Origin of the sequence: Thermoactinomyces sp. DSM 45891 (assembly GCF_900119485.1) — a bacterium.
Classification (GTDB): Bacteria; Bacillota; Bacilli; order Thermoactinomycetales; family Thermoactinomycetaceae; genus Baia.
On record NZ_FPJZ01000017.1, the window covers coordinates 1 to 57,671 of the forward strand.

Here is a 57,671-nt window from a genome sequence, read left to right on the forward strand (position 1 = left end):
TCTCATTTCTGATCTAATTTTGAAGGTGTTTCACCTTCTACAACTTAGTCTGGTGATGATGGCGGAGGGGATCCACTCGTTCCCATCCCGAACACGACCGTTAAGCCCTCCAGCGCCGATGGTACTTGGACCGCAGGGTCCTGGAAGAGTAGGACGTCGCCAGGCATACATAATAACAAAAAAGTGCTCAGTGAACTGGGTGCTTTTTTGTTATTCCAAATTCTACTTATGAAGAGCCAAAATACTATAAAAAGTCTTTACAAAGCTGGCTAAATAGTAGATGGGATAGCTCTTTATACTCCTTTTTGCTTATAAATAACTAAATAATTAGATTTAATTAGAATTTATAACATCCAAACCGAACGCTCTAAATCAATATTTGATAAATGTTCGTTTTTTGTTGACTAACTTTTAACTCCTTGTTACACTGATAACGAATCAAGCTTATGAATCAAGTAAACATCTCAAAATGAATATAGAACAAAGTACTTTTCTTCATATAAGTCTGGGAATAGGCCTGGATGTCTCTACAAGGAAACCGTAAATTTCCTTTCTATGGGGAAAGTCTACTTTTAGGCGGGACATAAGACCGAAAATGTAGATTTTTCACATGAAAATATCTGTATTTCGGTCTCTTTTTTATATTTAAATTACTAAATTAGAGGGAGAGATGAATAGATGAATCGCTCGAAAGTTGGAGTCATCATGGGGAGTACGTCAGATTGGTCCACGATGCAAAAAGCTTGTCAGATTTTGGACGAGTTAGAAGTGTCTTATGAGAAGCAAGTCGTTTCTGCTCACCGTACTCCAGATGAGATGTTTCAATATGCGGAAGAAGCATCCAAGAAGGGGATTAGTGTCATTATTGCAGGAGCAGGTGGGGCGGCTCATCTACCAGGTATGGTTGCTTCTAAGACCATTCTTCCTGTGATTGGGGTCCCGATTAAAAGTTCCACTTTAAATGGGATTGATTCTCTCCTATCTATTGTCCAGATGCCAGCTGGTGTTCCAGTTGCAACTGTGGCCATTGGAGATGCTGGTGCAAGTAACGCAGGCTTGTTGGCAGCTCAGATATTAGCCGTAACGGATGAAGATTTACAACGAAGATATCAAGAGCGCCGAGAGATGATTCGCCAGCGTGTATTAAAGGATCGTGATTTGGCATGACAATGCAATTTACGAAATTAGGGGATTCCTTATTGAATAGTCTTCCTAAAAAAGAAGCAAGTTTTACTTGGAGGCAAACAAGTAAAACTTCTCCATTAGTCGTTCCTGGACAGATGATTGGAGTGTTAGGTGGTGGTCAGTTGGGTCGCATGATCATCTTAGAGGGCCGTAGACTAGGATATCGCTTCGTTGTATTAGATCCAACAACCAATTCCCCAGCGGGACAAGTAGCGGACGAACAGATCATCGGAGCGTACGATTCCCCAATGGCAATGGAACGACTTATAGATAAGTCTGATTTGGTTATATATGAATTTGAAAATATAGATCTTGATACGGTTCGCATGATTGAGGCGATAAAACCCTTACCACAAGGAAGCAATCTGCTTCGGTGGACTAAGCATAGAGGGCAAGAGCGAACGGTGTTACAAGATGCACAAATCCCGATTTCCCCTTATCAGGTTGTGACATCGAGAGCACAGATGCTTGAGGCTGTTGAGAAGCTACAATTCCCATGCGTATTGAAAACACTTACAGGTGGTTATGATGGTAAGGGTCAATGGGTGGTTCGTACGCTAGACGATGCGTTTCCTCCAGTAGAAATAATCGAGAAGGGAATATTGGTCGAGAAATTTGTTCCTTATGTAAAAGAGATTTCGGTGATTGTGGCTCGAGGTATTGCAGGAGAGGTGGAGGTTTATCCACCTGTAATGAATATCCATCGAAATCAAATTTTACACATGACGATTTCTCCGGCTCCGATTAAAGAGGGAATTCGCGAGAGAGCGGAACAAATTGCATATCAACTGGCTAGCCAACTTCGATTTGTAGGGATGCTTGCTATTGAGATGTTTGTGTTGGCAGATGGGACTATCTTGGTGAATGAGTTAGCACCTAGGCCACACAATTCAGGACATATTACAATGGATATCATGACTACTTGCCAGTTTGAGCAGTTCATACGTGCGGTAACAGGGCTTTCGCTTCGCAAACCGGCTCGAAAAAATAGTGGGATTATGGTAAATCTATTAGGAGAGCATCAAGATGCCTTCTTTGATGAATTAACAAAGTTACCGTCTTGTGCCAAGGTACATTTGTATGGGAAAAGTGTTGCCAAAGAGGGAAGAAAGATGGGACATATTAATTTTGTTGGGGATTCGCTAGAAGATTTGTTAGAGTTGGTAAATGAGATGTCTATTTGGAATCCATTAAGCGGGCAAGAGTGGAAAGCTGTTTTTGCCATTGCCAACAATCAGATGGAAAGTAGGAGATTGAATGATTGAGCGTTATAGTCGTCCGGAGATGACAGCGATTTGGACAGAGGAGAATAAGTTTCGTGCTTGGTTAGAGGTAGAAATCCTTGCTTGTGAAGCATGGGTCCAACTGGGTCATATTCCTAAGGAAGATGTTGCATTGATACGTAAAAATGCGAAGGTGAACGTAGAGAGAATAGCGGAGATCGAACTGGAAACGCGTCATGATGTTGTTGCATTTACCCGTGCTGTGGCGGAAACGCTTGGTGCGGAATCAAAGTGGGTACATTATGGACTTACTTCTACGGATGTTGTAGATACAGCATTATCGTATTTGCTTCTTCAAGCGAATGAAATTTTACTCGCGGATGTGGATCGGTTTATAGATGTTTTGAAAGAGAAGGCGCTTGAACATAAGTATACGGTGATGATGGGACGTACCCACGGTGTACATGCGGAACCGACGACATTTGGCCTAAAAATGGCGTTATGGTATGCAGAGATGAAGCGGAATCGGGAACGATTGGTACAAGCAATTGAATCGGTTCGTGTAGGGAAAATGTCTGGGGCCGTGGGAACCTATGCCAATATTGATCCGTTTGTAGAGGAATATGTATGTGAGAAATTGGGCTTGCAAGCAGCAGAAATTTCTACACAAACACTGCAGCGCGATCGACATGCTCACTATCTATCGACTCTTGCCTTGATTGCGACATCTTTGGATAAGTTTGCAACGGAGATTCGAGGCTTACAGAAGAGTGAAACACGCGAGGTAGAGGAAGCGTTTAAAAAAGGGCAGAAGGGCTCTTCCGCAATGCCTCATAAACGTAATCCGATCGGCTGTGAAAATGTTAGTGGCTTGGCACGTGTGATTCGTGGGCATATGGTTTCTGCGTATGAAAATGTTCCTCTATGGCATGAGCGGGATATTTCCCACTCTTCAGTAGAACGTGTAATTTTACCGGATGCAACGATTTTACTTGATTACCTACTAAACCGTTTTGCTCGTATTGTAAAAGAATTGACTGTATTCCCTGAAAATATGAAGCGGAATATGGATCGTACTTTTGGATTGATTTACTCACAACGTGTTCTGCTCACCTTGATTAATAAGGGTTGGAAGCGAGAAGAGGCATACGATCGTGTGCAGAAATTAGCGATGCAGGCATGGGAAGAACAAACACCATTCCGCCCCCTTGTGGAAAAGGATGAACTGATTCGTGAAACGCTTAGTGAGGAAGAGATGGCGGATTGCTTTGACTATCAGTTCCACCTGGCACAAGTGGATACGATTTTTAAGCGGGTAGGTTTGGGAGTGTAATATAAATAAAAAGTCATTAAATGGGAGTTTGTTTTCATTTCATGGACCAAGCTTGATTTTTAGTTATCTACATGGCTGTAACAGTGGGTACGCCTTAGGAGTGAGAGAGGTTTTAACAGTGATGGCCTAGGGTTAATTGAGATAGGAGGAGCTTGCATGAGTACAGATAGCTTGCTGTATGAGGGGAAGGCAAAACAACTCTTTCCCACAGATGATCCACAAGTTCTTCGGGTTGTGTATAAAGATTCTGCGACTGCTTTTAATGGGGAGAAAAAAGCAGAGTTAGAAGGGAAAGGGATTTTAAACAACCAAATTAGTAAGCTGTTTTTTGATTACCTTACCAAACATGGTGTGGAGCATCACTTTATTGAAACGATTTCGGACTATGAGCAATTGGTAAAAAGAGTGTCCATTATCCCGTTAGAGGTCGTGGTGCGAAATATAGCGGCTGGTTCTTTGGTGAAACGTGTAGGGTTAGCAGAAGGTACTCAGTTAAGTCGTCCGGTGGTGGAATTTTATTATAAGAATGATGAGTTAGGCGATCCGCTGATGAATCAAGACCACATCGCGATGTTGGAGCTTGCTACTTCGGATCAAGTTGGACATATGAGGCAAATCGCTTTGCAGGTAAATGATATCTTACAGCTATATTTGGAAGAAAAGGGACTTGTGTTGGTTGATTTTAAGTTAGAGTTTGGAGTCGATCCGTCTGGAACGTTGTTGTTAGCAGATGAGATATCCCCTGATACGTGCCGTTTTTGGGACAACACTACAGGGGAAAAGTTGGATAAAGATCGATTTCGCCAAGATCTAGGAAATGTCTTAGAAGCATATAAAGAAATCTACCAACGACTAGGGGGGGCTTCACATGCTTAAAGCGGTCATTTTTATCACGCTAAAAGAGAGTGTACTCGATCCACAAGGTGTGGCTGTAAAGAATTCGTTGCACACGATGGGCTATCAAACGGTGGCGGATGTGAGGATTGGTAAAAGACTTGAGGTTGTGCTGGATACAATGGATCGGCAAAAAGCAGAAGAAGAGATTCGGGTCATGTGTGAAAGGCTACTTTCGAACCCTGTGATGGAGAATTTTACGTTTGAAATCGAGGAGGTAGATGAAAGTGCGATTTGCAGTTCCGATCTTTCCAGGATCTAATTGTGACTGGGATTGTATCCATGGTGTGGAAGATGTGTTAGGGGAAGAAGTACAACCTGTATGGCATCAATCTTCTCACTTAGATGGATTTGATGCTATCATTCTACCAGGCGGTTTCTCTTACGGTGATTATCTGCGAGCAGGTGCGCTGGCTCGCTATTCTCCTGTGATGGAGTCGGTTGTGAATGCTGCAAAGGAAGGGAAATTTGTAATCGGAATATGTAATGGATTCCAAATTTTGCAAGAAGCAGGACTCCTTCCAGGGGCCTTGATGCAGAATCATCATCTGCAATTTCGTTGTGATTTTACTACTCTACGTGTAGAAAATAATCAAACTCCTTTTACCAATCAATATAAGCTTGGAGAAACAATTGAAATTCCGATTGCTCATGGGCAAGGTAATTTTACTTGTGATGCGAGCACTCTTAACGAATTACAAGCAAATAACCAGATACTCTTCCGATATGCAGGAACGAATCCAAACGGCTCTCTAAACCAAATCGCTGGTATTACGAATCGAAATGGGAATGTGCTGGGCATGATGCCTCATCCTGAGCGGGCGATTATGGATTGGATGGGGTCAGCTGATGGAACTAGATTATTTACATCAATGTTACAAGCATGGAAGGAGAATCAAGGTGCTGCATGAATCTACTCAAACCGTTGCGCAAGCTGTGAAGACAATGGCGAATGAGCCTACTCCAGAAAATATTCGAGATCAAGAATTGTATCGAAATATGGGTGTTTTGCCTGTTGAGTATGACCAAATCTGTGGACACCTAGGCCGTCTGCCTAGCTGGACCGAAGTAGGGATTTACTCGGTTATGTGGTCAGAACATTGCAGTTATAAGAACTCCAAACCATTGCTTCGCAAGTTTCCAACGTCTGGACCAAGGGTTTTGCAAGGGCCGGGAGAGGGAGCAGGTGTAATTGACATCGGGGATGATCAGGCTGTTGTGTTTAAGATCGAGAGCCACAACCATCCTTCTGCTGTTGAGCCATTTCAAGGAGCAGCGACAGGTGTAGGTGGAATTATCCGAGATGTTTTTTCCATGGGGGCTCGTCCAGTTGCGTTGCTTAATTCTCTGCGATTCGGTGAGCTTGAGTCGCCACAGGTTAAGTATCTATTTGATCATGCAGTAGCTGGGATTGCTCATTATGGCAACTGTATTGGAATCCCGACGGTGGGTGGGGAAGTTGTATTTGATCCATCTTATGAGGGGAATCCACTAGTTAATGCCATGTGTGTCGGAGTGCTAGAGCATCATGAGCTACAAAAAGGGATTGCAACAGGGATAGGTAATCCCATTATCTACGTTGGGGCTAGCACAGGGCGTGATGGGATTCATGGAGCTACTTTTGCCTCGGAGGAGTTAAATGAGGAATCAGAGGAGAAGCGGTCTGCGGTTCAAGTAGGTGATCCATTTGTAGAGAAATTGCTTCTCGAAGCTTGTATTGAAATGGTAAAGAAAGAAATGCTTTTGGGGATTCAAGATATGGGAGCAGCAGGACTTACTTGCTCAAGTGCGGAGATGGCCGCAAAAGGTGGAGTAGGGCTAGAGATGAATCTAGACTTGGTTCCACAGCGTGAATCTGGAATGACACCGTATGAGATTATGCTCTCTGAGTCCCAAGAACGTATGCTGCTTGTGGTTGAAGCAGGTAGGGAACACGAGGTAAAGGAAGTTTGTGATCGCTGGGGTTTGCAGTCTGCTGTAGTGGGACGTGTGACAGAAGGAAATCGCTATCAAATTTTACATCAAGGTGCTTTGATTACAGATATTCCTGTTCATACACTGGTAGATGATGCACCTATTTATCAAAGGGAGGCGAGAGAGCCTGCTTATTATACTGAATTTGGACAAGTAGATGCATATGATCAAGTGAAAGAAGTAGATCCACAAGCGGCTTTTTACAAGATTTTAGGCTCAAGTAATGTAGCAAGTAAACGCTATGTTTATCAACAATATGATCATATGGTACGTACGAGTACGGCGGTTCGTCCGGGATCGGATGCAGCGGTTGTGGTTATACGAGGGACCGAAAAAGCATTAGCGATGTCAACGGATGGAAATGGCCGTTATGTTTATCTTGATCCAGAGCAGGGTGGCCGAATCGCAGTGGCTGAATCAGCTCGCAATGTGGTTTGCTCTGGTGCTGAGCCACTTGGGGTAACAGATTGTTTAAACTTTGGCAGCCCAGAAAAGCCAGAGGTGTACTGGCAGTTATCAAAAGCAATCGATGGAATGAGTGAAGCATGTCATGCACTATCTACACCTGTCATCGGAGGAAATGTGAGCCTCTATAATGAGACAAATGGACAACCGATCTTTCCGACTCCGGTGGTGGGAATGGTGGGATTGATTGAGAAGCGAGAGCATATTACAACACAAGCATTCCAGCAAGCTGGCGACTGCGTATTATTGCTAGGGGATACGAAGATTGAATTAGGTGGAAGTGAGTTGCAACATCTTATCACAGGTAGTATCAGTGGACGCCCGCCGGTACTTCATTGTGAAACGGAACAAACCCTTCAAGCGGCACTGCTAAAAGCGATCCGCCAAGGGATGATTCAATCTGCCCATGATTTGGCAGAGGGGGGCTTGGCTCTAGCGGTTTCGGAATCAGCGATGAGCGGAAAATGTGGCGTTACGATTGATTTGAAAAATGAACTGCCTACGATTGCCGCACTTTATAGCGAGACCCAATCACGTGTTATCGTGAGTGTCCGCTCGGAAGATCGAGCAGAGGTGATTTCATTTTTTCAAGAAAGTGGTGTTCCTGTTCAAGAGATAGGCGTTGTTACGGAAGAACCAACTATCACGATTTCTCACAATGGACAAGTTGTTATCAATGACTCACTTGCTTCGATTACGCAACTCTACGAGGAGGCTATCCCATGCAAGATGAAAGCATCTTCGACGAACTAAATGAAGAGTGCGGTGTTTTTGGCATTGTAGGTCACCCGACGGCCTCCGCTCTCACATATTATGGATTACATGCATTGCAACATCGCGGACAAGAAAGTGCAGGTATCGTCAGTACGAATGGGGATCGTTTTCATATCCATCGCGGTATGGGGCTTGTAACCGAAGTGTTTTCTACTGAAGCGATTGAGCGATGCAAGGGAACCGTAGCCATTGGCCATGTTCGCTACTCTACAACAGGTGCAAGTGAGCTAGCGAATGTGCAACCTCTTGTCTTTACGTACGCTAGAGGGGAAATTGCCATTGCTACGAATGGTAATTTAGTGAATGGGGATCGGTTGCGAGCAGAATTAGAGGCTGAGGGATCGATTTTTCAGACAACTACTGATACGGAAGTGATTGCTCATTTAATCGCTCGCTCTAGGGAGGAAACGATTGAAGGCGCGGTAAAAGAAGCATTAAATCGTCTAGTGGGAGCCTATGCGCTTCTCATTCTAACCAATGAACAGCTACTGGTTTGCCAAGATCCACATAGTCTTCGTCCTTTATCCATGGGGATGGTGGAAGGTGCATATGTTTTTTCCTCAGAGACGTGTGCGTTTGATATTACCGGTACGGAATACATTCGTGAGATAGAACCAGGGGAGATGGTTATTCTCGATGATCGAGGGATACGCTGCGAACGGTTTGCCCCACCGGCTCCACGTTCGCTCTGCTCGTTTGAGTATATCTATTTTGCGAGACCAGATAGTGATATCGGGGGTATTAATGTCCACAGTGCCCGAAAGCGTATGGGGGTCCAGATGGCCCTCGAAGCCCCCGTGGAGGCAGACGTTGTAACAGGTGTGCCGGATTCCAGTATTTCGGCGGCGATTGGATTTGCGGAAGCGACAGGTATCTCATATGAATTAGGATTAATTAAAAATCGCTATGTAGGACGGACTTTTATCCAGCCTAGTCAGATGATGCGAGAACGTGGTGTAAAGATGAAGTTAAGCGCTGTTCGCAAAGTCGTAGAAGGAAAGCGAGTTGTCATGGTGGATGATTCGATTGTACGGGGTACGACGAGCCGGCGAATTGTTCAACTCATTCGTGATGCAGGTGCGACTGAAGTTCATGTGCGTATTAGCTCTCCGCCTGTGAAAAATCCTTGTTTCTATGGAATTGATACTGCCGATCGAGAGCAATTGATTGCGGCTACTCATTCACTTGAAGAAATTCGTCTGGCAATCGGAGCAGATAGCTTAGCCTTTTTAAGCCCGGAAGGGATGCTCAGAGGAATCGGACGAGAGAGTCAGGAGAAGAACTGTGGACATTGTCTAGCTTGTTTTAACGGTGATTACCCGACTGTTATCGAACAGGAACTAGTAGGGGAGGGGCAACGATGAGTGAGTCCTATCGTGCGGCAGGAGTTGATATTGACGCAGGAAATGAAGCAGTAGAGAAGATGAAGGCGCACGTAAGCCGAACGACTCGGCCAGAAGTGATGGGGGGCTTGGGTGGATTTGGGGGCTTGTTTGCTCTAGGTGCCTACGACGAGCCTGTATTAGTTTCGGCTACAGATGGGGTAGGAACGAAGCTGAAAGTGGCTTTTATGTTAGATCGACATGATACCATCGGCATCGATTGCGTTGCTATGTGTGTGAATGATTTAGTTGTTCAGGGAGCAGAACCATTGTTTTTCCTCGATTATCTAGCGACTGGGAAACTGCGACCTGAACAGGCAGAGGCAGTTGTAAAAGGGATTGCGGATGGATGTGTTCGGGCAGGATGTGCGCTTATTGGTGGTGAAACGGCTGAGATGCCGGGGATGTATGCATCGGGAGAATATGATGTAGCGGGCTTTTGTGTAGGGGCTGTGGAGAAAAAGAATCTTCTACCAAGACTTGATATTGAAGCTGGCGATCTCCTCATTGGATTAGCGAGTAACGGTCTGCACAGCAATGGCTATTCGCTAGCGAGAAAAGTGTTGCTAACAGATCGTTTGTTTGATTGGTCAGAGCGCGTACCGGGGTCCTCGGAAAATGTAGCGGAAGCGATGTTGGCTCCAACTCGAATCTATGTGAAGTCGGTGCTTTCTCTGATTGAGCAGTTTACGATAAAAGGCGCGGCGCATATTACAGGTGGTGGAATGGTAGAAAACGTACCACGTATGTTGCCAGAAGGTTTACAAGCTGTGATTGATCGTAAATCGTGGCAGATTCCACCTATTTTTCGGTGGATTCAGCAGGTAGGAAGCATTAGTCAATCGGATATGGATCGTACGTTTAACAATGGAATTGGGATGGTGCTTTGTGTTCCGAGCGAGGAGGCGGACTCCGTTATGAAAAAAGCAGTCGAACTAGGAGAGACTCCTTTTCTGATTGGTAAGGTAGAAGAGGGAATGGATCTTTTTCGTTTTGACGATGGAGGATGCAGATGAGTATTGCCATCTTTGCTTCAGGTAATGGTAGCAATTTCGAAGCTGTCGTAAGGTATTCGAGGGAACATCATTGGACAACGCCAGTTTCCTTGTTAGTTGTGGATCGTGAGGATGCGGGCGCGATTGATCGGGCTAAGAGATTGGAGGTACCTTGTTATGTTGTATCTCCGAAACGGTTTTCTAATAAGGTGGAATATGAAAAGAAATTATTGGAGTTGTTAACGAAACATGGTGTGCAGTGGATCGTATTAGCTGGTTATTTAAGGATTGTAGGTAATACCTTGCTTGAACCTTTTGAAGGCAGAATGGTTAACATCCATCCATCGTTGCTTCCTTCTTTTCCTGGGCTTCATGCGATTGAGCAGGCATGGGCGTATGGTGTAAGGGTGACGGGTGTGACGGTTCATTTTGTTGATGCTGGTTTGGATTCGGGACCGATTATTGTTCAGAGAGCTGTGGAAGTGGATTCAACCGATTCGATTGATAGGTTGAGGAGTAAGATTCATAAGGCTGAGCATCGGATTTATCCGGAAACGGTGTGGAAAGTGGTTACAGGGGAAGTGTCTTATATTCCGAGGATTAGTGTAGTTAGTAGTTAGTAGTGTCTGTGAGCCAGCGAAGATGTGGGTATGCCCGCTCCGTCCATCGTAGCTAAGTAGACTCACTAACATCGCAATGGTCAGACATATTGCCCCTAATCCATTTGAATTTAACTAAGATCCACCGACTTGGGGTGTGAGTGGGCTTGTTGAACATATTGTTGTCAAATAGCTTCTCCCGGCCTTTGGCCAAGCATGAATATAAAAATACGGCTACTCAAAAGGATGATTGCCACCATGAATCGTATCAAACGTGTTCTGATTAGTGTTTCTGATAAAACGGGAATTATAGAGTTTGCTCAGCAGTTAGTAGCCAAGGAGATCGAGGTGATCTCTACTGGTGGAACGCATCAACTCCTAAAGGAAGCTGGAATTCCTGTCATTGGGATATCAGAGGTTACAGGCTTTCCTGAAATCATGGACGGTCGTGTGAAGACTCTACATCCGAAGGTGCACGGGGGATTGCTTGCGGTTCGAGATCTTCCTACTCATAGACAGCAAATGGAGGAAAACGGAATCGAGGAAATTGATCTAGTGGTAGTCAATTTATATCCGTTTGCGCAAACCATTGCGAAACCAGATGTTTCATATGAAGAAGCGATTGAAAATATTGATATTGGTGGCCCATCGATGGTCCGCTCAGCTGCTAAAAATCATCGTTTTGTTACAGTAGTGGTTGATCCAGCGGATTATCAAATCGTTGCTGATGAGATTACGATCTATGGAGAGACAACTTTGCAAACGAGAGAATATTTGGCGGCAAAGGCATTTTCTCATACGGCATCATACGATGCTCTAATTGCCCAGTACCTTAATAATCGTATGGGGAATTCACTTCCAGAGCAACTAACCGTTACGTATCAGAAGCACTCTTCTTTGCGGTATGGGGAAAATCCGCATCAGCAAGCAGCATTTTATAAAGAAACCATCGCTGCGAACGGACTGATCGCCTCAGCTAAACAACTTCATGGTAAAGAGCTTAGTTATAACAATATCAATGATGCAAGTGCTGCTCTCGCTATTGTAAATGAATTTCAAGGGCCAGTTGTAGTTGCAGTGAAGCATATGAACCCTTGTGGTGTAGGGAGTGGAAATACGATTGAAGAAGCTTACCAAAAAGCATACGAAGCAGACCCGGTCTCCATTTTTGGTGGAATTGTGGCAACGAATCAGGCTGTAACGAAGGAAGTAGCGCTTCAAATGACGAAGCTGTTTCTTGAAATTATATTAGCTCCCCATTTTGAAGCAGATGCGCTAGAAATACTGCAAGAGAAAAAGAATCTTCGTCTTCTTGAATTAGGAAGCATTACTCAAAATAAAGCAAATTCGATTATTACGGTTGGTGGAGGCGTTCTTGTTCAAGAGGCAGACCTCCAGCAAGTAAATCAAGATGATTGCCAAGTAGTAACGGATCGCAAGCCTACTCAGGATGAGTGGGAGCAACTCCTGTTTGGATTTAAAGTGGTTAAACATGTAAAATCCAATGCGATTGTACTAGTGAAGGAGAATCGTACAGTTGGAGTAGGGGCTGGGCAAATGAACCGAATTGGTGCCGCTCGAATTGCGATCGGACAAGCAGGAGAACTTGTCACTGGGTCTGTCTTAGCTTCTGACGCTTTTTTCCCAATGCCAGATACGGTTGAAGAAGCGGCAAAAGCGGGAGTAACAGCTATTATCCAGCCCGGTGGTTCTATTCGAGATCAAGAGTCGATTGAAGCAGCTAATCGCTTCGGGATTACAATGGTATTTACGGGAATTCGTCACTTCAAACATTAGACAGATCCAATTTTCTTTTGAGAACAAAGATTTATGAAGTATCGACTTGTATTTTCCTTGCGTATACTAATAAAAAACGTTAAGGAGGATTCTCATTTATGTCGTTATTAAAATGGGCTTTGTTCTGGACGATCGTGGCTGTCTTATCGATCGGTGTCCTTTCGTATATATGGTTTGATTCAGGTTTAGCAGTTTGGGGAAATAATTTGAAGTTTGGAGCAGGTTTATTCTTTGCGGTTGCTTTAGTCGTAGGTGGAGTACTCACAACAGATAAGAATTACAAAGCGAAAACGAGAAGCTTTTATCGTGAAGAATGGTCCTTTATTTGTCTTCTGGTTACAATTTCACTTTTCGGCATTAGTCTGGTCTTTTCCTAAATCCTTGGATGGACGGTAAAGTCGGATGATATGCCGATTTACCTTCTAAGGGGGATAAATGGATGCGCATACTAATCATTGGTAGTGGTGGTAGGGAACATGCTTTACTTTGGAAAATCGCACAAAGTCCGAAAGTGAAGGAAATCTTTGTAGCACCTGGAAACGCAGGAATGACGAATGTAGCAACGCTCGTACCGATCTCTGTAGATGACTTAGATGGATTGCGCCGATTTGCCTTGGAACAACAGATTGATTTTACGATTGTAGGGCCAGAAGTACCCCTGCTACTGGGGATTGTGGACCAGTTTCAAGAAGTGGGCTTATCTGTCTTTGGTCCAAATGGACAAGCTGCGCAGATCGAGGGAAGTAAACGATTTGCGAAAGACTTGATGAAAAAACACGATATCCCAACGGCTGATTACCGAGTCTTCACTGATGCGGATGAGGCAAAGCAATACGTAAGTCAAAAAGGGGTACCTATTGTGATTAAAGCAGACGGTCTCGCTGCGGGTAAAGGAGTCGTTGTGGCCGCTACATTACAAGAAGCCGAGCAAGCGATTTCGGAGGCTATGGAACAGAAGGTATTTGGATCCGCAGGGGATATCGTGGTAGTAGAAGAGTTTCTTGTCGGACAGGAGCTATCTCTGATGGCATTTGTAGATGGGACAACTGTTGTGCCGATGGTTCCGGCTCAGGATCATAAACCAGCCTATGATGGGGATCTAGGGCCTAATACAGGTGGTATGGGTACTTACTCACCCGTGCCACAGTTTTCTAATGAGGTCCTGTCTCTCGCTGTTCAGACTATCTTAGAACCGGTGGTACAGGCCTTCCAAAAAGAAGGAATTGATTATCGAGGCGTATTATACGTAGGTCTAATGATGACTCAGGAAGGGCCGAAGGTGATTGAGTTTAACGCTCGCTTTGGGGATCCTGAAACGCAGGTGGTGCTTCCGAGACTAACCAGTGATTTGATTGAGATTCTAATAGCAGTAGTAGAAGGGCGTCTTCATGCCGATCTGGTTACGTGGTCAGATGAAGCGGCTGTGTGTGTTATATTATCAGCAGGTGGATACCCAGGGCCTTATCAGAATGGACTTCCGATTACGGGTCGGGTAGATCAGTTAGATGATAAGGGATCTGTGTACCATGCAGGAACCAGGTATGAAGGTAGTCAGTTGGTGACAGCAGGGGGTAGAGTGTTTGGGGTGACTGGACTAGGAGAAAACTTGCAGATCGCTCGCGAAAAAGCATATCGCCTTGTGGAACAGATTCATTTTCCGAACGCACACTATCGAAAAGATATTGCGGAAAAAGCGATTCAATATCTAGAACAAATCCATATATAAAATTCCTTACTAAGGCCACCTACTGAACAGATCAGCTGGTGGCCTTTCTATGTAAATAAAAAAGAGGCAGGTCTGTACTTGCCCCTTCTGCATCTGACTCAATCAGATGATATTAGCACATGGTTGTTGTTTCTTTATCTCCCTGGATGCACATAGCGTGAACAGGGATTTGAAACCACCAGGCCCCATCTGTCCTTCGAATAGGCTGATAACCGGCTTTTTTCAAAGTGCGAGCGACAGTCCAACTTGCCGTATAGACGGTGGCCAGGTTGGTGGATTCATCAAATTGGATCACGGTTTCTTTTTCCATTTCACTTAGAGACATGTTACTATTCACTCCCCAACCGGATCAGATTCCTGATCACATATTTTTTGATTTCATGTCTTTGTTCTCAAGTCCACGTTGCCACCTTCAAGTACGAGAAACTGTTTGTACCCTATTTTTCGACGTAAACTGACAGATGCCTTCTTTTTTCTGAAAAATTTTTTCTTATCACTTCGAGAAATAATCTTTTTCAGAAGGTAATCAGTATCTTTAATCCAGGGCTAGTGTTCTTCATCGATACAAAGTTGTTTCATTCTGACTTTCGTAAAAAGAATCGTAAAAAGTGATCTCCAAATGGTGATCGTAGTATATGTGAAAACGCCTCCAAAACCGAGGGGATAAGTGGGTAATTGAACTAGAGTGTATAGATCTATCTACGACCAAGGAGAAACAGCTAATCTCATCCAATGGATCTGTTTGCTCACTCTATACCTCCTTTTTAGTTCTTGAAAACTATTATACGAAAAAGTCAGAATATAGGCAATAGATAAGACTTGGATTTGAAGTAAATTTCCTATGTTGAGATAACAAGAACAAATGTTCTGTTTCTAATTTAGATTGTAACATAGTTTGTTAGGTTTTCAAGTAGCAAGACATAAAAAGATCTGACCGAATAGTGGGCCAGATCGATAAATCTCTAGGACGAAAGTTATTCGTGTGAACTAGATGTTGAGAAGCTTAGGGCCATATCTTTGCTAAAAGAGGATCGGATTTTGTTATAGAGAGCTCTGCAGGGACAGAATCGGGCAATTCCTTCTGCGATCTTCATAACGGACATCCCTGCAATGAAAAGGTAGAGTAGTCTATTTACACGATGACGATTTAAATAGTTCATACTCCAGACTAACCCAACTAATCCACAAGTAATTCGTACAATGGCATTTGCTGTACTAATATTTTTTTGCATATTCGATCCCCCTAGGTTTGTTGTTCTTTAGGTTGTTCTAACTTGCCTGCTCTATACTTAAGAGGAGGAAAAATATGTTGAAGTCTAAAAAAATCGGGTAACTAGAAGTGAGTTGTGTTTTGCCCAACAGATGAGTTGACTGGTTAGCGTTTAGATTTTTGTATGGTATAATAAGGAATATTTGATTAGGTTCTCTAAACTTCGTCTGTTCAACGACTAAAGGTTTATGGTAATCTTATATTTTCTTGGAGTAAGTGTAACGATGTATGTGGTTCGGTCGTTCTATACATACATTTTGGTTTGTTTTATTGTAATTTCTTCATATTTTTTGGCTCGATATCTTTATAATAAAGGGAGTTAACATCTTGAATATGGAACGGAACCAGCATGTGATTCATAACCTCACTGCATTTTTGTACCTTTCCATTCTACTCTCTCCATTTTTACCCCCAGTCGCTTTAGGACTACTTAGCTGTGCTACTATTTATTACGTTAGGGGAAATTGGGAGCTTAGAAGCTGGCCAGAGGTTGTTTTTCTCGGTTTTATGCTAGTGATTATCATTAGCTGGTGCTACAATCCAACCTGGTATCATCTGAAAGACCAAGATATTACGTTCCCAATTGGGATCGTACCACTTGCAACATTTGGTGCTTACTACATGTTATCTATGTGGACTCGGAAGGTATTAAACTATAGTTGGAGAGATTTGCAAAAAGTATATCTCTTATTTTGGCTTAGTGGACTTTACGTGGCTGCGATCGTATTTCTACAGCAACTAGATTGGTATGGACTACATGCTACGTGGGTAGGAGACTTATTAGACTTTTATCGAACTAATCGGTATCAATCAGAGAGATCGATTCGAAGCATTGGTACAACAGGTAACTCTAATTTAACAGCTGCACTTTTAATTTGTTTTGCGTTATTAAGTATCTATGCATCATCCGTTTTAGAAGGAAAATGGAAGAAGACGTTGGCCTTTTCGATGTTCTTTTTATTTTGTACTGCGATAGCGTATACGGGTTCTAGAGGAGCTTGGATTGGATTGGTAATCGGTCTGATAGTTCAAGTATGGATGACAGGCCAAAGAAAGTGGACAGTCGGTTTGTTTGCAGCTTTTGTTGGTGTCGTTTCATTTTTCCCATCTATTATTCCCCGAAAAGATACGCTTGCCACTACCATTGACGATCGCTTTCAGGTATGGAGCACTTCTTGGGAAATCTTTCAGGACAACTGGCTCTTAGGAGCATTACCCATTCATTTTGGGCAATTATACAAGCAGATAACGGGCAAGATTATCTATCATGCACATAATGTAGTACTGGGTATTGCTTCGGAGTACGGGGTAATTGGCCTACTTTTATTTAGTGCTCTCATTTTCATGACGATTCGTCGAGCACGAGCTTGGAGGAAGGCTGCTAATCAGAAGGGTGAAAAGCGATTGGCTGGTATGCTGATCTCACAGACAGTCGCTTTACTCGGTCACGGAATGTATGATTACCCAATTATTTCGCCTCAAGTGGGTCTTCTGTTTATGTTAAGTGTCGTGATGATTCATACACAATATGAACGACGGTGTGTTATAAGGCCTAATTGGCGTGATGATGAGGAAGCAGCAGATAAGCTAAAAGCCGCATCGTACCCGGCAACACACCTATCAGCAGTACTTTCTATTCGGAAAGTCGATAAAAACGATTCGTAGTGACGTAAAAAACTTTGTACTCGAGATGGATTGAGTGCAAAGTTTTTTTGTTATGTCCTTTTGTGTTTAACTTTTCAAAATTATGTCCATGATGTTTAGTAGAATTGATAAGAAAGGTGAAAATGAATGAAAAAATATTTATTAATCACTCTAGTGATTATCCTTTTTGCCATAGGTGCTCATATCAAAAATGATGGCTTTCTTCGATTAGATCCAGTACCCGTAGCAGCAAAAGAAATGGAATCATCATCAGCTAATACTTCTACCTATGTAAAGGTTATCATTAAAAAAGGAGACACCCTTTACCGTTTAGCAAAGATACACGGAACATCTGTGCAGAGAATCGTGGAATTAAATCAGATCGCTGATCCATCTAAAGTTCGAGTGGGACAATCGATTCGAATTATGAAGAATGGAAAACAAGTAACGAATACATCACAAAATTTCTTACCAAGTGGGTCCAAGACAGATAGTTCGATACAAACGTTTTGGCACCGAGGAAAAGTATTGGGCGAGTTTTCTGTTGTCGCGATGACCCCCCCGATACAGAGTAAGAGTAGCCTAAGTGGAGTTACCATTGGCGTAGATCCAAAAGTGATCCCCGTAGGATCTAGAGTATATCTTCCTACTATCGGCTACCGCACTGCCCGAGATGCTGAAGGAAGAGTACACGGTAATCAGATTGAGCTGTACGTCGAAAGTACAGCAAAAGCAAGACAGATTGGTACAAAGGAAAAGATGTTGTTGGAAGTCGTAAAATAACATGATAGAAAGCTACTAGGCCAATCTTACTAGTAGCTTTTGTTTTGTTGTAAAATGGAGGCAAGATCCGAAAGGATGAGAAGTTATGGCGAGCGACTCGTTTTTCCTCCGGGCAGTTGTGGCCAGGGTGTGGGCACGAGTCACCTTTTATGAATAAACGTCACAATATTCTGTGATATTATCCTACCCAACAAAAACAGATAAATGGGATCACAAAAAAGGTTATAATGAACGATAGAAACGAAAGGGGGCTATAAAGTGGCCAAAAAGCGTAAAAAGGAATTTCGTGTAGCTACGGTTGATGAAGTTGGCATCTTGATGCGAGACATCAAAGGAATGGGTCTCTGGCTAGCCTTCGTTGTGGTTGTGGGAGTTGCATTAGGGATTTTGTCCAAAAGTATTTTATAAAAAAGAAATGGCCCATGTAGGAAGATGAGATTATCCTACATGGGCCATTTTCTATCTATTCTTTTTTAGTGCTCCCTTTTAACTGATCGGTTGATACAACCACACTGCGTGGGGTGGCAATGGTGATTCCACGTTTATGTAAGCTTAAAACCGCTTGTTTGCGCATGGCTCGTTCGACGATGAAGTATTCCTCTGGTGTTGCGATGGTGGTAATGGTGAATTGTACTCCATTTACATCCATGTTGGTAATTCCGACCACTTCAGGGTCGGAGATGATTTGGTCCTTATATTCTTCTTTGACGGTCATACAAGCTTCTTTTAGTGCTTCATCTACGATATCCAAATCGGAATCGGATGGTACTGTGACCGGGACAATGGCACGCATTTTTTCCCGGTTATAGTTGGTCACTTGTGTAATGGTACCGTTTGGAAGATAGTGAAGCCTTTGATTATATTCACGTATTTTCGTGATACGTAGCCCCACTTCCTCGACTGTACCATTGATCTGTCCGTTAATTTGAACAACGTCTCCTACCTCTAATTGTCGTTCAAAGATCATAAAGAAGCCGGTTATAATGTCCCGAACTAAGTTTTGAGCCCCGAAGCCGATTGCAAGACCTAAAATCCCCGCTCCAGCCAATACGGGGCCGAGATTGATGCCGATTTTGGCTAGTACGGTTAGGGCTGCAATAAAGTAAATTACGTAATGGGAGATGGATTTAATTAATTTGACCAATGTTTTAGCAGTACGATTTTCCACTTTTCCTAGTGAAAAGGCTTGATCAATAACCTTGTCTAAAACCCGAACAACTAACCATGCGAGAAACATGACGAGTACAATATTAAAAAACGGAAATACGATGCTATTCATGGGATTCGATGTAATTCGATCCCAAAAGGATTGGAATCCATCTAAGATGTCTCCAGTAGCCGCGGTAGTCGTCGCTTCTTTCGGTGTTGTTGGAGGAAACATAGGATCACCTCTAAGTGTTTTTTATCGTTGTCGTTGTAGCAGACATCATCTCATAAATTTTCTTGTCTAACTGACCTTCGCTGATCCACCCGACGAATGAATGAAGGATATTATAACGATTATCCAAAATCGCCACCGCTACAAATGGAAAATGCTTCTTATGATGATAGCGAACATCGAGCCATCGTACTTCATAGCCAAATGGGTGCTCGATGACTTGTGGATAGCCGTAACTGGTGAAGGATAAAAAAGCATCGATTGCTTCTGCTTGTTTCGAGTGATGGGTGGCTGGATGATGGTCGAATTCGGTGGTAAGTTGTCCGGTCCAGAGTAATTTACCACCTCGGATTTCGCCCATTCGTACTTCTGTCTGAGTCTCGTATACACAGTTCCATTGCCCCCAGCGAGCAGTTGGGATTACGGTATAGGAGCCCGGTGCGTTTACTTGACTCTTTACCCATCTAAGCCAACGGTGATGCACACAGGTTCGCCAAATTAAATATAGGCCGATGACGATATAAATAGAAGAAAAGATATAGCCTGCATAAGCAGGAAAAAACCACCATATGACAAATCCTGCAATATGCAATATAAACAAGAAAGGATCAAAAATATTGATAATGTCCCATGCTACCCATTTATTCGAAAAGGGTCGTAGTGCTTGTGTCCCATATGAATTAAATAAGTCAATAAAGACATGAACGAGAACGGCAATAAAACTCCACAGCCATACATGAGCTGTACTTGATGCTGGAAAAACAAAATGGAGAACGAGAGTTAAGAGAGTGGGCCAGACTAACCACATGGGTAGAGAATGAGTCCAACCTCTGTGATTTCGAATATAGGCAGGATTGCCCTTTAGACGATACAATGTATCTATGTCAGGTGTTTGGGAGCCAACTATTGTACCTAATAGTACCGCGTGAGCTGTGGCTAGATCGTTTGCAACTACTGGATCTAGTTGTGCTAATCCAAAAAGACCTAATCCCATGACAAGGTGGGTGCCTGTATCCATAGTGTCCTCCTTTTCATAAAAAGGTATTTGAAAGCAGAAAGGAACGGTAACGGTGAGTCAGTTTACAATATTTGTTGAATATCGAGTTCAAGAAGATTCCATGTCTATATTTCGAGATCAGTACTTCTCTCAAATTCGAGAACAGATAAAAAATCAGGTGGAACATGTCGTACATCATGAGTTCCTGCTATCCGAAGCTCAAGTGGGACAAGTGGTGGAAGTGATTCAAGTGGAAGACAAAGATGCGATTATCCTATTACAAGAGCTTCGTATTGGATCTAAGTCATCTTGGTTCCATTCATTAGATTCTCATATTGTAGGCGGTAGGTCAAAAATAAAATTGTGGACATTTCGCAGGTGTGATTGAAATTATAACGATTTAATTACATTATTATACTTTTGATGAAAAAAAGTCTGTTTCTTATATAATTAGTGTAGGAGGCAAGTATGCAATCAATCATGAATACAATGGTGAGACCAGAGTCTACTATTGTTTCGACGATTCAAACCGAACTTTTGCATTGGTATGCTCGTTACCAGCGAGATTTACCATGGCGAAAAGATCAAGATCCATATAAGGTTTGGGTTTCAGAAATTATGCTTCAGCAAACTCGGGTGAATACCGTTATCCCCTATTTTAACCGTTTTATTGAGCGTTTTCCTACTATTACAGACTTAGCGAATGCAAGTGACGACGATGTAGTGAAGATGTGGGAAGGATTGGGCTACTATTCCCGTGTGCGGAACCTCCATTCTGCGGTAAAAGAGGTAGCAGACAAGTATGGTGGTAAAGTACCTGATCAAGTAGAAGAGATTTCTCGTTTAAAAGGAATCGGTCCCTATACAGCGGGCGCTATTTTAAGCATTGCCTATCAAAAGAAAGTGCCAGCAGTAGATGGCAATGTGATGCGCGTATATTCACGGCTTTTTGCCTTGTATGATGATATAGCATTGCCAGCAACTCGCAAGAAAATGGAGGCGATTGGGGAAGTGGTGATTCCAGAACATGCGCCCGGTGACTTTAATCAAGCGCTAATGGAACTCGGAGCTACGATTTGTACACCTACCTCTCCACAGTGCCTATTTTGCCCAGTATCTACTGTTTGTGAGGCAAATGAACAAGGGTTGCAAGATGAATTGCCACAGAAAAAAAAGGCAAAGGCACCTACCCCTGTTTTGGTACGATTTGCTTGGATTGAATCGGCCCATTCTGTTTTTCTCGTAAAACGTCCAGATAAAGGATTACTAGCAGGGATGTGGTCGCTTCCCACTTTTGATCAGGAAGATCCATCTACTGAGCTAGAGGAATATCTTTTTTCTCGTAGGTGGACAGTGCAAAGTAGAGAAGTGGCAGCTAAGATAGATCATGTTTTTAGCCATCGTCATTGGTTCATTGAGATCGAACGGATCAAGTTAGATCAGGTTTCCTTTGAATGCGGTGAGAATGAAGAATGGATAGATATAAATAGTATTCATCAAAAGGCGTTTCCAAATGTTTATCGAAAAGCAATTTCAGTTATGAAAAAACAATAAAAAACGCGATCATTTTGTATTTTTATACAGGTGACAAATAAGTGATTATTATATTCTTAGATAAATGTAAGGGGAGAGCCTGAGTGCAAGAAAAAGATAAAGAGAAAAGAGAGCCAGACAGGCTTGATCAGGAGGATACGGAGAATTCTGGGACTACCCAAAAGGAATCCGATTCGTTTCTGGTGCTAGAGGAAAATAGTGAAGTTCCCTTGTCGGACACATCTAAGTGGAATTTTACGGAGTTAGAAAAAGTACTGGAAGAGCAAGGAGAGCTTGCGCATGATGAGACTGAAGTTGATTCCAAAGTAGAAGAGACATCTTCTATATTAGAAGAAACGAAACAAGAGATGGAGTTACAGGATATCAAGCAAGAACCCAAGGAATCCGAGGTAGATGAAGATTCCTTTTTACAAAATCTCCATCAAGAAACCCGTAGTACCCAGTTAATGAATGAGGAAGAGCAGATTGGTTCGGAAAAAGAAGAGGATTCATCTGCGAAAAACCTTGATCCAGAAAAGAAGAGCGCTAAAAAAACGAAAAAGTGGTTTGTGAGTGTTTTAGCGTTTCTCTTTGTATTAGGTGCTGTCTATCTATGGGTTACCCAAGATGCAAGTAATAATCCTCGTGCCAGTGAAGAGAAAACAAAAGTACCACCTCAGAAAATGACCCTAACAGCAAAAGGGAAAAGTTTTGAGCTTGATTTGCGTACCATTGGCTATGATGGAAAAGACGCTACTAAGATTGATCAGAAGAAGCTCACAGCATGGTTAGATGATGTAAAACAGCAAGTAGATATACCGATGAAAAATGCCTCTCAGAAAAAAGTAGGGACACCCATTACACCAGAGCAAACGGGCTCAGTGGTTGATGTAGAAACAGTCCAAGAGTGGTTGACTGATATTAAGTCATTGGTGAACCAAACGAAAGAACTTCCATTCATTACAGTTGAACCACAGGTTACTACTAAGGATGTTGAGAAAGCCAGTAACAAATTAGTGGGAAGCTTTAAGACCACCTTTGATCCGGGGAATGAAAATCGAACGATTAATATTAAAAAGTCATCTGAAACGATTGATGGTCTTGTCTTACTCCCAGGTGAAGAGTTTTCATTTAATAAAGTAGTTGGAGAACGTACGGTGGCGCGTGGCTATAAAAAAGCGGGTGTTATCGTGAAAGGAGAGCTTGCGGAGGATATAGGTGGTGGAATCTGTCAGGTTTCAAGTACGTTGTATAATAGTGTAGATCGAGCAAAGGTGCAAATTACCCGCCGAATCTCCCACAGTAAAGAAGTTCCATATGTGCCACCAGGCAGAGATGCCACTGTCTCATGGGGAGGCCCTGATTTCCGCTTTAAAAATAATTATAATAAACCAATGGTGATTCGGATTACGGTCAGCGGTGGGACGATTCAAATCAATACGTATACGGCTCCTGGAGCAGAAAGAGGGAAGATCCCATCATTACCTCCAGAAAAGTTTAGTAAAAGTACAGATATTGGAGCAAAGTCGGATGAAGATAATCCGAAAAAAGAAACCAAAACTCCATAGTGTGATGGAAGATAAATGTCTAGGGATGTGTATGGGATAGATGGTGCCCACACACACCCTTTTTTCATTATGGGTATAGATCTCTCTACTAGAAGAAATGATGAAGAATACAATAGTGAATCTAGGGAGAGAGATCAAATGAAATATAATGGATCCACCATTTTGTTTTTCCGGTTTTCGGGAATGCTATCTGTGGTCGGCGCTATCTCGATGTGGTTGCTTCTTCAACAAACAAAGAATGATTATGCTGCGACTGCTCAATTTATTGTCGAGAGAAGCTCGTCTTTTTTCTTCTGGTATGTAAGTAGTGGGATATTAGTAGTCATCGGTTTATTTATTGCATGTACATGGAATGTAAGATTAGTATCTCCTGAGTGGAAGTGGATGGGACAGATCGCTTGGTTTATTCACTTGTCAGGCATTTGCCTTGTGATCTTATATTTATTTGCTCAAGGAATCATCGTGCCACTTGCTCACGCTACAGGGGGAATTCAAGGAAACGTCGGCCTTTTTTATGCACTTAGTCAATTAGAACAAAGTTTGGTTCATCTACTAACATATGTGATTCCATCCATTCTTTCGATTGGTGGGCTCCTATATTGTCTTGTTTTATTTACAGATTCACGCTTTCAAGGATTGGTTCGTATCCTACACTTTGCTTTATGGACGGGGATCTTACTAAGTAGCTTGCTGTGTCATGTCGGAGCTCCGAATTTCTCGATCTGGATCTGGTCGATTCTCTTTCCCATGGTGACTTGGTGTACCGGAAGCCTAACGAAATATCAAAACGCATAAAGTTACTTACTCCTTTTTGCAGGTAATCATTAGATGAAGATCTAATTAAATGCAGATAGGAAAGTGAGGGACCCTAGATGCGGTTGAGAAATAGAGAATGGTATGAGAAATACGCGCATCGACTTGATCCTGATTTGCGTGTGCAACTAAGCCGTAAGAAGCAATTAGATAAGGAATCAATATCGGTCTCGTATCCTACCATCATACAGTTTGATAAAGAAGAATTGGTTGATACGTACTCATTAGCAAATTGGTGCACCGAGCGTGGAGGGATTGTGCTAGGAGAAATCCCTTTGATCGATGCAATTTATGGTGAGTTTTCAGCGGAATTATTAGAAGAACTAGTCGTTCATCATCAAGTAGAGCACTTATATCTAGATAGACGCGTGTATGCCTCATTAGACCTATCTACGAAATCGACTGGTGTGAGGGAGCTCCAGTTTGAGCGCAATTTATCTGGTGTGGGGATCACTATAGCTATTTTAGACACCGGATTGTTTCCACATCCAGATCTCATAAATCCTGTTTCACGGATCGCAGGGTTTGTAGACTTAGTTCAAGGGAAGACGGATTATTATGATGACCATGGTCACGGGACGCACTGTGCAGGGAGTGCGGCTGGAAATGGATTTAGCTCACAAGGGTTATATGTAGGCGCCGCTCCAGAGTCCAAGATAGTGGGAGTGAAGGTATTGGACCAACATGGTGGAGGGAAGCTTTCGACCGTCGTTCGCGGGATTGAATGGTGTGTGATGCATCAGAAGGAATATCAGTTAGATATCTTGTCCCTTTCACTAGGTGCTCCTGCTATTCAAACCTACCGAAAAGATCCCCTAGCACAGGCTGCGCGTATTGCTTGGCATAATGGAATTATGGTTTGCACAGCGGCAGGTAATGAGGGCCCGAAGCCGGGGACGATCAGTAGCCCTGGGCATGACCCACTTATTTTGACAGTGGGCGCTGCCTATCATGAGGTAGCCACCTTTTCGAGTCGTGGCCCAACAAAGGATGGGTGGACGAAACCGGATCTCTACGCGCCAGGGAGCGATGTGATCTCATTAAACGTACCGGGTTCTGAGTTAGAGCTTCAGTTTGCAGATAAATGTGTGGATGAACATTATTTACGACTGTCTGGTACTTCGATGGCAACTCCGTATGTAGCGGGCATATGTGCGTTACTCTTAGAGGAGAACCCCAATCTCACACCTAATGATCTAAAAGCGATCCTAACGAGTACGGCGAAGGAGATTTCAGGGGAGTTAGCAGGTAATGTATGTGCAGTAGCGGCTGTGGAGTTAGCGGAACACTATCGCCAATTTCAGCGGAATCAATTGCCATCTCCGTAAGTGTTGACTTTAGAACCCAATTTACATAATATAGAAATAAACTACACGATATAAAGAAAACGCTGTGACAAGGAATAGTAAAGCGATTGAATCTAGTATAGAGAGTGGAATCCATCGGCTGAGAGATTCTACCTAGGACATGCTTGAACCCACCCTTGTAGTGGCTGATGATAGACTGTTTTTGCTTTCTAGAAATCAGATCGGAGCTGACCGTTATCTCAGATATGCAGTGAGGAATGAGATGCATTGTATTTTTATATGCATATCTGCATAAATAGAGATAAATTCATGGTTAGTGAGTTTAAATAAGGTGGTACCGCGGAAGAAGGCCCTTTCGTCCTTATGGGATGATGGGTTTTTTTATTTATTTTTTATTTGTTTTTTATTTGTTTTTATTTTGCTTTTAATTTGCGTTTAGTTTGTTTTTATTTTGCTTTTTTATTGAAGCAAAAGATACGGAGGAGAAAAAGTGGCAGACCATTTATATGAGAATCTTCGTGTTGGATTTATCGGAGCAGGCTCGATTACAGAGGCTATGATTGCAGGATTAACGAAGGGGAGCGTAATCCCACCGTGTAACATATCAGTGGTAAATCGCTCTAACCATCATAGGTTGCAAGAGCTAGAAGACCTTTATCAATTGTCTCGTCATTCTCATGATGAGCAAGCTATTTTAGAGTCTGATGTCATCGTACTGGCGATCAAACCAAATGTAGCCGGCCAAGTTTTACAGGTTTGGGGTCAGAAGTTTCGAGAGAACCATTTGATCCTTTCTGTGATCGCGGGCGTGAGTACAGATCAAATCGAGGAAGCTTGTTTACAAAAAACAGCCGTTGTACGTACGATGCCGAATACCTCTGCGGCAGTAGGTCGATCTGCAACTGCGATCTGCCCTGGGCGTTATGTGAAGGAAGATGATTTCTCTATCGCTACAACCATTCTAGAAGCAATTGGAATCGTGCTAGAGGTTCAAGAATCGCAGATGGATGCTGTAACAGGGCTTGCAGGGAGTGGACCAGCCTATTTCTACTACATGGTTGAAGCCATGCAAAAAGCAGGGGTTTGCGTAGGGCTTGAGTCAGATATCGCTCGTCAATTTATCATCCAAACGTGTATTGGTGCTGCAGAGATGTTACTTCATACTAGGAAAGAGCCTTCTCGTTTACGTGAAGAAGTTACCTCCGAGGGAGGGACAACGTTTGCAGGGCTAACAGCTTTGAAAAAATTTCATTTTGAGGAAGCGATCTGTGAGGCAGTTTCCAAAGCCACAGAACGTTCACAAGAGTTAGGAAAACCTACAGACCACTTGAGCTCTCGATGTTAGAGGGCTCTGTTTTTTCTTACATGGAAAAATTTACATCATTGTAAATAGGAATGAAAGTATATATCATAATCATCACATCGTTAAGGTAAAGGATTACAGAAAGAAAAAAATTTTCATTTTCTCCAAAAAGCAGACCACGAAAATAAATTCTGAAACGTTTGTTTTATATCTTTCAGATTTTGGCAATAAAGGAAAATAGGAAAGCTTTTCTGGAGGTGAATGGATATCTTACAGAATCGAGGCGACATGGTGCGGGTAGAAAGTTACAAGCACCAAGATGTTTTGCACCGAATCTGGAAAACCTCTCTTGTCCTTTATGAAGATGATCGTCAATTAGTGATTGCGAATGAAGATGTGGAAGTCATTCAGCCGGATGGAACCGATGCAGTATTCGCAGGCATTGCAATTACGATCTTTCCTAAGGACGAATGGTTTAATACGGTTTGTGTGTACAGGAATTCGGATAAGCTCCGATACTATTACACCAACATCGCCTCACCTGTGGGATTGGATCGCATGAAAAATGTCATAACGTATATCGATTATGACCTTGATATTATCACCTATTCTGATTTAAGATTTCAAATTGTGGATCAAGATGAATACGAGATAAATCAAGTTCGATATGCGTACCCCTCGCAGGTAATGTTACAGATTGAACAAGCTGTACATAAGATCACAGATTTGATCCAGACCCGATCAGCTCCATTTGCTCCAGAAATTGCCCCATATTGGTTCAGGCAGTATCGTTCCCTGATCAAAGGAGAGAGATGATGGAGTGAGTGTAGTCAGTCTCGTTCAACATCGTGTAACGAAATGGATTATATTGGCAATGTTTGGTGTATCAATCGCTATTGGAATCAACCAATTTATACTTGCGATGTCAATTGTAAACGGAACATCCATGCAACCAACCTTACACGATGGAGATCGTTTGCTAGTCAACAAATTTTCATTTTTGTTTCAGACACCGCAGCGAGGGGATGTTGTCACGTTTCAAGATCCCTCTAACGCAAATCGATATCTCGTAAAACGAGTGATCGGGGTACCAGCTGACCGGATTGAAATCAGAGATGGGAAGCTTCTGCGAAATGGACAAGTCGTAACAGAGCCCTATATTGATACCAGGATTGAAGACGGAAATTTCGGTCCGATCGTAGTGCAAAAAGGAACCATTTTTGTGATGGGAGATAATCGGCACCGTTTTGCTTCTCGAGATAGCAGATATGATACAGTGGGCCAGGTTTCTGTTAAGTTAATCGAGGGAAAAGTGGAATGGATTTTGTGGAGGCCCTCCTTAAGTGCTCATCTTTGACCAATTTTTAAAAACTATTGCAAATGTGGTTAAAAGTCAAAGATTGTTCACAAAAATTAATTTGCCTATGTGGAAAAAAAGAGCATAATAGGTAAAGTACATTTCAATCTTTCGAAAATCCAATCCTGTTGAAAAAAATCCTCTGTTGTCAGAATTGATGTTCTGACAATAAGGTCCATTTAAATGATAGGTTTGCAAAAAATAGGAGGCATTTACTCATGAACTTGCTCGACAAAACACGTAGAATTTCAAAGATTTTACAAAAAAATGTAGGTCACCACTTGGTAGATTTTGATGAGGTTGCACAAGCACTTTGTGATGTTATTTCTTCTAACATCTATGTGGTAAATCCAGAAGGAAAAATGATGGGCCTTGCTACGAACCATGACTTTGAAAATGAGCGCATGCAAAAATATCAAACTAATCGAGAATTCCCAGCAGACTATGCTCGCCTCCTTATGGAAGTAGATCATACGATGCCAAACATTGGTGTTGATAGTCCTTACACTGCATACCCATACGAAATGAAAGAAATGTTCCGTGAAGGTCTTACCACATTGGTTCCCATCATCGGTGGTGGAGATCGTTTAGGTACCCTTGTTCTTTCTCGGGTTAATGAGTCCTTTGTAGACGATGATCTCATTTTGGCTGAGTATGGTGCGACTGTAGTCGGAATGGAAGTACTTCGCGAACGTGCTGGTAAAGTGGAGGATGAAGCCCGTAGTCGTGCGGTGGTTCAACTTGCGATCAGTTCTCTTTCTTTCTCAGAGCTAGAAGCGGCAGAACACATCTTCAACGAACTAGACGGCTTAGAAGGCTTACTAGTAGCAAGTAAGATTGCGGATCGTGTAGGGATTACTCGTTCTGTGATTGTAAACGCACTTCGTAAATTAGAATCTGCTGGTGTAGTAGAATCTCGTTCCTTAGGAATGAAAGGTACTTACATCAAAATTTTAAACGCAAAATTGTTACCAGCATTGGAAAAAGCGCGTCATTAATTTCACTCTAATAAGAAAGTAAGACCGAGAGCATGATTGTTCTCGGTCTTTTTGTGTGTAAGTACTCTGTTTTTGATATACTAGGGTCACCTGATTCGATGGTATGTAGGGGATGAAAATATGGGAAGTGTTCGAAGATATCTCCAATTTGTAAAGCCATATCGGAAGCAGATTGTAGGTACAATGGGGATTGGAATGATTAAGTTTGGCATTCCGTTGCTATTGCCTCTTATGCTAAAGTACGTGATTGATCATATATTGTTATCTGGGATGGTTAGGCAAGAACAGATTCAGCAATTAGGATGGATTACGGTGGGGGCTGTACTCTTATTTACAGTGGTACGAATTCCTGCGGAGTATTATAGGCAATACTTTGCACAATGGACCGCCAATCGTGTTTTATTTGATGTACGGAATCAGATGTATGACCATATCCAGCGACTATCACTCCGCTATTACAATAATCAGAAAGTAGGTCAAGTGATTTCACGCGTGATTAACGATGTGGAACAAACAAAAGAGTTTGTGATTACGGGGATGATGAATGTTTGGTTAGATTTTATCACCTTATTTATTGCAGTCGGAATGATGGTCTGGATTGATCCATGGATGACCTTGATTTCGCTTTCAGTCTTCCCGCTATACGGTTTTAGTGTGAAGTATTTTTATCAGAACCTACGAAAATACACACGTGAGAGATCACAAGCACTGAGCGAGTTGCAAGGGCATCTTCATGAGAAAATTCAAGGGATTCCTGTGATTCGTGCTTTTCATCTTGAAGAGCATGAGCAAGTCCAGTTTCAAAAGCGGAATCGTCATTTTCTTGAAAAGGCACTAACTCATACACGGTGGACTGCGAAAACATTTGCTTCTGTTAATACAATTACTGATTTGGCACCTATTATTGTGATTGTGGTGTCTGCCTACTACGTCATCCAAGGGGAGCTTACTCTGGGAGCAATGACAGCTTTTTATGGTTATCTGGGCCTGATCTATTCACCTGTACGCCGGCTAGTAAATGCCTCTACTACACTTACCCAAGCACATGCTTCGATGGATCGTGTGTTTGAGTTTTTGGATGAACCTTATGACATAGTGGATCGCCCGGATGCATATGTAGTGAAGGAGATTCAAGGAAAGATTACCTTTGATGAGGTTGGATTTTCCTACGGGAAAGACCGAGAGCTCGTTCTCAAGAATATAAACTTAGAGATGGAAGCAGGTCAGATGATTGCCTTAGTTGGACCGTCTGGTGGGGGGAAATCCTCTATTGTTTCGTTAATTCCTCGTTTTTTTGATGTAACGAAAGGAAGCATAAAAGTTGATGGTTTAGATGTGCGTGACTACACCCAAGAGAGCTTACGAAAACAAATCGGATTCGTTCTTCAAGATAACTTCCTCTTCAGTGGGACGATTGCCGAAAATATTCAAATGGGGAGAATAGAGGCTTCAGAGAGTGAGATGATAGAAGCCGCAAAAGCCGCAAATGCACACGATTTTATTACACAACTTCCTCAAGGCTATCAAACAGAAATCGGGGAACGTGGTGTAAAATTATCGGGTGGACAGAAGCAACGCTTAGCGATTGCTAGGGTGTTTCTGAAAGATCCTCGGATTATTATTTTAGATGAGGCTACCTCAGCTCTTGATTTGCAATCGGAAGCATTGGTTCAGGAGTCGCTAGAGAGACTTTCTACGAATCGAACCACGATCGTAGTGGCTCACAGATTGTCTACGATTACGCATGCGGATCAAATCGTTGTCATTGATAATGGGGAAGTAGTAGAGAGAGGAACTCATGAACAACTCTTATTACGCGAAGGTCTGTATAGTGAACTTTTTCACGTGCAAAATTTAGATCCTCCTTCTATTAAAAAAAACAAATTTTGATTCCATGAGATTTTGACATAAAATATTCACATACTATGCAATAAGGTCTGTTTAGGGATGGAATACCATGCGAATTAAGGGAACTTTGAAGCAAGTAAATGTTATTATATGAAAATGCGAGAGAAAACAAATCCTTTCTATCATATTTGGAAATCTTTCTGCCCTTGCACGAACATCCATCATCAACTAAAATGATGTTGGTATCAAGCGTAAAACAGAGATTGTGAATAAAAGTATTTGCTTGAAAAAAGGATGTTAACAACCAGCTTCTTGGTTGGATGTAAACAAGGAGGGAGGTTTGTTATGTCAAGATCTGCTGAGAGAGCACTCGCTTCTCAATCTCTCATGGATGTAGGTAAATCAACGTGGCGCGATTACTATGAGATTACGAAACCGGGCATTAATAAGTCAAATTTGCTCGCTACTTTTACGGGTTTTTGGTTGGCTTCTGGTTTTCAGCATTTTGATTTTTTAAACCTACTATGGACGCTTCTAGGAACGGCACTGGTGATTGCAGGAGGCTGTGTGTTAAATAATTTTTACGATCGAGATATCGATCCAAAAATGAATCGTACAGAGACGAGGGCAGTCCCTGAAGGCCGAATTAAGCCGATAGTTGCGTTATGGTACGGCATATTTTTAAGCTTGGCAGGATTTATCGTGCTTGGAGTACTAGTCAATGCCGTGGCAGCGTTCTTGGGCTTTGTGGGCTTCTTTGTATATGTGATGATTTATACAATGTGGCTGAAGCGTACCAGTGTGTGGAATACTGTAGTAGGTGGTGTCTCAGGTGCTGTGCCACCGATGATCGGTTGGGTAGCTGTTACCGGGCGGATCGATTTAACCGCTTGGGCTCTTTTCTTGGTCTTGTTCATGTGGCAACCACCTCACTTCTTTGCACTGGCAATGCGTCGAGTTGAAGAATATCGCGCTGCCGGGATTCCAATGTTACCCGTGATAAAAGGGTTTGCTGAGACCAAGATCCAAACGCTGCTCTTTACGCTCCTGTTGTTGCCTTCCTCCCTCTTATTGTTTTTTACTGGAGCGAGTGGTTGGGTATATTTAACGGCAGCAACTATACTAGGAGTTGTCTACATCATCCTTTCTATTAAAGGCTTTTATGCTAAGGATGATATCGCTTGGGCTAAGATGATGTTTATCTACTCGCTCATCTATCTCATGGGCATACTCCTAGTGATAGTGATTGACAAAGGAATTACATCCTTCAATTAGATGTGAACCAGTAGGGTTTGATAGCCCTGCATTTATTCAATCAGTTCTTTTCAGGATTCATTGGTTATACTGAATTTATGAGGGGAACTGTCTTCAGAAAGTGAGGTTGAATGTAGTGAGCCGAAAAGGTTTATGGCGAATACTAGCTGTACTTACCCTAGCTATGCTTGTACTAGCAGGCTGTGATTCAAGTAAAATACTACCAAGTGATGCACTGAATGTACTTGATCCGAAGGGAACCGCGGGTGAAAAAAGCTTAGATTTAATCTATTTTAGTATTGCGATCATGCTAGTTGTTTTTGCTATTGTAATGGCAATTTTTATCTATGTTTTAGTGAAGTTTCGAAAGCGTGAGGGGGTAACCCTAGATCGTTCCAAATACAAGGATCATAATACTGTGTTGGAAATTATCTGGACGGTTCTTCCGATTGCTGCTTTGGTAGCGCTCGCCATTCCGACTGTGAAGTATACTTTCGAGCTTGCTGAAGTACCAAAAGGCGATGATGTGTTGGTTGTGGAAGTGGTCGGTCATCAGTATTGGTGGGAATTTAAATATCCGAAACAAGGATTTAAAACGGCTCAAGAATTACATATACCTGTTGGGAAAAAAGTTCACTTTAAAATTACAGGTAAGGATGTACTTCATGCATTTTGGGTTCCAGCCCTCGGTGGTAAGATGGACGTAATCCCTGGACGTATCAATGACCTTACATTAGATGCGAAAAAGGCTGGTGTCTACCACGGGAAATGTGCAGAGCTTTGCGGAGCAAGTCATGCTTTGATGGACTTTAAAGTAGTGGCAGAAGAGCAAGCTGATTTTGATAAATGGGTTGCGAAGATGTCCGCTCCTCCAGCACCTGTCGTGACAGCAAAAGAAAAACAGGGTGAAGAGATCTATAATAGCTCTTGTATCAAATGTCATGCTGGTATGGATCCAAAAAGAGAAGGCCCAGATTTGACGAAGTTTGGTAATCGTCAGTCGATTGCGGGTGTTCTTAAATACGATGAAAAGAACCTAAAAGCTTGGCTAAAAGATCCGAAATCGATTAAACCAGGTACGAAGATGGAGAAATTCGACTTTTTGAATGACCAAGAACTTGATGCTCTAACGCAATACTTAATGAATCGAAAATAAAACTCCTATCTCGTGAGGTAACAAAGGAGGGACTACCTTGGGTATACTGCTTATCATGATTGTGTTTGGGCTATTTTTTGCGGCGATTTTCACAGGGGGATATAACAATACTCTTATCCAGCGTGCGCGTAAAACAGTAGCTTGGGATTGGCTTACCTCGGTGGACCATAAAAAAATTGGTGTCATGTATTTTATGGCGGGGATCTTTTACTTTGTAGTAGGAGGTTTGGAGGCGCTCTTCATGCGCTACCAATTATTGGTTCCTGGGAATGATGCTTTTGTTGGACGTACCTTTAACGAATTACTTACGATGCATGGTACGACCATGATTTTCTTTGCGGCTATGCCACTGATTTTTGGTTTGATAAACGTGGTTATGCCTCTGCAAATCGGTGCGCGTGACGTTGCGTTTCCATTCCTAAACTCTTTAGGTTTCTGGTTATTCTTCTTCGGGGCGCTTCTAACGAATATGGGATGGATATTTGGTGGAGCTCCTGATGCTGGTTGGACTTCTTATGTACAGTTAGCCTTGAACGAATATAGCCCGGGGCCTGGGGTCGACTATTATGTACTCGGTCTGCAGATAGCGGGTGCAGGAACGACGATAAGTGGGATTAACTTTCTCGTCACCATCTTAAACATGCGAACGAAGGGTATGAGTTTCCTTCGTATGCCAATGTTTACATGGACTTCCCTCATTACTTCTGTGTTGATTATCTTTGCAATGCCTCCACTTACGATTGCTCTACTTTTATTGATGATGGATCGCCTTTTCGGGGCGAACTTCTTCGATCATGTAATGGGTGGTAGTGCGGTACTTTGGGAGCATTTATTCTGGATCTTCGGTCACCCAGAGGTATATATCGTGGTTCTTCCTGCGTTTGGGATTATGTCTGATATCTTCTCGACATTCTCGAAAAAGAAATTGTTTGGTTATAACTCAATGGTATTCGCGACATCATTAATTGGATTTTTAGGCTTCATGGTATGGGTTCACCATATGTTTACAGTAGGGCTGGGACCTGTATCTAACTCCATTTTTGCAGTCGCTACGATGCTCATTGCGATTCCAACGGGTATTAAAGTATTTAACTGGTTGTTTACTATGTGGGGTGGGGAACTAACCTTCCCAGTTGCGATGAAGTGGGCAATTGGTTTTATTCCGACATTCGTAATCGGTGGTATGACGGGGATTATGCTTGCTGCTCCCCCAGCCGACTTCCAATACCAAGATAGCTATTTCGTAGTAGCTCACTTCCACTATGTGTTAATTGGTGGTACAGTATTTGCTCTTCTCGCTGGTGCATACTACTGGTGGCCGAAAATGTTTGGTAAGATGTTAAGTGAAAGACTAGGAAACTGGCATTTCTGGCTTTTCTTTATCGGATTCCATCTAACATTCTTCCCGCAACATTTCTTGGGACTCTTCGGTATGCCGCGTCGTGTGTTTACCTACGAACCCAATGTAGGGTTAGAATATATTAACCAAGTTAGTACTCTTGGTGCGGTTCTCATGGGAATCGGAACCATGATCTTTGCTTGGAATATGGTTCAATCATTCCGTTCGAAAAAGATTGCCGATGCCGATCCTTGGGATGGTCGTTCATTGGAGTGGGCTACTGAAACCCCAGTTCCTTTCTATAACTTTGCACAGCTACCAGAAGTTCGCGGTGTAGATGCATTCTGGCTCGAGAAACAAGCTGGGAATAAGAAGATGACCCCTGCTGAACCGCTAGGTAAGATTCATATGCCGTCTGGTTCTCATATCCCATTCTTGATGTCGTTGGCCCTCTTTGTGGGCGGTTGGGGATTAATTGCTCGTAGTTGGGAAATCGGTGTTATGGGACTGCTGGCATTTGGTGTAACGATGTTCATGCGCTCCTTCGATCGTGATCATGGATTCTATGTAAAACCGAAAGAACTCCTAGATAAGGAGGCGAAAAGTTAATGGCTCATCAACCAGTTGAAATCAAACCGGGGGTTCATCTAGAAACAGCTACTTTTGAAGGTAAAAACAAAGTAATGGGTTTCTGGATGTTCCTTGGTGCTGAAACCGTCTTGTTTGCTTGTTTGTTTGGTACGTACTTAGCACTTCGTAATCAAACCGTAAATGGTCCAAGTGGTGCCGAACTATTTGATCCGATCCTTGTAGCGGTGGCAACAGCGATCTTGTTATTTAGTAGCTTAACCAGTGTTTTCGCCATGATGGCAATGAATAAGCTTGATAAAAAAGGAATGCTTTTCTGGTTAGGAGTAACCGTATTACTTGGTCTCTCTTTCCTAATCCTCGAGATCTATGAATTTGTTCACTATATACATCAGGGTCATACCTTTATGAGTAGTGCCTTTGGTTCTTCCTTCTATGCTTTAGTTGGCACGCACGGTGCGCACGTAACCTTTGGAATCATTTGGATTTCGACTATCATGTACCAAGCTTGGAAATGGGGCATTAATACAGAAACAGCTCCTAAGCTCTTTGTAAGTAGTTTGTATTGGCACTTTATCGACGTTGTATGGGTGTTTATCTTTACGTTGGTATATCTTCTCGGAATGGTGGGATAATGATGGCGGATCAAAATACTTCTAATACCCAACCAACTGAGCACAAACCCGAGAGTAAAATGAAGCATATCGTTTCATTTGGTGCGATGATTTTGCTTACCATCGCAGCTTTCGTTCTTGTACTAAGAGATGTTGTACCAGTGGCTTGGGTACTACCCTTGATGCTTGGTTTTGCGGTGATTCAGGTTCTCCTGCAATTGTTTACCTTTATGCATTTGGATCAAAAAGGATCCCTTTACTATATTCTCTTTATCGCTTTTGGAGCAATCGTAGCAGTAATCTCTGCTGCAGGAATCATCTTTATGCCATAGGTTATCATGATGTTTTAAAGCAAAAAACGCTATTCTTTCTGAAGAGTTATCAGGGGGAATAGCGTTTTTTTTGTGAGTCTTACAGTGGAAATGATTTTGGTATCTAGTTTATGAATTCACCATATGATAAGCGGACATGGCAAGTCGTGACCACATTTGTTCACGAATGGGGCCTTGGATACCTACTTCGTCTAGAGTCTCATTCATACAAGTAAGCCAAGCTTCTGCTCTCTCTGGAGTAATTTCAAAGGGCATGTGGCGTGCGCGTAGCATGGGATGTCCTTTCTTCTCTGTATATAAGCCAGGACCGCCAAAAAATTGCGTAAGAAACATGTATTGATTTTCAATCGTTTCGGTTAGATCCTCTGGAAAGATCGGATCAAGTAGCGGGTGTGCTTTGACTCGTGGATAAAAGGCTTCTACAATCTGGCGGATGGTAGGTGCCCCTCCGATTGCTTCATAGATTGTGGTTGTATTACTCATTTGTGTGTCTCCATTTTTGAAAATGCGATGTCGACTGCTTTCAAGGTTTCTAGAATATCTTCCTCCGTGTGAGCTGTGGTTAGGAACCAAGCTTCGTATTTAGAAGCAGCTAGATAAATCCCTTGTTCGAGCATGAGACGGAAGAATTCACCGAACTTCTCGCTATCTGAAGTTTGAGCTGTATCGTAATCGAAAACTTCTTGATCTGTAAAGTATACAGTAAGTGCTCCGCCAAATCGATTTAGCGTGATTTGTACCTCGTGTTTATTAGCAGAAAAACGAATGCCTTCTTCTAATCGAGCGCCCATCTCATCTAGCCTCTGATAAGTGCCTTCTTTACTTAACTCACGAATGCAAGCAATGCCCGCGGAGATGGAGAGTGGGTTTCCTGCCATCGTGCCCGCTTGGTACATCGGACCCATAGGTGCTACTTTATCCATGATTTCTCTACGACCACCGTAGGCCCCGATTGGAAGTCCACCCCCGATAATTTTACCGAGTGCGGTTAGATCAGGCTCCACTCCATATAAGTTCTGGATTCCTCCGTAGTGGAAACGGAATGCAGTAATCACTTCATCATAGATGACTAAACCGCCTGCCTCATGGACTAACTCATTCACCTGTTCTAAGAACTGAGGGGCAGGAGGGACAATCCCGAAGTTTCCAACGAGAGGCTCAACTAATACGCCAGCAATCTGATCGCCCCATTTCGTCAGAGCCTCTTGTAAAGCGAGGATGTCGTTGTACGGTACCGTAATTACTTCTTGCGCGATACTAGTTGGAATTCCGGCACTATCTGGAATTCCGAGTGTGGATGGGCCAGAGCCAGCAGCAACAAGGACTAGATCAGAGTGTCCGTGATAACATCCCGCAAACTTTAGGATTTTATTACGCCCGGTATAGGCTCGCGCTAGGCGTATGGTAGTCATCACCGCTTCTGTGCCGCTATTTACAAAGCGAATTTGTTCCATGGAAGGGATCGCATTCCGAAGCATAGTAGCAAATTCCACTTCTTTCGAAGTAGGTGCGCCGTATAAAATCCCATCGACAGCGGTTTCCTGAATCGCTTGTGTAACGGCTGGGTGGGCATGTCCTAAGATAACAGGGCCAAACGCCGCTAGATAATCAATATATCGATTGCCATCTTCATCATAAAAATAGGCACCTTCTGCTCGCTTCATGAAAACAGGGGCACCACCACCCACTGCCTTAAAAGAGCGAGAGGGGCTGTTTACTCCTCCTACAATCACATCGAGTGCCTGTTTGTATAATGTAGTAGAATTTATTCTTTGATTCATATGTATTCTCTCCTTCTCCTTGTCATTGTAACGAGAAACAGAAGAAAACGGAAGTCGTAGGCTGTGTTATAATTTCATTGATATATGAATTGTTTTTTGATGATAAAAGGAGAGAGTCAAAGATGCTTCGTAAGTGGATCACCAGCGCTGGATTTGGCTCTGCTAGTGTGGATACCATTTTAGCAGATAACCGCTTTTTCCCTGGGGATGTATTAAAGGGGGAAGTGGTCATTCGAGGTGGAAATACAGATCAAGATATCTCGAAAATTGAACTCGCTTTAGTTGTCCAATATAACAAAGGTGGAAAAAAAGTATCACATATATTTAAAAAGTTTCCACTTTCGGATGCTGTGATGATTGAAGCGGAACAGACGAAACGGGTTCCATTCCAATTTCGAATTCCAGCGGAGATTCCGATGTCGGAGGGACGTTTCCCTATTTTCTTAAAAACCATGTTAGATATTAAATTGGGCGTAGCCCCAACGGATTCGGATCGCATTCATATCTATCCTTCTCCGATCATTCAAAAAATCTTACGTGAAATTGAAGAGGCTGGATTTTTACTTTATAAGATTAGCAATGAATACGATTCTGAGGTGAAGCCACATCCTTTTTATCAAATGTTTCAATTTAAACCGATTGGATCGTTTCATGGATATGTGGATGATTTCCTTGTCATCTTCACCTACGATGAGATTGGCTTACATATGGAAATCGAGATGATTCGTACAGCGAAAGTGCTCACAAGCCAGTTGTACTGGGAGCATAGCAATCCAGAGTCTACCTTACAACTGAATGGGCAAGCTGTACCAGATGATCCACTACATAAGATTCGCAAAATGCTACGTAGCAGAAATAGGAAGGAGAAATAGAATATGTCGATTTTCGGTAAAACATTAGCTAGCATGGGCATTGGAGCTACACAGGTAGATACACGTCTAGAAAAATCAAGCTATCGTCAAGGAGACTTCATTAGAGGAGCCGTTTACGTACAGGGAGGACAAGTGGAGCAGAGAGTCGATGATATTTATCTTTTCTTAGTTGTCCAGTATCATCATGAAGGCAATCATGCAGAGTATGTACTCGACGAGTTCCGAATTACGGAGCCATTCTTCATTGGTCCGAGTGAGTCAAAAGAGATTCCGTTCGAGTTTCAGTTCCCTTATGATGTACCTGTGACCACAGGCGGATGCCCTGTTTATCTGAAAACAGGCCTTGACATCCGGATGGCAAAAGATCCAAGCGACGTAGACGGGATTGAGATCACACCCCACCCGCTCGTGCACCAGATGATTCAATTAATCGAAGAGATTGGATTTGAATTAAGAGGCGTTACAGCCGATTTTGAGCATTATTTCACACAACAACCATTTGTTCAGGAGTATCGCTTTGCTCCGTTATTACGTTTTCAAGATGTAGTCGATCAAGTGGTTGTCGTCTTTACCCCACACGATCATGAGATCGATATAATTTTAAAAGTAGATCGTAAGGCTGTTGATTTGATGACTTCGATGGAAGAGGCACTTGATTTGGATCAAAGAATGACCCGCTTCGTTGTGACTCAGGAGGAATATGAGTCAGGGCAGTTGGCGAGGAAAGTAGAGGGTTTGATTGTGAAGCAGGTTTATTGAGATTTGGCAGTATATTTTGGATGTAATGGAGGGGTAAGATGGATGGATCATTTCTTGTGATTCTCGCAAGCTAGTTGTGAAAAATAGAAAGCACTGTATCCGGGCGTGGATGCAGTGCTTTTCCTTAAGGTTATACGTAATCGTGTAAGAGTGGTCACACAGAATTCCTATTGTAAATACTTCAATAAACGATCTACAAGAGCCTCTGTTACTACTACATTGCCACCTTGGATGAACAACTGATCGACCTTATTATCATTGCTCCGTTGTCCATCTAAGTACTGTTGTACAGCGGTTGAGAACGAGTCTCTTGGAGTGAGAAGCAAGGTGCCTTTATGTTTGGCAGCAAGCGGTGCCCCTAGGACTGCATCGATATGAATGGTGCCAAGTGGCTGAGCAGGGTCATTCTCCCCATTTGCTAGGACGATCGTTCTAGCATCGGTTTGGAACTTTTTCGCTAGCTCAACTCCAGACTCATAACGAGTGAGTGTTTTCCCATCTCCAATTCTCTCTACCGTATTGCCAGGAGCGAGATCGCGTAGTTCTTTTTCTGTGTTTGTAACAACAATCGTAGGGTCATCTACAATCACAAACTTCTTATACTGTGGATATTTTTTGAGGAAGTCTTTCACGTCTTCGTGTAGCCCTGTGTCTTTTGCATAGAGAAGAGGTATCCCTTTTTGAATCGATATATTCATTGCTTGTGTACCTACAGGACCGAAATTGCTACTGGTGATAAGAGCAGTATCTGGTTTTTTACCTAATTCATTCATTTTGTTAGTGAAATACTCAGCAATTTTCGCATTTGTTTGGGCTGGATAAGCTCCAGCTATGCGAACAGGTTTAATTTCTAAATCTTGAATTGTTTTTTCCACACTGGAAGAAATGTTATCCGCATCCCCTAGAATATAGGCTGTCTCGGGCTTTAATCGAATGATCTCTTGCTTTACTGCATCAGGGAGTACTCCATTTTTTCCAGAAGGGGTTAGTAAGATAGGAGCATGGTCGAAATGAGATAGGGCCGCTCCGCCTTTTATATCGTAATAGTCATTATGTCGGGTAATGATAACGGATTTAGCTCCATCTGGATGTAAGGCTTGGCTGGTTTTAATTGCTGTGTCGTATTGATCAGATCCATTGGTTCTAAGGAGACTTGGGCGAACGATTTCCACTACTCGAATGATCGAATTCCCACTTTGGCTCACAGCTTGGAATTGATATTTACTATAAGCAGGTGTGTTTTTTTGAACGCTATAGTGTTCTTGAAAAGCACTGTTAGCCGGAAGATGATGAGCGGAACCGCTTTTTCCCTGCTCCTTAAGGGTTAGTGCAGTGGCATTCGTCGATGTTCCTTCAAACGAAAAGCGTACATCCCGCAGAGCAAGTCGAGAGGACTCATGAATCGGGCTTTCGATAGCAGGTTTGGTTAGTTTGATCTCAGGAAGAGTTGTATCTGGCTTTTCGCTAAAGGATAGCTGGGATAGTGTAATCGAGTAGAGCATCTCTCCCTTTTCTACGACTAGTGCATACTTTCCTGCAGGTAGTGTATTACCCGTTTGATACGTTTTATTTGAACCATCTACAGAAGAAATGAACGCATTCGGTGCTTTGCGCTCTCCGGAAGAAGTTAGGTTAATCGTTCCTTCACTCGTTGTTTCAAATGAATAGTAATGGATTTCTCCCGTACGTAAGTATGCATTGTACGAAATCGGATTCGTATACGGTTTTTGAGTTGTAACCGAATTGGGACTAATGGAACGTTTCTTTCTTGCATTATTTTGCTTTTCTATGCTTTTAAGTCCTTCTTTCCAACTCGAGATATTGGGTTGTGGTACAGATGGCGTATACGAACCCATATCTGTCGAGCGAATAAGCGAGCTTTTCTCTTGGGCAAATGTACCCATAGGGAAACATAATGCTACGAATAAGGTAGCAAGTAAACATGTGCGTAACCCTTTCGATAAACGAATAAACAATTTTTTCATCTCCTATATGTGTCTTTATAACTCCTTTATTAATCTACATGATTATGTCTAGATTAACAATGAATAATATAAATAATAATTTAAAAAAAGGGATAAATCATATATAATCCTAAATGGTACATTTATGAAAAGGAGAAAAAGTAACATAATGAATAAGAAAATCCGAATATGGGTCAGCGTGATTGTTACCATTTTTTTATGGACAACCATGCAACCGCTACCTGCTTATGCGGTAGATTTCATAAACAATGAGTATTACCAATGGCAAATCAAACAGCCATATGCAATGGACAAAGATTCCAATGCCCTTTTATCGTTTTATAAAGAGACCGCGGCAGAAAAAAAAGCGGCATCCAAAACACCAGCCGCCCCTGCAAAAGCGTCTATCGTCAAAGATCAAATTATTGACTGGGGAGAACCGGTTATCACCTTAAACGAACCAACCAAGCTTCACGGTGATGGAGCCGAATTAAGCTGGAGCAAATATACCGGTTCTGGCTTTATCGAATATCAGATACACCGGAGTACCCAGCCTAACTTTACTCCAAGCGAAAGCACCCTTATCGCTCCCATCGATGGAGTGAGTCAGACACAGTATCGAGATACGACCGCCCCGCCATTTCCGGCGCATGGTCCCGGTGAGATGGGCCAAATATTTTATTACATGGTTACAGTGAAAACCACAGATAGTAAAATATTCCCTTCCAAGGAAAAGCAAGTGCAATTACCTAAGGCTGGACTAACCCTACAAGTAATCCGACAAGCAGAGGATACGACCCTATCCAGCGCAAAACCAACTACGAATTTAGATAAAATAGATGGAAAGTCCTTTCTATCCGTAGGGAATATGGGTCCCTACGGAACTACACGTAGTGTAATCAAGTTTGACCTTTCCTCTCTCCCTACCGGAGTAAAAGTATCGAGTTCCTATCTCGCACTCATGAATTCCGAGTTTGAGGAATCGGATGATAAAACACCTACGAAATATGATGTCTATTCACTCGCCAAAGGATTTACCGAAGAGGCTACCTGGAACACCCCATGGAGTCAGCCAGGTGGAGATATTGAAATCGGATCACTCAATGCCATCAGTACAAGCTATACAGCCGAATGGCATCTGTGGAAGACAACGCCTGCCGTTCAAGCATGGTTAAACGGTACGAAAACGAATAACGGATTTTTGCTAAAGTTTCAGGGTGAAGGAGGAAGTGTGAAAGAGCGGACAGCCTTCCATAGTAGCGAATCACCCGATACATCTGTACGTCCGAAATTAATGGTTATCTATAGTACGAAGTCCGCTGCTAATAACTACCATGCCCCGAGTACTCCTTCTTACATGACCTCCGGAGCGGAGTACGTGGTGGACGTCACCTTAACCAATACGACCGAAGAGAAATGGAGTGGCTCTACGGATAAACTTTCCTACCACTGGATTGGACCGGATGGGAAAGAAATAACCAATGCACGTCTGGATAGCCCGCTTCGTCCCGTAGATGAAAAAGGCATCGAAGCCCCGACCCCGATTGATGTCAATCCGGGACAGACGATTAAAGTTCGAGCCAAGGTAAAAGCCCCTGAACTGACAGGAAGTCAGAGTCGCGAATCCTATAGCTTGCGCTGGGACCTATCGAAAAATGGAAAATGGCTCTCACAAGATGCGAATCCAGTAGCCGTACTAGAACAGAAAGTAGCAGTAGAGAAGAAAGGGGAAGAAAAAGGCTTCGGACATAATGCGGCTCATATTAGCGCCTTCGCTAGTGCGGACAGTAAAGTGGGAATCAACGTTTACCAAGGGAACGTCACCTTTTTCTACAAACCCTACTCAAACCCATCTCGAGGATTTGAAACCTATGCCCAGCTTAACTATAACAGTCTTAGTACCACTGATTCCGGTCTAGGAAAAGGATGGTCACTCGGAACCGGATCTGTCGTAAGTATCGGCGCCCCTGCCACCAATGGCGCGATGGTGAATAGCAAAGACGAAATTATCTCCGGATCTGTTGTGGTCGTGGATGAAGAAGGCGAAAGCCACGAATTTACTTGGAATAAGAGTAAGAATAAGTTTGATCCGCCACCCGGGCTTAATCTATCCGTTGAATACATAAGTGGGAAAGATAAGCGGAAAAAATGGGTCTTCACGGAGCAGGACCGAGTGCAATACTTCTTAGATGACAGAGGATACACCAGTGAGATTGTCGACAAAAATGGGAACAAACTCATCTATGAATACGAAGAACGTAAGATTGATAACAAACCGAAACAACTTCTACGCCGAATCAAGGACTCGATGAATCGGGAGACTTTGAAAATTTCATATAACGACCGAAATAAAGTGGACTATATCGATGACATCGCAGGCAGGCGGATGCAGTTTGTCTATGATGACCAAGACAGATTGGTGAAACTGATGGACGGCATTGATGTAGGAAAAGTCGTAAATGTGACGGACTTAAAAACCTACCGATTTGAATACCACCCAACGCTCAAGTCACATATCACGAAAGTGACCGATTCTCGTGGGAATCCTACCACGTTTGAGTACCATACAAGTGGAGATCTAGCGAATAAAGTCACCAAAATGACGAACCGGGCAAAAGAAAATCTTTTTATTGACTACAATGCAAACCAGCGTATTGTAACCGATGCAAATAAAGATCGTCACACCGAATACTCCTTTGATGGAAAAGGTCGCCAAACACAAGTAAGTGTAATCACAAAATCAAAAACACGTACCACCAAATATGAATACGACGACGATGACAACATGATTCGTCTCGAAGAGCCGAATGGTGCGGTTACAACATGGAAGTATAACGAACATGGGCAACCTCTCATGAAGACCGACCAGGAAAACAATGCCTTGTCCGATGCTTCCGCACGAAAATCTACTCTCTATGAATACCAGACGGGAATGGATGGTAGGGTTTCTGAACTTGTCAAAGAGACTTCTCCAGAAGGTAGGGAAGTTCGTTATACCTATGATGCCAACGGGAATATGCTTACGAAGCAAAATTCGATGAGTCTGGGAACAACCTATACCTATTGGCCCGGCGGATTGTTAAAGAGCGCTTCCGATGTGAATGGACATGCTACCATCTCGGACGAGTACGATGCAAATGGATTGGCACAGAAAACAACCGATGCCAAAGGAAATGTCACATGGTCTACCTATGGTCCGCGTGGTGAAACATTAACCACCACCAATCCCAAAGGCAAGCGAATCACCATGACCTATGACATCTATAAACGACTAGAAAAGACCGAAATACCAAAAGATCTGAAGAAAAATGAATATATTACCCAGTTAGCCCCCATATATGACCAAAATGGTAACGTCATTCAAGAAACATCCGCAACCGGAGCGGAAACCTTTTATGAATATGACGCTATGGATCGGGTGATTGAAACCAAACTCCCTTCTGACACCGATACCAAAGTACCCCGTGTGAAGAAGAGTGAGTATAACAACGTTGGGAAACTGATCAAAGAGACCGAGCCAAACGGAAGTTTGACCAAGAATGACGATCAGGACTATATCACGACGTATGAATACGATGATTTTGATCAACTGATCGCCACGACAAACTCGCTAGGCCATAAAATAACCTACGAATATGATGACGTCGGAAACCAGATCAAAACCACTATGCCAGAGGGAATCGCCTCTACAGCAGATGATAAAGATCATACCATCCGGAAAGAGTATGACAAAAACCACCGAGTGGTTCGTGAAATCGATGCGAAAGACCAATACACCCATACGACCTACGATGCCGACGGATTAGTCACTCGTATCAAGGATAAAGATGGGAACAACCTTTATAAATACTATGACCGACGAGGACTACTCAAAGAAGAACGAGTCCCTCATAACGGAAAAGAACTTATCACCAAATACGATTACGACGGTGCCGGGAACCTCCTAAAAGTAGAAACCCCCCGTGGCGTAGCTACTCCGACTAAAGGAGACTTCGTCCAAGAGAAAGTATACGACGAACTAAACCGCGTAACCGAGATCATCTATCCACATGACGGTAAGCAATTAGAACGTCCGAAGATGACCTATCAATACGATGAACTAGGCAACGTAACCGAAGTAACAACCCCAGGCTCCTACGGACAGGTCGATCGCATTAAGACCAAGATGACCTATTATGATACCGGCTGGCTCCGAAGCATCGAAGATCCATTTGGAGTGAAGACCGAGTATCAATACGACGATCTAGGGAAGCAAACCGAAAGAGATATAACAAGTGCTGACGGCAAGCTCAAGCGCGAGATGGGCTGGGCTTATCAACCAGACGGGAAAGTCAAACAACTCTATGACTCAGGGCTGAAATTAAGTAACCTACCGGCACCTTTTTATAAGAAGATGCTTCAATATACGTACGATGCCAACGGAAACCTAGTCGAAACCAGGGACCTAAGTACCAATGCAAATGTAGACAAGTATAAGATGAAGTACAACCATGTGAACCAAGTGATCTCCATTGAAGAATGGAAAAAAGAGAAGGTCACGAAAAAATTTGACTACACCTACGACCGAAACGGAAACCTATTTAACCTCGTCTATCCGGGACAAACCTCGTACTACTATTACGATGCAGTGAACCAAGTCTCGTCGATGATGAGCCAGACCGGAGAAAACGAAGCCCAGTGGACCGAGTACCAGCGTACCCCTTCTGGGAAACTGAAACAGGTAACCCTACCAAACGGTAACCAGACCACCTATAGCTACTACGAAGACCAGAAAACCAAAGAAATGCAAACCAAGAAGCAGGACGGAACCCTGCTACAAAGACATTTCCTCGAGTACAACGAAAACGGTCACCGTACGAAAGACATCACCACCCTCCGCGGCGCAGATAACCAGCAAATGGATACCACCTATCGCTATGAGTACGATGTACGGGATCGTCTCATCAAAGCGGAGAAAGAGGGGAAGCAGAAGTCTTTTGAGAAGTATATTCTAGACGCGAACAGCAACATCGTCGAAAAGAATAAAGACAATCAATTTACCCGCTTCTACTACGACCGCAACCGTCTCACCTCTGAGACCAAAGACGGAGTTACGTCTGACTATCAATACGACTCCATGGGGCGTGTCGAGAGTATCAAAGAAGGCGAGCAGGTCAGAGAACAATACGGCTATGATCCATTCGATAATGTTCGAGAACATATCAAGACCAATAAAGAAACCAAGGACCCAATCAAGACCCAGTTTGCCTACGACTCCCTAGACCGCACTATCGCGAAAGTAGAGCAGGCAGGAACGGACCAGTCTAAGAAGACCAACTTCGATTACCTTGGCACCACTGAGCAAGTGATTTCCGAAGAAGTAGCGGATCAGATCACAAGGTCCTACGTTTACTCCGCGTGGGGCGAACGGATGGCGATGACCAAAGCAGGAGAAAAGCCAGAAACATCGTATTATGGTACTAACACCGATGTGGATGTCGAACTCCTAACCGATGAGAAGGGAAATGTACGTGCGACGTATGGATATTCTCCATATGGAGAGAACGACGAATCCCTCTTCACCGGAGTAGACAAGCCAGATCCGAATAACCCAACTAAAGAGATGTACAACTCTTTCCGTTACAGCGGAAAACGTTGGGACCCGAATACGAAGTCCTATGACCTCGGCTTCCGTAACTACTCCCCAGAGCAAGGACGATTCCTGACGCAGGACTCGTATACCGATGCAGGGAAGTTTAAAGAACTCGTCATGGACCCAAGAAATGCGAACCAGTATGGATTTGCCGCAGGGAATCCAGTTAGTAGTACCGATTTAGATGGTCATATTGAGATCATGATTGAAAACGATGATTTCCCATTGGAGACCTATATCGCTGCAACTGGATCTCATTATTGTCCTTTGAAGTATTGTAGTGATGGGAAATTCAAAAAAGCCACCCCAGACAGAATAAAGAAGGCAAAGGCCCATGTTAACGCATTAGTAAAACGAAATAAGGCAGCGGATAAGGCAGCAGCGGAGCGCAAGAGGAAGAAATCACATCCAACTCCATCGAAGCCAAAATCGCAAGCACCACCAAAGCCGAAACCGCCATCGGCTTGGAAAGCGATCGCACATAATATATTAGATGTGGCAGGTACCTTTGATCCAACGGGTGCAATCGACGCTGCTCATGCGGGATGGTATCTATTCGAAGGCGACTATGAAAATGCCTTCTATACGGGCATGGGCGTATTCCCCGGAGGCGATGCATTTAAAATCGCCAAGAATACTAAAAATGTAAGCAGTACCACTAAAAGGGCCATAGAGGCATCGTGCAAATGCTTCGTAGCCGGAACCCGAATCGAGACAGAAGATGGCGGAAAGCCGATCGAAGAAATCGACATAGGTGACAAAGTCCTCGCCAAGAACGAAGAAACCGGCGAAATCGCCTACAAAGAAGTCGAATGGCTCTTCCAGCGGGAGATAGACGAAATCTACGAAGTCCACATAGGCGGCGAAGTCATCCAGACCACCGACGAACACCCCTTCTGGGTAGTCGGCGAAGGCTGGGTAAGGGCTAAGGACCTCCGCAAAGGCGACCTCTTCGAGACCGATAAAGGCAAGAAGTTAGCGGTTGATAAAATAGTCAAGAAGAAACAGAAAGCAACCGTCTATAACTTCAAGGTGAAGGACTTCCATACGTATTATGTTTCGAATTTGAAGGTTTTGACGCATAATAAATGTTATAGAGATACTTTCTTTGAAGCATATCCAGAATTGAAGGGTAAGGTTGTTGTTCATCATGCTGTTGAACAACAGGCTATGAGAAGATATCCAGGTAAATATACTAACGATGAAATGCACTCTTTAGATAATTTAAGAGGGATTCCTAAGGAAATTAACAGTAGCCTTCATCTCTCAACTATTCGTAAAGAGTGGAATCAATTTTACAAAGCTAATCCCAATGCTACAAAGGGACAACTTTCTGATAAGGCTCGAGATGTTGATGATAAGTACGGTCATCTTTTTAATCCCCCAATTAGGTAGGTGTAGCATTATATGAAACTTTATTGTTTAATGCCAGAAGTTGCTGGAGGAGTAGGAGAAAATACTATATTTTCCTCAGAAACATTTCCTAATGGTCAGCGAAAAGTTAGTCATTTGCATTATGCATTTGATGGATGGCTTGGAGATGCTCTTTTAGAAACTTGTCCATGTTTTATTGTGACCACTAGTCTAGCTTCTCTCATAGAAAGCTCTAACCTTTCTGGATATCAATTTAAAAAAGTGGAGGTAAGTATGTCTGAGTTTTTTCAGGAGATGCATCCAGAACGAATTCTTCCGGAATTTGTCGAGTTGGTTCCAGCAGGAAAAATAAGTGTGACTAATGGCCTAGTCACTGATTGGACAGGGGAAGATTTCTGCACAGATGAAATTGCAAACCTGGTAGTGAGTGAACGAGCTCTGTCTACTCTAAAAAAACATCGCCTCAACCACTGTGATATTGAACAATTGGCTTGGAAAGAAAAATAGTTAGCAGGATTAGTTAATAACGGTCTCTTTGGTATGAAGGGGCCGTTAATATTTGTAACGAGCTTTAATCATATAGTTTTTCTGTATGCTAATATTGTTGCAGTTATTTATGTTTAGAAAATTATTTTTTAGGTGGGGATTACATGAAGTGGGGAGATGTTCAATTACTTGTATCGTATTCTCAAGTAAACGTTTTTAATACGGATTTACAGGACCCGTTTAATGATTGGACAGATACACATGTGCAGCAAGGATTTTCTTGGAGAGAAGGTAGTGTGTCATTTGGTGCGTTGTCTGACTGGGAAAGTAAGATTAGTGTGGGACTGGGAGATGAAATATACACGAATGAGCAAGCTATTCGATCCATCGTTGTACCATTCCATGTGGAGGATAACGGTATAACAGTAACAAGTATTCTATCAGAAGAGTTTATTTTTGACATTCCGCAAGGGAGTTATGAACTATTGTTCCATGCAATTCCATTAGAATCTCAAGAGAAAGATTTATTTAAGGTAAGATATGAGATAACATTTGTCAGTTGCGCTACACCAAGCCCTCGCATTTTAAAATATGATAGTGAATTACTGCCACCTAAGAATCTATGTATGAAGGCTGAACCAGCAGTTTAAATTAAACCAGTACCCCAATTGTTGGACACGAAAAATCCAACAGTTGGAGGTGCTTTTTCTATGACATGGTCAACTATGATACTTTGCCGGGAACCTCCTAAAAGTAGAAACCCCTCGTGGCGTAACTACTCCGACCAAGGGAGAAGATGAAGTGAGACTTATAACGAGCATGGTCATAAGGTGAAGAGAGTTGATATGATAGGAAAGCCTCATAGAGGAATCCCAACACCTCATACACATATTTTTGGAGGTACTGACATTTCTCCAAAAGGAGCTTTCCAAAGTAAGAAGAGGTCCGATCGCGAAGCTACTCCAGGGGAATATCCTAAAGGTTGGTAATGAGTCTTCACGTGGGTTGTTTGAGACTTGTATGTTAGACCATGTAGAGAATAACGAGTTTTAGCGGTTCTCGGTTACAAAACCGCTGATTAATATTTCCGGAGGAGGATAGGTAAGAGGGGATTAGGATTCTAATAATTTCCTTTGTCTAAGTGAAGATGAAAAAAACTCTGTTTGAACTTGATGTTGATTTAATTCCGGAATTTCAGGAGTGGAAAAAACTAAATCGTGAATCATTTGATCTATATGATTTAGCAGGAGCACTGCTGGATATTGAAAAAATACTGTTAGCAGGTAGAGTGTTATTTCCAGAATTTCAGGAAGTAGATGATATGGTTTTCTTAGACCGTCCAGAGTTAAGAGAGCATATTGACCATTGGAAAAAAGGAAGATCTAATCTGCAAGTAGAAGCAATGTTGAATCATAGGCATATACACGAGTCTTATGTCGAAGGTCCAGAAGCTTGGGACGATCAGTGGTTAGAGCTAGGAAAATTATTGAAAATGTGTTACGAGTCTTCCTTGTCTAGATTATATCCAGATAGAGAGTTTATTGTGGATTTAAGCGAAGATAGTGGTCCAGGAGACTATGTACTTACTTTTTATCAGCCTGAAACAAAAACAGAGGCTTTAGAAAAGTAATGTTTTTCATAAGGTTTTTTCTTGTAACCAGTGTGCTTCGAGCAACCCCTTCACCCCCGAAGGGGTTCTTTTTCATCCACGCCTTCTTTTCCACCCAATAGGGTAGCCTAACGATAAAATGTATAATATACTTATTTTTATATAGTTGATTACAATTGAGGTGTCATAGATGCTAGCGATCGAAGCTAAGAAGCTAACAAAAGAATTCCAAGTCTACCAGAGCCGAAAAGGTTTATCTGGGGCGTTTCGTGATTTGTTGAATCGGGAGTATCGTACGATTCGGGCGGTAAATGAGATTGATTTGTCGATCGAGCCGGGGGAGATGGTTGGATATATCGGGGAAAATGGTGCAGGTAAGTCAACTACGATTAAGATGTTAACGGGGATCTTGCAACCAACCTCAGGCATGTTAAAAGTAAATGGTTACGACCCTCACCGCGAACGAGAGAAGTTTGTCCGTACGATCGGGGTCGTATTTGGCCAACGGAGTCAATTGTGGTGGGATTTAGCGGTACAGGAATCGTTTCAATTACTCCAAAAGGTGTATCGTATTCCTCATGAGAAGTACGAGCCGCATTTAAAGAGGATGATTGATGTATTAAACATCCAAGAATTGCTGGATCAGCCTGTACGAAAGTTAAGTCTAGGCCAACGGATGAGGTGTGAATTGGCAACGTCTTTAATTCATCAGCCTTCTCTCTTGTTCCTAGATGAGCCGACGATTGGGCTAGATGTGCTCGTAAAAGAAGATATCCGCCAGTTTCTACGAGATATTAATCAAGAATTAAACACAACCGTTCTACTTACAACGCATGATCTTGGCGATATTGAAGCGCTCTGCTCGCGAGTGGTGATGCTAGATAAAGGAAATATCATCTATGACGGAGATATGAATCGATTAAAACGTGAATGGGGAGATGGGAAACGGATTTTACTGGAGACGGAGAGGGAGTATGAGTTGTCCGAGTTACTGGCGACTACAGAAGGCCTTCCGGTTGAGTGGGAAAAGAAAGCGACCCATACATACGAGATAAAAGTTCCTGGTGATCAGGTGCAAGTGCCTGAGGTGCTTGGCAGAGTCCTTGAGCGCGGGATTGCGATTCAAGAGATGCAGTTGGAAGAGGCGACTGCGGAGGAGATTGTACGCAAGATTTATCAGGAGGGGATGACGCTTGATTAGGATGTATGCAGAGATCATCCGAATCCGATTTCTGATGATGTTAGCGTACCGTGTTAACTATTACAGCGGTATTTTAATTTATAGCTTAAATATAGGAGCTTATTATTTCTTGTGGACGGCTATTTACGGCGGGCAAGGGAGTATAAATGGCTTCACAGCCTTGCAGATGGCTACGTATATCGCGATTTCGTGGATGTCACGAGCGTTTTATTTTAATAACGTCGATCGTGAGATTGCTACTGAGATCCGAGACGGTACCGTAGCGATTCAATTTATCAGGCCGTATAACTATCTGATGGTAAAGGTGTTCCAATCGTTTGGAGAGGGGATCTTCCGTCTGGTTTTATTTAGTGTTCCGGGGATGTTTTTGGTGTCGCTTATCTTCCCGATCGAACTACCGGGCTTTGGCTGGATTTGGTTAAAGTTTGCGCTTAGCTTATTTTTAGGCTTTGTGATTAATGTCCAAATTAACATCTTGGTAGGAATTCTCGCCTTCTTTGTCTTAAACAATCAAGGAATGCTATGGGCGAAGCGGATGATTGTGGATTTGCTTTCGGGTTTAACGATCCCGATTGCCTTTTTCCCCATCTGGGCGCAGTGGGTGCTAAAAGCACTACCGTTTCAAGCGATTAGTTATCTCCCCAGTGTGGTGATCGTGAAAGACTTGAGCGGATCCGCATTTTGGGGAGCGGTTGGGATTCAAGTCATGTGGTGCTTGCTCTTATTAATTCCGATTCAGATGATCTGGAACAAAGCGAGACATACTCTCGTTGTACAGGGTGGTTGATTATGGTTCAATTTCAGCTTTTATGGGAGTATTTTAAGCAATATATGAAAGCAAGATTGGAATATCGCTGGGACTTTATATCGCAGTTTTTTACCGATTTGATGTCTCAAGCGATTAACCTTGTCTTTATATTAGTCGTATTTGGACATACGCAGCATTTAGGCGGCTGGAGCCGTTACGAGGTTATTTTTATCTATGGTTACTTCTTAATCCCGTGGGCAGTCTTTACCTCGTTCTTCAACCTATGGGGATTTAATGATAAATACATCATTCGTGGGGAGTTAGATCGGGTTTTAACGAGACCTGTCCATAGTTTAGTTCAAGTCATTATGGAGTCCATGGCACCTGAATCATTGATGGGTGTGCTGACGGGAGGCATTGTGATGGGCTGGGCGGTTTGGAACTTGCCGCTCGATTGGGCTTGGTATGATCCGCTTCTCTTTATCATGTTTGTGTTAGGCGGAGTGGCCGTATATGCGGGTATCTATGTAGCGTTGACCAGTATCAGCCTCTATTCGGACTCGAAATCCGATATCCAACCGATAGTGTATAACATCGGAACCTATGGACGCTATCCAGTTAATATTTACTCGAAAATCATCCAGTTTGTGTTGACATGGATCTTGCCCTTTGCCTTTGTTGGGTTTTATCCTGCGAGTTATCTGTTAGGCAATGGTGACTGGAAGGTGTACGCGATGTTAACGCCAGTTGTGGGAGCCGTTTTCTTCTCAATTGGACTTTATAGTTGGAATCGTGGAATAGAGAATTACAAAGGTGCTGGTAGCTAAGCACCTTCTTTTTTATTTGATGATTTCTCCTGTGTGCTATTCCGCCCAGGATTGATTTCTAAGTTTGTCCCAAATTTTTCGGTGATCTCATCTACAAAACCATTCATGTCCTCGACCATTGCTTGTGAGGCTAAGCCAACATTTAAGGTTCCGCTTAATGTTTCTACATGTAATTCCTGTACTTTATAGGTGATATGTTCAATGGCGATCGGCTTGATTTGATTTACCTGTTCTTGCAAGAGACAGTTATCACGTCTTAGCGAATGCACTTCTTGCTCTAGCCGTTGAATTCGTGTGTACATTTCTTCCCAAGTCAATTTTCCCAACTCCTGCTTTCTGCTATTCACTTCTCTTAACAGTTATATGCGCTTGTCTTGCTACAACATGCAGAGAATTTTAGTTTTTAGTCAAGCTTTATTTGAATAGTAGTAACAAGAGAGAATAGGGGGGATCATCCTTGAAGACAGAAGATTTTTCCCGCTGGCAGCAATTAGCCAAACAGTTTTTAGGGGACGAATTTTTTCAAGATATCGTGGGTTCCCAAGGATCAAAGGCAAGTTCATCATACCCAGCAGTTGATGTGTACCAAGGAAAAAATGAGGTAATTGTACTCGTAAACCTACCTGGAGTGGAAGAATTCCGTGCGGTGGATATCAAGGTAGAAGGGGATCAATTAACGATCAGTGGAAATGTGGCGGAATCATATGGAGACCATGAAGTCATTATTTCAGAGCGGAAACAAGGTCCGTTTTCGAAGACGGTTTCATTGGGGGCGCCCGTTGCGAGGAAATATAAACATGCTCGTTATCGTAGAGGTGTCCTAGAACTGCGTTATCCGAAATTGTAGAATGAAGTAAAGGTGTGTCATCGCCCACTCTCCTTTCATATGATAAAGAAGCTCATGGAGGGAGGGAGCGATCGGCATGCCAACTATTAATAACATATTTAATATTAAAATAAACAGTGTATCCAGTGCTGCCTCCGTCAACTTTGGCAATACCATCAATATTGGCGCAGAAAGTAATAGTAAATCGCTTGGCGGCTCCTCCCCAGTAGGTGATTTTACTCGGAATTTTGACTGTGAAAATAACGTCTATATTGATCCTGATATTATTGATCAGGCGTAGGAGGTGAATGGATGGTACATGTAGAGATTCGATACCTTGATATCAAAGCTGTTTCGAATGCTGGATCGGTGAATATAGGTACGACACTAAATATCATGGATAAATCTGCAATACCGTCTGTTCCGCAAGTTCCAGTTCCTCCTAATGGAGACCAAATTGCACCTGTGGTTCCACCTGGGGATATCGTTCCTCCAGGAGATATAGCTCCTCCAGGAGATGTAGCTCCTCCAGGAGATATAGCTCCTCCTAGAGATGTAGCTCCACCAATGGTCCGAAAGAATGAAGAAAGATAGCCATGCTTTGGTAGAGGGCTATTTTTTTGATACAATGAAATCAAATCAACTACGACATAGGAGTGAAGAACATGCTTCATGGACAAGCCCCAGACTTTACGTTACCTGCTTCAAATGGTGACTCTGTTACATTATCACAATTTCGCGGCAAAAATGTGATTCTCTATTTTTATCCAAAGGATATGACGCCTGGTTGTACGACCCAAGCGTGTGATTTTCGTGATACCCATTCTTCATTTGAAGAAGCGAATACGGTGATTTTAGGGATTAGCCGGGACTCTGTAGCAAGGCATACGAAGTTTATTGAAAAATATGATCTTCCTTTCCTTCTATTAAGTGATGAAGATGGAAAAGTATGTGGTATGTACGGGGTTTATAAGGAGAAAAATATGTTTGGCAAAAAAGCGATGGGAATTGAGCGATCTACCTTCGTCATAAATGAAGAAGGTATCATCGTGAAAGAAGAACGGAAAGTAAAAGTGAAGGATCATGTGGAGCAAGCACTTGAATTTATCAAGCAGAATCTGGAATCTAACTAAGGAGTGAACTCTTTGAACGCCAACACTTCCTACGATTGGCCTAATTACTACGATTGGACTTCAAATGGTCTTGATCATGATACGACGTATTATACCGAACTGGCCAAGGTTTCAGGAGGCCCTGTTTTGGAGTTGGGATGTGGAACAGGCCGGGTGACAGTGGCGATTGCCAGAGAAGGATTGCCGATTACAGGACTTGATAATTCGATTGAGATGTTACATCGTGCGGAGCAAAAGGCACAGTCCCTCGGGGTATCTTCCCATGTACAGTTTATGGAGAAAGATATGCAGGACTTTGAATTGCCGGATTCCCGATTCCCGTTAGTCATCATCCCGTACCGCTCCTTTATGCATGTAACCCATGTGGAGGGTCAAATCAAAACCTTAGAAAATATATATCGTCATCTAACAGATGATGGAGTTCTTGCTTTTAATGTTTTTGTGCCTTTCATGGATCAGTTTGTAGGGATGGATGGGAAAAAGCAGTTTCGAGGTACCTTTCCCGTTCCAGGGACAGAAGATGAGATCGAACTGTATGATTTTACAGAAATCGAGCCTTTTTATCAGCTTGCCCAAATTACGCGATATATGGAGCGATTTGATCAGTCAGGCAAGTCACTCGAGCGAATTCGTACGATGTTAGAGATTCGGTATTCATTTCCTACTGAGTTGTTCCATTTGCTAAAATCTTGTGGATTTCAAGTTGTCCAAACATATGGCACGTTTTATCGCAGTCCCTTCTCGCATCAAAGTGAAGAGCTGATTATCGAAGCACGTAAGGCATAAATGTATCGTGAAGGAGGGGAGAGCCAGATGAAACCAAAGCCAAAACGGGTTCCAACGAAGAAAATTCTAAGCACATTAGGATTTATGTATCCAGATGCGCACTGTGAATTAGACTATCGCAACCCGTTTGAGCTATTGATCGCAACGATATTATCTGCTCAGTCTACAGACCGTCAGGTAAATATCGTGACCAAGTCGCTATTTGAGAAATATCCAACCCCATTTGATATAGCGAATTTGACTGCAGAGGAATTAGCAGAAGAGATCAGGATGCTGGGATTATTTCGTAATAAGAGTAAAAACATCTTGCAAACATGTCAGATTCTAGTGGGGAAGTATCAGGGAGAAGTTCCAAATAATCGAGCTAAATTAGAAGAGTTACCTGGTGTGGGTCGTAAAACGGCAAACGTGGTATTGAGTAACGCATTTGGTGTACCTGCTCTGGCAGTAGACACGCACGTACAACGAGTTGCCAATCGGCTAGCACTGGCAGATAGTGAAAATGTGTTAGAGACGGAGCGGCAATTAATGCGCAGGGTTCCACGAGCCGAATGGACTGATACCCATCACCGCATTATCTGGCATGGAAGAAGGATATGCAGTGCCCGTAATCCAAAATGTACCTCTTGTCAGTTGCTTGAATTTTGCTGGTATGGGAAAAATAGCATCAAGTAGCGTTGACAATTTAGCGAAATGAAAATAGACTAATTATAGATATTCTAAAGTAAGAATCATTTCATTGGCAGACATAGCGAGGTGGGGGAAATGGACAAGAACCGCCTGACAGGTGCTATTGAAACCTTAAAAGAGAGCGGTGTTCGCATGACCCCTCAACGACATGCGATCTTACAATACTTGCTTTCTTCTATGGAGCACCCGACAGCAGACGAGATTTATAAAGCTCTAGAAGCAAACTTTCCGAATATGAGCGTTGCTACGGTGTATAATAATCTTCGTGTTTTTAAGGATGCTGGTTTAATTCGTGAACTTACGTATGGGGATGCATCTAGCCGGTTTGATGCAAACGTGGAAGATCATTATCATGTCATCTGCCAAACTTGTGGTAAGATTACAGACTTTGATTATGCTCCTATTGATTTAGAACATCGGGCTGCTGAAGGAACAGGTTATACAGTGGACTCACATCGTTTAGAGTTTTACGGTACATGTCCAGCGTGTCAACATTATAAAAAAATTCAATAGGAACAAGCTCTTTTCATGCAGGCTATACTAAGCAAACATGT

The 57,671-nt window shown here is 42.7% G+C and carries 55 protein-coding genes, 1 rRNA gene, 1 riboswitch and 1 other annotated feature; of the genes, 48 read left to right on the forward strand and 8 right to left on the reverse strand.

What is annotated here, in order from left to right; all coding sequences use genetic code 11:
* Window positions 1–48: 48 nt before the first annotated feature.
* The 14 genes from rrf (at window position 49) to purD (ending at window position 14,347) form a co-directional block, all read left to right on the forward strand.
* A 5S ribosomal RNA gene (rrf, locus tag BT147_RS12040) occupies window positions 49–165 on the forward strand.
* Between the two features lie 310 nt (window positions 166–475).
* Window positions 476–576: riboswitch (purine riboswitch) on the forward strand.
* A gap of 102 nt (window positions 577–678) precedes the next feature.
* Complete coding sequence (purE, locus tag BT147_RS12045) at window positions 679–1,167, forward strand: 5-(carboxyamino)imidazole ribonucleotide mutase (protein ID WP_072335672.1); 489 nt, start codon at window positions 679–681, stop codon at window positions 1,165–1,167.
* Window positions 1,164–2,450, forward strand: a complete 1,287-nt coding sequence (purK, locus tag BT147_RS12050; RefSeq protein ID WP_286119432.1) for a 5-(carboxyamino)imidazole ribonucleotide synthase — start codon at window positions 1,164–1,166, stop codon at window positions 2,448–2,450. Before purE ends, purK begins: the two co-directional genes overlap by 4 nt.
* Entirely contained in the window at window positions 2,443–3,741 is a 1,299-nt protein-coding gene (gene purB / locus BT147_RS12055) for an adenylosuccinate lyase (protein WP_072335674.1), read from the forward strand. The genes purK and purB overlap by 8 nt, the downstream gene beginning before the upstream one ends.
* A 156-nt stretch (window positions 3,742–3,897) precedes the next feature.
* On the forward strand, window positions 3,898–4,617 hold the full coding sequence (purC, locus tag BT147_RS12060) for a phosphoribosylaminoimidazolesuccinocarboxamide synthase (RefSeq protein ID WP_072335677.1): 720 nt from the start codon (window positions 3,898–3,900) through the stop codon (window positions 4,615–4,617).
* Entirely contained in the window at window positions 4,610–4,897 is a 288-nt protein-coding gene (gene purS, locus BT147_RS12065) for a phosphoribosylformylglycinamidine synthase subunit PurS (protein ID WP_072335681.1), read from the forward strand. The genes purC and purS overlap by 8 nt, the downstream gene beginning before the upstream one ends.
* Window positions 4,863–5,546 carry a phosphoribosylformylglycinamidine synthase subunit PurQ gene (gene purQ / locus BT147_RS12070; protein WP_072335684.1) on the forward strand — a complete coding sequence of 228 codons (684 nt, stop codon included), beginning with the start codon at window positions 4,863–4,865 and terminating at the stop codon, window positions 5,544–5,546. Before purS ends, purQ begins: the two co-directional genes overlap by 35 nt.
* A 34-nt stretch (window positions 5,547–5,580) precedes the next feature.
* Window positions 5,581–7,827 (forward strand): phosphoribosylformylglycinamidine synthase subunit PurL, encoded by a 2,247-nt coding sequence (gene purL, locus BT147_RS12075; protein WP_072335824.1) that lies wholly within the window; start codon window positions 5,581–5,583, stop codon window positions 7,825–7,827.
* Complete coding sequence (purF, locus tag BT147_RS12080) at window positions 7,797–9,212, forward strand: amidophosphoribosyltransferase (RefSeq protein ID WP_072335821.1); 1,416 nt, start codon at window positions 7,797–7,799, stop codon at window positions 9,210–9,212. Before purL ends, purF begins: the two co-directional genes overlap by 31 nt.
* A complete protein-coding gene (gene purM, locus BT147_RS12085; RefSeq protein WP_072335687.1) occupies window positions 9,209–10,246 on the forward strand; it encodes a phosphoribosylformylglycinamidine cyclo-ligase in 1,038 nt (345 codons plus the stop codon). Before purF ends, purM begins: the two co-directional genes overlap by 4 nt.
* On the forward strand, window positions 10,243–10,845 hold the full coding sequence (purN, locus tag BT147_RS12090) for a phosphoribosylglycinamide formyltransferase (protein WP_072335690.1): 603 nt from the start codon (window positions 10,243–10,245) through the stop codon (window positions 10,843–10,845). The genes purM and purN overlap by 4 nt, the downstream gene beginning before the upstream one ends.
* A gap of 237 nt (window positions 10,846–11,082) precedes the next feature.
* Window positions 11,083–12,621, forward strand: a complete 1,539-nt coding sequence (purH, locus tag BT147_RS12095; protein WP_072335693.1) for a bifunctional phosphoribosylaminoimidazolecarboxamide formyltransferase/IMP cyclohydrolase — start codon at window positions 11,083–11,085, stop codon at window positions 12,619–12,621.
* A 98-nt stretch (window positions 12,622–12,719) separates the two neighbouring features.
* The gene (locus tag BT147_RS12100; RefSeq protein ID WP_072335696.1) at window positions 12,720–12,998 is read left to right on the forward strand and encodes a hypothetical protein; all 279 of its coding nucleotides are present in this window, start codon (window positions 12,720–12,722) and stop codon (window positions 12,996–12,998) included.
* 62 nt (window positions 12,999–13,060) lie between these two features.
* Window positions 13,061–14,347: a phosphoribosylamine--glycine ligase gene (gene purD, locus BT147_RS12105; protein ID WP_072335699.1), complete on the forward strand. Its 1,287-nt coding sequence runs from the start codon at window positions 13,061–13,063 to the stop codon at window positions 14,345–14,347.
* A gap of 112 nt (window positions 14,348–14,459) precedes the next feature.
* Here the strand turns inward: purD and BT147_RS12110 are convergent, their stop codons facing one another.
* A complete protein-coding gene (locus tag BT147_RS12110; RefSeq protein ID WP_072335702.1) occupies window positions 14,460–14,672 on the reverse strand; it encodes a hypothetical protein in 213 nt (70 codons plus the stop codon).
* Window positions 14,673–15,321: 649 nt separating this feature from the next.
* Complete coding sequence (locus BT147_RS12115; RefSeq protein WP_072335704.1) at window positions 15,322–15,579, reverse strand: YgaP family membrane protein; 258 nt, start codon at window positions 15,577–15,579, stop codon at window positions 15,322–15,324.
* Between the two features lie 371 nt (window positions 15,580–15,950).
* Between BT147_RS12115 and BT147_RS12120 the strand changes: the two genes are divergently transcribed.
* From BT147_RS12120 to BT147_RS15610, 3 genes are all read left to right on the forward strand, one after another.
* Complete coding sequence (locus BT147_RS12120; RefSeq protein WP_286119447.1) at window positions 15,951–17,282, forward strand: O-antigen ligase family protein; 1,332 nt, start codon at window positions 15,951–15,953, stop codon at window positions 17,280–17,282.
* Between the two features lie 126 nt (window positions 17,283–17,408).
* Window positions 17,409–18,044 (forward strand): LysM peptidoglycan-binding domain-containing protein, encoded by a 636-nt coding sequence (locus tag BT147_RS12125; RefSeq protein ID WP_072335710.1) that lies wholly within the window; start codon window positions 17,409–17,411, stop codon window positions 18,042–18,044.
* A 258-nt stretch (window positions 18,045–18,302) separates the two neighbouring features.
* Window positions 18,303–18,452, forward strand: a complete 150-nt coding sequence (locus tag BT147_RS15610; protein WP_177239813.1) for a hypothetical protein — start codon at window positions 18,303–18,305, stop codon at window positions 18,450–18,452.
* Window positions 18,453–18,507: 55 nt separating this feature from the next.
* Here the strand turns inward: BT147_RS15610 and BT147_RS12130 are convergent, their stop codons facing one another.
* Complete coding sequence (locus BT147_RS12130) at window positions 18,508–19,425, reverse strand: mechanosensitive ion channel family protein (protein ID WP_072335713.1); 918 nt, start codon at window positions 19,423–19,425, stop codon at window positions 18,508–18,510.
* A gap of 10 nt (window positions 19,426–19,435) precedes the next feature.
* Complete coding sequence (locus BT147_RS12135) at window positions 19,436–20,440, reverse strand: metal-dependent hydrolase (protein WP_072335716.1); 1,005 nt, start codon at window positions 20,438–20,440, stop codon at window positions 19,436–19,438.
* A gap of 52 nt (window positions 20,441–20,492) precedes the next feature.
* Here BT147_RS12135 and BT147_RS12140 point away from each other — a divergent pair, with 52 nt between their 5' ends.
* From BT147_RS12140 to BT147_RS12210, 15 genes are all read left to right on the forward strand, one after another.
* Window positions 20,493–20,807: a hypothetical protein gene (locus tag BT147_RS12140; RefSeq protein ID WP_072335719.1), complete on the forward strand. Its 315-nt coding sequence runs from the start codon at window positions 20,493–20,495 to the stop codon at window positions 20,805–20,807.
* Between the two features lie 80 nt (window positions 20,808–20,887).
* The gene (gene mutY / locus BT147_RS12145; RefSeq protein WP_072335722.1) at window positions 20,888–21,973 is read left to right on the forward strand and encodes an A/G-specific adenine glycosylase; all 1,086 of its coding nucleotides are present in this window, start codon (window positions 20,888–20,890) and stop codon (window positions 21,971–21,973) included.
* A gap of 83 nt (window positions 21,974–22,056) precedes the next feature.
* Window positions 22,057–23,520 carry a VanW family protein gene (locus BT147_RS12150; protein ID WP_072335725.1) on the forward strand — a complete coding sequence of 488 codons (1,464 nt, stop codon included), beginning with the start codon at window positions 22,057–22,059 and terminating at the stop codon, window positions 23,518–23,520.
* Window positions 23,521–23,658: 138 nt separating this feature from the next.
* Window positions 23,659–24,315 carry a hypothetical protein gene (locus BT147_RS12155; RefSeq protein WP_072335728.1) on the forward strand — a complete coding sequence of 219 codons (657 nt, stop codon included), beginning with the start codon at window positions 23,659–23,661 and terminating at the stop codon, window positions 24,313–24,315.
* A gap of 77 nt (window positions 24,316–24,392) precedes the next feature.
* A complete protein-coding gene (locus tag BT147_RS12160) occupies window positions 24,393–25,661 on the forward strand; it encodes a S8 family peptidase (RefSeq protein ID WP_072335731.1) in 1,269 nt (422 codons plus the stop codon).
* 55 nt (window positions 25,662–25,716) lie between these two features.
* Window positions 25,717–26,006, forward strand: a binding site (T-box leader).
* 124 nt (window positions 26,007–26,130) lie between these two features.
* Window positions 26,131–26,985 (forward strand): pyrroline-5-carboxylate reductase, encoded by an 855-nt coding sequence (proC, locus tag BT147_RS12165; RefSeq protein ID WP_072335734.1) that lies wholly within the window; start codon window positions 26,131–26,133, stop codon window positions 26,983–26,985.
* Window positions 26,986–27,204: 219 nt separating this feature from the next.
* Window positions 27,205–27,759 (forward strand): DUF402 domain-containing protein, encoded by a 555-nt coding sequence (locus BT147_RS12170; protein WP_072335737.1) that lies wholly within the window; start codon window positions 27,205–27,207, stop codon window positions 27,757–27,759.
* A gap of 4 nt (window positions 27,760–27,763) precedes the next feature.
* On the forward strand, window positions 27,764–28,300 hold the full coding sequence (gene lepB / locus BT147_RS12175; protein WP_072335740.1) for a signal peptidase I: 537 nt from the start codon (window positions 27,764–27,766) through the stop codon (window positions 28,298–28,300).
* 218 nt (window positions 28,301–28,518) lie between these two features.
* Window positions 28,519–29,298: a GTP-sensing pleiotropic transcriptional regulator CodY gene (gene codY, locus BT147_RS12180; protein WP_072335743.1), complete on the forward strand. Its 780-nt coding sequence runs from the start codon at window positions 28,519–28,521 to the stop codon at window positions 29,296–29,298.
* Between the two features lie 120 nt (window positions 29,299–29,418).
* Window positions 29,419–31,188: an ABC transporter ATP-binding protein gene (locus BT147_RS12185; RefSeq protein ID WP_072335745.1), complete on the forward strand. Its 1,770-nt coding sequence runs from the start codon at window positions 29,419–29,421 to the stop codon at window positions 31,186–31,188.
* 303 nt (window positions 31,189–31,491) lie between these two features.
* Window positions 31,492–32,421 carry a heme o synthase gene (gene cyoE / locus BT147_RS12190; RefSeq protein WP_072335748.1) on the forward strand — a complete coding sequence of 310 codons (930 nt, stop codon included), beginning with the start codon at window positions 31,492–31,494 and terminating at the stop codon, window positions 32,419–32,421.
* Between the two features lie 115 nt (window positions 32,422–32,536).
* Complete coding sequence (gene coxB, locus BT147_RS12195; protein WP_286119438.1) at window positions 32,537–33,556, forward strand: cytochrome c oxidase subunit II; 1,020 nt, start codon at window positions 32,537–32,539, stop codon at window positions 33,554–33,556.
* A gap of 55 nt (window positions 33,557–33,611) precedes the next feature.
* Window positions 33,612–35,504: a cytochrome c oxidase subunit I gene (ctaD, locus tag BT147_RS12200; RefSeq protein WP_083426552.1), complete on the forward strand. Its 1,893-nt coding sequence runs from the start codon at window positions 33,612–33,614 to the stop codon at window positions 35,502–35,504.
* Window positions 35,504–36,118, forward strand: coding sequence for a cytochrome (ubi)quinol oxidase subunit III (locus BT147_RS12205; RefSeq protein WP_072335751.1), 615 nt, complete (start codon window positions 35,504–35,506; stop codon window positions 36,116–36,118). The genes ctaD and BT147_RS12205 overlap by 1 nt, the downstream gene beginning before the upstream one ends.
* Before the next feature lie 2 nt (window positions 36,119–36,120).
* Window positions 36,121–36,429: a cytochrome C oxidase subunit IV family protein gene (locus BT147_RS12210; protein WP_072335754.1), complete on the forward strand. Its 309-nt coding sequence runs from the start codon at window positions 36,121–36,123 to the stop codon at window positions 36,427–36,429.
* A gap of 108 nt (window positions 36,430–36,537) precedes the next feature.
* Here the strand turns inward: BT147_RS12210 and BT147_RS12215 are convergent, their stop codons facing one another.
* Together BT147_RS12215 and BT147_RS12220 are read right to left on the reverse strand one after the other, a co-directional pair.
* Window positions 36,538–36,912, reverse strand: a complete 375-nt coding sequence (locus BT147_RS12215; protein WP_072335756.1) for a globin domain-containing protein — start codon at window positions 36,910–36,912, stop codon at window positions 36,538–36,540.
* Window positions 36,909–38,210 carry a glutamate-1-semialdehyde 2,1-aminomutase gene (locus tag BT147_RS12220; protein ID WP_072335759.1) on the reverse strand — a complete coding sequence of 434 codons (1,302 nt, stop codon included), beginning with the start codon at window positions 38,208–38,210 and terminating at the stop codon, window positions 36,909–36,911. Before BT147_RS12220 ends, BT147_RS12215 begins: the two co-directional genes overlap by 4 nt.
* A gap of 122 nt (window positions 38,211–38,332) precedes the next feature.
* Between BT147_RS12220 and BT147_RS12225 the strand changes: the two genes are divergently transcribed.
* A complete protein-coding gene (locus BT147_RS12225; protein WP_072335762.1) occupies window positions 38,333–39,082 on the forward strand; it encodes a sporulation protein in 750 nt (249 codons plus the stop codon).
* 3 nt (window positions 39,083–39,085) lie between these two features.
* On the forward strand, window positions 39,086–39,841 hold the full coding sequence (locus tag BT147_RS12230; protein ID WP_072335764.1) for a sporulation protein: 756 nt from the start codon (window positions 39,086–39,088) through the stop codon (window positions 39,839–39,841).
* Between the two features lie 167 nt (window positions 39,842–40,008).
* On the opposite strand, the gene BT147_RS12235 is transcribed toward BT147_RS12230, so the two are convergent.
* Window positions 40,009–41,817, reverse strand: a complete 1,809-nt coding sequence (locus tag BT147_RS12235; RefSeq protein ID WP_072335767.1) for a cell wall-binding repeat-containing protein — start codon at window positions 41,815–41,817, stop codon at window positions 40,009–40,011.
* 157 nt (window positions 41,818–41,974) lie between these two features.
* Between BT147_RS12235 and BT147_RS12240 the strand changes: the two genes are divergently transcribed.
* From BT147_RS12240 to BT147_RS12275, 7 genes are all read left to right on the forward strand, one after another.
* Entirely contained in the window at window positions 41,975–48,832 is a 6,858-nt protein-coding gene (locus tag BT147_RS12240) for a DNRLRE domain-containing protein (protein WP_072335770.1), read from the forward strand.
* A gap of 12 nt (window positions 48,833–48,844) precedes the next feature.
* The gene (locus BT147_RS12245) at window positions 48,845–49,318 is read left to right on the forward strand and encodes a hypothetical protein (protein WP_072335773.1); all 474 of its coding nucleotides are present in this window, start codon (window positions 48,845–48,847) and stop codon (window positions 49,316–49,318) included.
* Between the two features lie 143 nt (window positions 49,319–49,461).
* Window positions 49,462–49,947: a competence protein ComJ gene (comJ, locus tag BT147_RS12250; protein WP_072335776.1), complete on the forward strand. Its 486-nt coding sequence runs from the start codon at window positions 49,462–49,464 to the stop codon at window positions 49,945–49,947.
* Window positions 49,948–50,444: 497 nt separating this feature from the next.
* Window positions 50,445–50,927, forward strand: coding sequence for a hypothetical protein (locus BT147_RS12260; RefSeq protein WP_143188000.1), 483 nt, complete (start codon window positions 50,445–50,447; stop codon window positions 50,925–50,927).
* Between the two features lie 169 nt (window positions 50,928–51,096).
* Window positions 51,097–52,107, forward strand: coding sequence for an ABC transporter ATP-binding protein (locus BT147_RS12265; protein ID WP_072335782.1), 1,011 nt, complete (start codon window positions 51,097–51,099; stop codon window positions 52,105–52,107).
* Window positions 52,100–52,894 (forward strand): ABC transporter permease, encoded by a 795-nt coding sequence (locus BT147_RS12270; RefSeq protein ID WP_502688572.1) that lies wholly within the window; start codon window positions 52,100–52,102, stop codon window positions 52,892–52,894. Before BT147_RS12265 ends, BT147_RS12270 begins: the two co-directional genes overlap by 8 nt.
* 2 nt (window positions 52,895–52,896) lie before the next feature.
* Window positions 52,897–53,682: an ABC transporter permease gene (locus BT147_RS12275; RefSeq protein ID WP_072335785.1), complete on the forward strand. Its 786-nt coding sequence runs from the start codon at window positions 52,897–52,899 to the stop codon at window positions 53,680–53,682.
* On the opposite strand, the gene gerPC is transcribed toward BT147_RS12275, so the two are convergent.
* Complete coding sequence (gene gerPC, locus BT147_RS12280; RefSeq protein WP_072335788.1) at window positions 53,679–53,999, reverse strand: spore germination protein GerPC; 321 nt, start codon at window positions 53,997–53,999, stop codon at window positions 53,679–53,681. The genes BT147_RS12275 and gerPC overlap by 4 nt on opposite strands.
* Before the next feature lie 140 nt (window positions 54,000–54,139).
* Here gerPC and BT147_RS12285 point away from each other — a divergent pair, with 140 nt between their 5' ends.
* The 7 genes from BT147_RS12285 to perR all read left to right on the forward strand — a co-directional run bounded on the left by BT147_RS12285 (window position 54,140) and on the right by perR (window position 57,630).
* A complete protein-coding gene (locus BT147_RS12285; RefSeq protein ID WP_072335791.1) occupies window positions 54,140–54,529 on the forward strand; it encodes an Hsp20/alpha crystallin family protein in 390 nt (129 codons plus the stop codon).
* Window positions 54,530–54,605: 76 nt separating this feature from the next.
* Window positions 54,606–54,809 carry a spore germination protein gene (locus BT147_RS12290; RefSeq protein WP_072335793.1) on the forward strand — a complete coding sequence of 68 codons (204 nt, stop codon included), beginning with the start codon at window positions 54,606–54,608 and terminating at the stop codon, window positions 54,807–54,809.
* Window positions 54,810–54,820: 11 nt separating this feature from the next.
* Window positions 54,821–55,102: a hypothetical protein gene (locus BT147_RS12295; protein ID WP_072335796.1), complete on the forward strand. Its 282-nt coding sequence runs from the start codon at window positions 54,821–54,823 to the stop codon at window positions 55,100–55,102.
* 71 nt (window positions 55,103–55,173) lie between these two features.
* Complete coding sequence (bcp, locus tag BT147_RS12300; protein WP_072335799.1) at window positions 55,174–55,641, forward strand: thioredoxin-dependent thiol peroxidase; 468 nt, start codon at window positions 55,174–55,176, stop codon at window positions 55,639–55,641.
* Window positions 55,642–55,644: 3 nt separating this feature from the next.
* Window positions 55,645–56,427: a class I SAM-dependent methyltransferase gene (locus BT147_RS12305; protein WP_083426549.1), complete on the forward strand. Its 783-nt coding sequence runs from the start codon at window positions 55,645–55,647 to the stop codon at window positions 56,425–56,427.
* A 27-nt stretch (window positions 56,428–56,454) separates the two neighbouring features.
* On the forward strand, window positions 56,455–57,102 hold the full coding sequence (gene nth, locus BT147_RS12310) for an endonuclease III (protein ID WP_072335806.1): 648 nt from the start codon (window positions 56,455–56,457) through the stop codon (window positions 57,100–57,102).
* Between the two features lie 90 nt (window positions 57,103–57,192).
* Window positions 57,193–57,630, forward strand: a complete 438-nt coding sequence (perR, locus tag BT147_RS12315; protein WP_072335809.1) for a peroxide-responsive transcriptional repressor PerR — start codon at window positions 57,193–57,195, stop codon at window positions 57,628–57,630.
* Window positions 57,631–57,671: the final 41 nt, after the last annotated feature.

What these genes read in the sequence shown, in the direction of transcription:
- purE (WP_072335672.1), top strand. Translation starts at nt 679, where the DNA reads ATGAATCGCTCGAAAGTTGGAGTCATCATGGGGAGTACGTCAGATTGG.
- purK (WP_286119432.1), top strand. Translation starts at nt 1,164, where the DNA reads ATGACAATGCAATTTACGAAATTAGGGGATTCCTTATTGAATAGTCTT.
- purB (WP_072335674.1), top strand. Translation starts at nt 2,443, where the DNA reads ATGATTGAGCGTTATAGTCGTCCGGAGATGACAGCGATTTGGACAGAG.
- purC (WP_072335677.1), top strand. Translation starts at nt 3,898, where the DNA reads ATGAGTACAGATAGCTTGCTGTATGAGGGGAAGGCAAAACAACTCTTT.
- purS (WP_072335681.1), top strand. Translation starts at nt 4,610, where the DNA reads ATGCTTAAAGCGGTCATTTTTATCACGCTAAAAGAGAGTGTACTCGAT.
- purL (WP_072335824.1), top strand. Translation starts at nt 5,581, where the DNA reads ATGGCGAATGAGCCTACTCCAGAAAATATTCGAGATCAAGAATTGTAT.
- purF (WP_072335821.1), top strand. Translation starts at nt 7,797, where the DNA reads ATGCAAGATGAAAGCATCTTCGACGAACTAAATGAAGAGTGCGGTGTT.
- purM (WP_072335687.1), top strand. Translation starts at nt 9,209, where the DNA reads ATGAGTGAGTCCTATCGTGCGGCAGGAGTTGATATTGACGCAGGAAAT.
- purN (WP_072335690.1), top strand. Translation starts at nt 10,243, where the DNA reads ATGAGTATTGCCATCTTTGCTTCAGGTAATGGTAGCAATTTCGAAGCT.
- purH (WP_072335693.1), top strand. Translation starts at nt 11,083, where the DNA reads ATGAATCGTATCAAACGTGTTCTGATTAGTGTTTCTGATAAAACGGGA.
- BT147_RS12100 (WP_072335696.1), top strand. Translation starts at nt 12,720, where the DNA reads ATGTCGTTATTAAAATGGGCTTTGTTCTGGACGATCGTGGCTGTCTTA.
- purD (WP_072335699.1), top strand. Translation starts at nt 13,061, where the DNA reads ATGCGCATACTAATCATTGGTAGTGGTGGTAGGGAACATGCTTTACTT.
- BT147_RS12110 (WP_072335702.1), bottom strand. Translation starts at nt 14,672, where the DNA reads ATGTCTCTAAGTGAAATGGAAAAAGAAACCGTGATCCAATTTGATGAA.
- BT147_RS12115 (WP_072335704.1), bottom strand. Translation starts at nt 15,579, where the DNA reads ATGCAAAAAAATATTAGTACAGCAAATGCCATTGTACGAATTACTTGT.
- BT147_RS12120 (WP_286119447.1), top strand. Translation starts at nt 15,951, where the DNA reads ATGGAACGGAACCAGCATGTGATTCATAACCTCACTGCATTTTTGTAC.
- BT147_RS12125 (WP_072335710.1), top strand. Translation starts at nt 17,409, where the DNA reads ATGAAAAAATATTTATTAATCACTCTAGTGATTATCCTTTTTGCCATA.
- BT147_RS12130 (WP_072335713.1), bottom strand. Translation starts at nt 19,425, where the DNA reads ATGTTTCCTCCAACAACACCGAAAGAAGCGACGACTACCGCGGCTACT.
- BT147_RS12135 (WP_072335716.1), bottom strand. Translation starts at nt 20,440, where the DNA reads ATGGATACAGGCACCCACCTTGTCATGGGATTAGGTCTTTTTGGATTA.
- mutY (WP_072335722.1), top strand. Translation starts at nt 20,888, where the DNA reads ATGCAATCAATCATGAATACAATGGTGAGACCAGAGTCTACTATTGTT.
- BT147_RS12155 (WP_072335728.1), top strand. Translation starts at nt 23,659, where the DNA reads ATGAAATATAATGGATCCACCATTTTGTTTTTCCGGTTTTCGGGAATG.
- BT147_RS12160 (WP_072335731.1), top strand. Translation starts at nt 24,393, where the DNA reads ATGCGGTTGAGAAATAGAGAATGGTATGAGAAATACGCGCATCGACTT.
- BT147_RS12170 (WP_072335737.1), top strand. Translation starts at nt 27,205, where the DNA reads ATGGATATCTTACAGAATCGAGGCGACATGGTGCGGGTAGAAAGTTAC.
- codY (WP_072335743.1), top strand. Translation starts at nt 28,519, where the DNA reads ATGAACTTGCTCGACAAAACACGTAGAATTTCAAAGATTTTACAAAAA.
- BT147_RS12185 (WP_072335745.1), top strand. Translation starts at nt 29,419, where the DNA reads ATGGGAAGTGTTCGAAGATATCTCCAATTTGTAAAGCCATATCGGAAG.
- cyoE (WP_072335748.1), top strand. Translation starts at nt 31,492, where the DNA reads ATGTCAAGATCTGCTGAGAGAGCACTCGCTTCTCAATCTCTCATGGAT.
- ctaD (WP_083426552.1), top strand. Translation starts at nt 33,612, where the DNA reads ATGATTGTGTTTGGGCTATTTTTTGCGGCGATTTTCACAGGGGGATAT.
- BT147_RS12205 (WP_072335751.1), top strand. Translation starts at nt 35,504, where the DNA reads ATGGCTCATCAACCAGTTGAAATCAAACCGGGGGTTCATCTAGAAACA.
- BT147_RS12210 (WP_072335754.1), top strand. Translation starts at nt 36,121, where the DNA reads ATGGCGGATCAAAATACTTCTAATACCCAACCAACTGAGCACAAACCC.
- BT147_RS12215 (WP_072335756.1), bottom strand. Translation starts at nt 36,912, where the DNA reads ATGAGTAATACAACCACAATCTATGAAGCAATCGGAGGGGCACCTACC.
- BT147_RS12220 (WP_072335759.1), bottom strand. Translation starts at nt 38,210, where the DNA reads ATGAATCAAAGAATAAATTCTACTACATTATACAAACAGGCACTCGAT.
- BT147_RS12225 (WP_072335762.1), top strand. Translation starts at nt 38,333, where the DNA reads ATGCTTCGTAAGTGGATCACCAGCGCTGGATTTGGCTCTGCTAGTGTG.
- BT147_RS12230 (WP_072335764.1), top strand. Translation starts at nt 39,086, where the DNA reads ATGTCGATTTTCGGTAAAACATTAGCTAGCATGGGCATTGGAGCTACA.
- BT147_RS12240 (WP_072335770.1), top strand. Translation starts at nt 41,975, where the DNA reads ATGAATAAGAAAATCCGAATATGGGTCAGCGTGATTGTTACCATTTTT.
- BT147_RS12245 (WP_072335773.1), top strand. Translation starts at nt 48,845, where the DNA reads ATGAAACTTTATTGTTTAATGCCAGAAGTTGCTGGAGGAGTAGGAGAA.
- comJ (WP_072335776.1), top strand. Translation starts at nt 49,462, where the DNA reads ATGAAGTGGGGAGATGTTCAATTACTTGTATCGTATTCTCAAGTAAAC.
- BT147_RS12260 (WP_143188000.1), top strand. Translation starts at nt 50,445, where the DNA reads ATGAAAAAAACTCTGTTTGAACTTGATGTTGATTTAATTCCGGAATTT.
- BT147_RS12265 (WP_072335782.1), top strand. Translation starts at nt 51,097, where the DNA reads ATGCTAGCGATCGAAGCTAAGAAGCTAACAAAAGAATTCCAAGTCTAC.
- BT147_RS12275 (WP_072335785.1), top strand. Translation starts at nt 52,897, where the DNA reads ATGGTTCAATTTCAGCTTTTATGGGAGTATTTTAAGCAATATATGAAA.
- BT147_RS12290 (WP_072335793.1), top strand. Translation starts at nt 54,606, where the DNA reads ATGCCAACTATTAATAACATATTTAATATTAAAATAAACAGTGTATCC.
- BT147_RS12295 (WP_072335796.1), top strand. Translation starts at nt 54,821, where the DNA reads ATGGTACATGTAGAGATTCGATACCTTGATATCAAAGCTGTTTCGAAT.
- bcp (WP_072335799.1), top strand. Translation starts at nt 55,174, where the DNA reads ATGCTTCATGGACAAGCCCCAGACTTTACGTTACCTGCTTCAAATGGT.
- nth (WP_072335806.1), top strand. Translation starts at nt 56,455, where the DNA reads ATGAAACCAAAGCCAAAACGGGTTCCAACGAAGAAAATTCTAAGCACA.
- perR (WP_072335809.1), top strand. Translation starts at nt 57,193, where the DNA reads ATGGACAAGAACCGCCTGACAGGTGCTATTGAAACCTTAAAAGAGAGC.